General features: G+C 67.1%; 54 protein-coding genes (2 of these 54 only partly in view). 30 read left to right on the top strand and 24 right to left on the bottom strand.

Annotation, left to right across the window (positions count from 1 at the left end):
* Together ACN9MV_RS17105 and ACN9MV_RS17100 are read right to left on the bottom strand one after the other, a co-directional pair.
* A protein-coding gene (locus ACN9MV_RS17105) for an MFS transporter (protein ID WP_426388746.1) crosses the window boundary here: on the bottom strand, positions 1 to 408 show its 5' end (the start). The gene continues 828 nt to the left of window position 1, outside the view; the window shows 408 of its 1,236 coding nt (coding positions 1–408); its start codon is at positions 406 to 408; its stop codon lies beyond the left edge, outside the window.
* A 57-nt stretch (positions 409 to 465) separates the two neighbouring features.
* Positions 466 to 1,404, bottom strand: a complete 939-nt coding sequence (locus tag ACN9MV_RS17100) for a LysR family transcriptional regulator (RefSeq protein ID WP_093074085.1) — start codon at positions 1,402 to 1,404, stop codon at positions 466 to 468.
* A gap of 112 nt (positions 1,405 to 1,516) precedes the next feature.
* On the opposite strand from ACN9MV_RS17100, the gene ACN9MV_RS17095 reads away from it, so the two are divergent.
* Complete coding sequence (locus ACN9MV_RS17095) at positions 1,517 to 2,374, top strand: NmrA family NAD(P)-binding protein (RefSeq protein WP_426388745.1); 858 nt, start codon at positions 1,517 to 1,519, stop codon at positions 2,372 to 2,374.
* A 271-nt stretch (positions 2,375 to 2,645) separates the two neighbouring features.
* Here the strand turns inward: ACN9MV_RS17095 and ACN9MV_RS17090 are convergent, their stop codons facing one another.
* Positions 2,646 to 3,533 (bottom strand): LysR substrate-binding domain-containing protein, encoded by an 888-nt coding sequence (locus ACN9MV_RS17090; RefSeq protein WP_426388743.1) that lies wholly within the window; start codon positions 3,531 to 3,533, stop codon positions 2,646 to 2,648.
* Positions 3,534 to 3,611: 78 nt separating this feature from the next.
* Here ACN9MV_RS17090 and ACN9MV_RS17085 point away from each other — a divergent pair, with 78 nt between their 5' ends.
* Complete coding sequence (locus ACN9MV_RS17085) at positions 3,612 to 4,778, top strand: MFS transporter (protein ID WP_426388742.1); 1,167 nt, start codon at positions 3,612 to 3,614, stop codon at positions 4,776 to 4,778.
* Positions 4,779 to 4,810: 32 nt separating this feature from the next.
* Positions 4,811 to 5,434, top strand: a complete 624-nt coding sequence (locus ACN9MV_RS17080) for a pyridoxamine 5'-phosphate oxidase family protein (RefSeq protein ID WP_307615060.1) — start codon at positions 4,811 to 4,813, stop codon at positions 5,432 to 5,434.
* A gap of 75 nt (positions 5,435 to 5,509) precedes the next feature.
* On the opposite strand, the gene ACN9MV_RS17075 is transcribed toward ACN9MV_RS17080, so the two are convergent.
* From ACN9MV_RS17075 to ACN9MV_RS17065, 3 genes are all read right to left on the bottom strand, one after another.
* Positions 5,510 to 5,671: an HHHH-motif protein gene (locus ACN9MV_RS17075; protein WP_165403270.1), complete on the bottom strand. Its 162-nt coding sequence runs from the start codon at positions 5,669 to 5,671 to the stop codon at positions 5,510 to 5,512.
* Between the two features lie 159 nt (positions 5,672 to 5,830).
* On the bottom strand, positions 5,831 to 7,126 hold the full coding sequence (locus tag ACN9MV_RS17070; RefSeq protein WP_093074093.1) for an MFS transporter: 1,296 nt from the start codon (positions 7,124 to 7,126) through the stop codon (positions 5,831 to 5,833).
* Between the two features lie 75 nt (positions 7,127 to 7,201).
* Positions 7,202 to 9,064, bottom strand: a complete 1,863-nt coding sequence (locus tag ACN9MV_RS17065) for a M48 family metallopeptidase (RefSeq protein ID WP_426388741.1) — start codon at positions 9,062 to 9,064, stop codon at positions 7,202 to 7,204.
* A gap of 197 nt (positions 9,065 to 9,261) precedes the next feature.
* Here ACN9MV_RS17065 and ACN9MV_RS17060 point away from each other — a divergent pair, with 197 nt between their 5' ends.
* The 11 genes from ACN9MV_RS17060 (at position 9,262) to ACN9MV_RS17010 (ending at position 21,407) form a co-directional block, all read left to right on the top strand.
* A complete protein-coding gene (locus ACN9MV_RS17060) occupies positions 9,262 to 10,059 on the top strand; it encodes an SDR family NAD(P)-dependent oxidoreductase (RefSeq protein WP_307614288.1) in 798 nt (265 codons plus the stop codon).
* A 13-nt stretch (positions 10,060 to 10,072) separates the two neighbouring features.
* The gene (locus tag ACN9MV_RS17055; RefSeq protein WP_093074099.1) at positions 10,073 to 10,933 is read left to right on the top strand and encodes a CmcJ/NvfI family oxidoreductase; all 861 of its coding nucleotides are present in this window, start codon (positions 10,073 to 10,075) and stop codon (positions 10,931 to 10,933) included.
* A 128-nt stretch (positions 10,934 to 11,061) separates the two neighbouring features.
* Entirely contained in the window at positions 11,062 to 12,285 is a 1,224-nt protein-coding gene (locus ACN9MV_RS17050; protein WP_426388739.1) for a multidrug effflux MFS transporter, read from the top strand.
* Positions 12,285 to 13,745, top strand: coding sequence for an MFS transporter (locus ACN9MV_RS17045; RefSeq protein ID WP_426388737.1), 1,461 nt, complete (start codon positions 12,285 to 12,287; stop codon positions 13,743 to 13,745). The genes ACN9MV_RS17050 and ACN9MV_RS17045 overlap by 1 nt, the downstream gene beginning before the upstream one ends.
* A gap of 20 nt (positions 13,746 to 13,765) precedes the next feature.
* Positions 13,766 to 14,410: a paraquat-inducible protein A gene (locus ACN9MV_RS17040; RefSeq protein WP_093074103.1), complete on the top strand. Its 645-nt coding sequence runs from the start codon at positions 13,766 to 13,768 to the stop codon at positions 14,408 to 14,410.
* Positions 14,407 to 15,129 (top strand): paraquat-inducible protein A, encoded by a 723-nt coding sequence (locus ACN9MV_RS17035; RefSeq protein WP_426388735.1) that lies wholly within the window; start codon positions 14,407 to 14,409, stop codon positions 15,127 to 15,129. Before ACN9MV_RS17040 ends, ACN9MV_RS17035 begins: the two co-directional genes overlap by 4 nt.
* Positions 15,126 to 16,775 (top strand): intermembrane transport protein PqiB, encoded by a 1,650-nt coding sequence (locus tag ACN9MV_RS17030; protein ID WP_093074107.1) that lies wholly within the window; start codon positions 15,126 to 15,128, stop codon positions 16,773 to 16,775. The genes ACN9MV_RS17035 and ACN9MV_RS17030 overlap by 4 nt, the downstream gene beginning before the upstream one ends.
* Positions 16,772 to 17,407 carry a PqiC family protein gene (locus tag ACN9MV_RS17025; protein ID WP_093074109.1) on the top strand — a complete coding sequence of 212 codons (636 nt, stop codon included), beginning with the start codon at positions 16,772 to 16,774 and terminating at the stop codon, positions 17,405 to 17,407. Before ACN9MV_RS17030 ends, ACN9MV_RS17025 begins: the two co-directional genes overlap by 4 nt.
* Before the next feature lie 57 nt (positions 17,408 to 17,464).
* Positions 17,465 to 19,069 (top strand): MFS transporter, encoded by a 1,605-nt coding sequence (locus tag ACN9MV_RS17020; RefSeq protein WP_426388733.1) that lies wholly within the window; start codon positions 17,465 to 17,467, stop codon positions 19,067 to 19,069.
* 12 nt (positions 19,070 to 19,081) lie between these two features.
* The gene (locus ACN9MV_RS17015; protein ID WP_426388732.1) at positions 19,082 to 20,566 is read left to right on the top strand and encodes a flavin-containing monooxygenase; all 1,485 of its coding nucleotides are present in this window, start codon (positions 19,082 to 19,084) and stop codon (positions 20,564 to 20,566) included.
* A 91-nt stretch (positions 20,567 to 20,657) separates the two neighbouring features.
* Positions 20,658 to 21,407, top strand: coding sequence for a hypothetical protein (locus tag ACN9MV_RS17010; protein ID WP_426388731.1), 750 nt, complete (start codon positions 20,658 to 20,660; stop codon positions 21,405 to 21,407).
* Positions 21,408 to 21,440: 33 nt separating this feature from the next.
* Here the strand turns inward: ACN9MV_RS17010 and ACN9MV_RS17005 are convergent, their stop codons facing one another.
* On the bottom strand, positions 21,441 to 21,962 hold the full coding sequence (locus ACN9MV_RS17005) for an HD domain-containing protein (protein ID WP_426388730.1): 522 nt from the start codon (positions 21,960 to 21,962) through the stop codon (positions 21,441 to 21,443).
* A gap of 176 nt (positions 21,963 to 22,138) precedes the next feature.
* Between ACN9MV_RS17005 and ACN9MV_RS17000 the strand changes: the two genes are divergently transcribed.
* Genes ACN9MV_RS17000 through ACN9MV_RS16980 form a run of 5 tightly spaced genes read left to right on the top strand, consistent with a single transcriptional unit; the run spans position 22,139 to position 28,046 of the window.
* Positions 22,139 to 23,173: a TRAP transporter substrate-binding protein gene (locus ACN9MV_RS17000; RefSeq protein WP_426388728.1), complete on the top strand. Its 1,035-nt coding sequence runs from the start codon at positions 22,139 to 22,141 to the stop codon at positions 23,171 to 23,173.
* A 15-nt stretch (positions 23,174 to 23,188) separates the two neighbouring features.
* Positions 23,189 to 25,060 carry a TRAP transporter large permease subunit gene (locus ACN9MV_RS16995; protein ID WP_426388727.1) on the top strand — a complete coding sequence of 624 codons (1,872 nt, stop codon included), beginning with the start codon at positions 23,189 to 23,191 and terminating at the stop codon, positions 25,058 to 25,060.
* 45 nt (positions 25,061 to 25,105) lie between these two features.
* Positions 25,106 to 26,155, top strand: a complete 1,050-nt coding sequence (locus ACN9MV_RS16990; protein ID WP_426388725.1) for a LacI family DNA-binding transcriptional regulator — start codon at positions 25,106 to 25,108, stop codon at positions 26,153 to 26,155.
* Between the two features lie 33 nt (positions 26,156 to 26,188).
* A complete protein-coding gene (locus ACN9MV_RS16985; protein ID WP_426388724.1) occupies positions 26,189 to 27,190 on the top strand; it encodes an NAD(P)-dependent oxidoreductase in 1,002 nt (333 codons plus the stop codon).
* A 34-nt stretch (positions 27,191 to 27,224) separates the two neighbouring features.
* On the top strand, positions 27,225 to 28,046 hold the full coding sequence (locus tag ACN9MV_RS16980) for an amidohydrolase family protein (RefSeq protein ID WP_426388723.1): 822 nt from the start codon (positions 27,225 to 27,227) through the stop codon (positions 28,044 to 28,046).
* On the opposite strand, the gene soxR is transcribed toward ACN9MV_RS16980, so the two are convergent.
* Entirely contained in the window at positions 28,043 to 28,516 is a 474-nt protein-coding gene (soxR, locus tag ACN9MV_RS16975; protein WP_426388722.1) for a redox-sensitive transcriptional activator SoxR, read from the bottom strand. The two genes, ACN9MV_RS16980 and soxR, sit on opposite strands and share 4 nt — an antisense overlap.
* 99 nt (positions 28,517 to 28,615) lie before the next feature.
* Here soxR and ACN9MV_RS16970 point away from each other — a divergent pair, with 99 nt between their 5' ends.
* Both ACN9MV_RS16970 and ACN9MV_RS16965 read left to right on the top strand, forming a co-directional pair.
* Entirely contained in the window at positions 28,616 to 28,954 is a 339-nt protein-coding gene (locus ACN9MV_RS16970) for an antibiotic biosynthesis monooxygenase (RefSeq protein WP_426388721.1), read from the top strand.
* 118 nt (positions 28,955 to 29,072) lie between these two features.
* A complete protein-coding gene (locus tag ACN9MV_RS16965; RefSeq protein WP_093056827.1) occupies positions 29,073 to 29,549 on the top strand; it encodes a VOC family protein in 477 nt (158 codons plus the stop codon).
* A gap of 30 nt (positions 29,550 to 29,579) precedes the next feature.
* Here the strand turns inward: ACN9MV_RS16965 and ACN9MV_RS16960 are convergent, their stop codons facing one another.
* The 7 genes from ACN9MV_RS16960 to ACN9MV_RS16930 form a co-directional block, all read right to left on the bottom strand.
* Entirely contained in the window at positions 29,580 to 31,007 is a 1,428-nt protein-coding gene (locus ACN9MV_RS16960) for an MATE family efflux transporter (RefSeq protein ID WP_093056826.1), read from the bottom strand.
* On the bottom strand, positions 31,004 to 31,573 hold the full coding sequence (locus tag ACN9MV_RS16955; RefSeq protein WP_426388720.1) for a DUF2239 family protein: 570 nt from the start codon (positions 31,571 to 31,573) through the stop codon (positions 31,004 to 31,006). Before ACN9MV_RS16955 ends, ACN9MV_RS16960 begins: the two co-directional genes overlap by 4 nt.
* Positions 31,574 to 31,677: 104 nt before the next feature.
* Positions 31,678 to 32,040, bottom strand: a complete 363-nt coding sequence (locus ACN9MV_RS16950; RefSeq protein ID WP_426388719.1) for a GIY-YIG nuclease family protein — start codon at positions 32,038 to 32,040, stop codon at positions 31,678 to 31,680.
* 61 nt (positions 32,041 to 32,101) lie between these two features.
* Positions 32,102 to 32,617, bottom strand: a complete 516-nt coding sequence (locus ACN9MV_RS16945; RefSeq protein WP_426388717.1) for a hypothetical protein — start codon at positions 32,615 to 32,617, stop codon at positions 32,102 to 32,104.
* Positions 32,618 to 32,675: 58 nt separating this feature from the next.
* The gene (locus ACN9MV_RS16940; protein ID WP_093056822.1) at positions 32,676 to 33,005 is read right to left on the bottom strand and encodes a hypothetical protein; all 330 of its coding nucleotides are present in this window, start codon (positions 33,003 to 33,005) and stop codon (positions 32,676 to 32,678) included.
* A 16-nt stretch (positions 33,006 to 33,021) separates the two neighbouring features.
* On the bottom strand, positions 33,022 to 33,843 hold the full coding sequence (locus ACN9MV_RS16935) for a hypothetical protein (protein WP_426388715.1): 822 nt from the start codon (positions 33,841 to 33,843) through the stop codon (positions 33,022 to 33,024).
* A gap of 77 nt (positions 33,844 to 33,920) precedes the next feature.
* Positions 33,921 to 34,610, bottom strand: coding sequence for a hypothetical protein (locus ACN9MV_RS16930; RefSeq protein ID WP_093056820.1), 690 nt, complete (start codon positions 34,608 to 34,610; stop codon positions 33,921 to 33,923).
* Between the two features lie 381 nt (positions 34,611 to 34,991).
* On the opposite strand from ACN9MV_RS16930, the gene ACN9MV_RS16925 reads away from it, so the two are divergent.
* The 6 genes from ACN9MV_RS16925 to ACN9MV_RS16900 all read left to right on the top strand — a co-directional run bounded on the left by ACN9MV_RS16925 (position 34,992) and on the right by ACN9MV_RS16900 (position 41,028).
* Positions 34,992 to 35,786 (top strand): LuxR C-terminal-related transcriptional regulator, encoded by a 795-nt coding sequence (locus ACN9MV_RS16925; protein ID WP_093056819.1) that lies wholly within the window; start codon positions 34,992 to 34,994, stop codon positions 35,784 to 35,786.
* An 8-nt stretch (positions 35,787 to 35,794) separates the two neighbouring features.
* Positions 35,795 to 36,769: a sensor histidine kinase gene (locus ACN9MV_RS16920; RefSeq protein ID WP_426388713.1), complete on the top strand. Its 975-nt coding sequence runs from the start codon at positions 35,795 to 35,797 to the stop codon at positions 36,767 to 36,769.
* 80 nt (positions 36,770 to 36,849) lie between these two features.
* A complete protein-coding gene (locus ACN9MV_RS16915; RefSeq protein ID WP_426388711.1) occupies positions 36,850 to 39,225 on the top strand; it encodes a Tex family protein in 2,376 nt (791 codons plus the stop codon).
* Positions 39,226 to 39,279: 54 nt separating this feature from the next.
* Positions 39,280 to 39,537, top strand: coding sequence for a type II toxin-antitoxin system Phd/YefM family antitoxin (locus ACN9MV_RS16910; RefSeq protein WP_093056816.1), 258 nt, complete (start codon positions 39,280 to 39,282; stop codon positions 39,535 to 39,537).
* Between the two features lie 7 nt (positions 39,538 to 39,544).
* Positions 39,545 to 39,958, top strand: coding sequence for a type II toxin-antitoxin system VapC family toxin (locus tag ACN9MV_RS16905; protein WP_426388710.1), 414 nt, complete (start codon positions 39,545 to 39,547; stop codon positions 39,956 to 39,958).
* Positions 39,955 to 41,028, top strand: coding sequence for a patatin-like phospholipase family protein (locus tag ACN9MV_RS16900; RefSeq protein WP_093074145.1), 1,074 nt, complete (start codon positions 39,955 to 39,957; stop codon positions 41,026 to 41,028). The genes ACN9MV_RS16905 and ACN9MV_RS16900 overlap by 4 nt, the downstream gene beginning before the upstream one ends.
* On the opposite strand, the gene ACN9MV_RS16895 is transcribed toward ACN9MV_RS16900, so the two are convergent.
* The 5 genes from ACN9MV_RS16895 to ACN9MV_RS16875 are packed head-to-tail and all read right to left on the bottom strand — an operon-like array spanning position 40,992 to position 47,496.
* Positions 40,992 to 41,342, bottom strand: coding sequence for a hypothetical protein (locus tag ACN9MV_RS16895; protein WP_256216633.1), 351 nt, complete (start codon positions 41,340 to 41,342; stop codon positions 40,992 to 40,994). The genes ACN9MV_RS16900 and ACN9MV_RS16895 overlap by 37 nt on opposite strands.
* Before the next feature lie 14 nt (positions 41,343 to 41,356).
* The gene (locus ACN9MV_RS16890; protein ID WP_426388709.1) at positions 41,357 to 41,728 is read right to left on the bottom strand and encodes a RidA family protein; all 372 of its coding nucleotides are present in this window, start codon (positions 41,726 to 41,728) and stop codon (positions 41,357 to 41,359) included.
* Complete coding sequence (locus ACN9MV_RS16885) at positions 41,725 to 43,233, bottom strand: efflux transporter outer membrane subunit (protein ID WP_426388708.1); 1,509 nt, start codon at positions 43,231 to 43,233, stop codon at positions 41,725 to 41,727. Before ACN9MV_RS16885 ends, ACN9MV_RS16890 begins: the two co-directional genes overlap by 4 nt.
* Before the next feature lie 20 nt (positions 43,234 to 43,253).
* Positions 43,254 to 46,349 (bottom strand): efflux RND transporter permease subunit, encoded by a 3,096-nt coding sequence (locus ACN9MV_RS16880; protein WP_426388707.1) that lies wholly within the window; start codon positions 46,347 to 46,349, stop codon positions 43,254 to 43,256.
* The gene (locus ACN9MV_RS16875; RefSeq protein WP_426388705.1) at positions 46,342 to 47,496 is read right to left on the bottom strand and encodes an efflux RND transporter periplasmic adaptor subunit; all 1,155 of its coding nucleotides are present in this window, start codon (positions 47,494 to 47,496) and stop codon (positions 46,342 to 46,344) included. Before ACN9MV_RS16875 ends, ACN9MV_RS16880 begins: the two co-directional genes overlap by 8 nt.
* A 208-nt stretch (positions 47,497 to 47,704) precedes the next feature.
* Between ACN9MV_RS16875 and ACN9MV_RS16870 the strand changes: the two genes are divergently transcribed.
* From ACN9MV_RS16870 to ACN9MV_RS16860, 3 genes are all read left to right on the top strand, one after another.
* Positions 47,705 to 48,400: a response regulator transcription factor gene (locus ACN9MV_RS16870; RefSeq protein WP_307614270.1), complete on the top strand. Its 696-nt coding sequence runs from the start codon at positions 47,705 to 47,707 to the stop codon at positions 48,398 to 48,400.
* Positions 48,393 to 49,805: a sensor histidine kinase gene (locus ACN9MV_RS16865; RefSeq protein WP_426388703.1), complete on the top strand. Its 1,413-nt coding sequence runs from the start codon at positions 48,393 to 48,395 to the stop codon at positions 49,803 to 49,805. The genes ACN9MV_RS16870 and ACN9MV_RS16865 overlap by 8 nt, the downstream gene beginning before the upstream one ends.
* Positions 49,806 to 49,894: 89 nt before the next feature.
* Entirely contained in the window at positions 49,895 to 50,875 is a 981-nt protein-coding gene (locus tag ACN9MV_RS16860) for a tripartite tricarboxylate transporter substrate binding protein (RefSeq protein WP_426388702.1), read from the top strand.
* Between the two features lie 9 nt (positions 50,876 to 50,884).
* Here ACN9MV_RS16860 and ACN9MV_RS16855 read toward each other — a convergent pair whose 3' ends face one another.
* From ACN9MV_RS16855 to ACN9MV_RS16840, 4 genes are all read right to left on the bottom strand, one after another.
* The gene (locus ACN9MV_RS16855) at positions 50,885 to 51,271 is read right to left on the bottom strand and encodes a DUF4150 domain-containing protein (protein ID WP_093056806.1); all 387 of its coding nucleotides are present in this window, start codon (positions 51,269 to 51,271) and stop codon (positions 50,885 to 50,887) included.
* A gap of 26 nt (positions 51,272 to 51,297) precedes the next feature.
* Complete coding sequence (locus ACN9MV_RS16850) at positions 51,298 to 51,966, bottom strand: DUF3540 domain-containing protein (RefSeq protein ID WP_426388701.1); 669 nt, start codon at positions 51,964 to 51,966, stop codon at positions 51,298 to 51,300.
* A complete protein-coding gene (locus ACN9MV_RS16845) occupies positions 51,963 to 52,964 on the bottom strand; it encodes a pentapeptide repeat-containing protein (protein ID WP_426388699.1) in 1,002 nt (333 codons plus the stop codon). Before ACN9MV_RS16845 ends, ACN9MV_RS16850 begins: the two co-directional genes overlap by 4 nt.
* 80 nt (positions 52,965 to 53,044) lie before the next feature.
* A protein-coding gene (locus tag ACN9MV_RS16840; protein WP_426388698.1) for a DUF2169 family type VI secretion system accessory protein crosses the window boundary here: on the bottom strand, positions 53,045 to 54,851 show its 3' portion. It continues 857 nt past the right edge of the window; 1,807 of the gene's 2,664 nt are visible here — the last part of the coding sequence; the start codon falls outside the window, past its right edge; its stop codon occupies positions 53,045 to 53,047.

Below are 54,851 nucleotides of genomic sequence, written 5' to 3'. Positions count from 1 at the left end.
CGGCACGAGCGCCGGCACCAGCGCGGGCGCCGCGACGCTGAAGCCCACGGTGCCGACAGCACCCAGGAAACCGAGTACCGCCAGCCAGCCGATGCTGAGCTTCGATGCGAACACCATCGCTAGCAGCACCAGCAGCGAGACCGCCCGCAGCCCCTCGGCCCAAACCATCAGCTGTCGCCGCGACATGCGATCCGCGAGCAGGCCCATGGGCATCGAGACCAGCAGGAAGGGCAGCGTCTGCACCGCCGCGAGAAAACCGATTTCGCCCGGCCCTGCGCCGAGTGCCAGCACGGCGACCAGCGGCACGGCCGCAAGGCTCAGTTGCTCGGCGGACTGCGCGGCGAGGTTGGACCACGCGAGGTTCAGGAAGGAACGGGGGAGCGGTGTTGTGAGTGTTGTATGGGTCATGCCCTCATCGTGCGATCGGAGGGCTCATGTCGCTGGCCGTTTCCGGACGCGCGAGCATCAGCGCCGCGGCTTCGGCTTCGATGCAGGCGAAGGCGCGGGCGCGACGACTTCCATCACGAAATCGATGAACGCACGTACCTTCGCGGCCGGCAGGTGGCGCGACGGATAGAGCGCATAGAGCGGAAGCCGCTCATCGGGCCAATCAGGAAACAGATCGACCAGCTCGCCGCCGTCGAGCTGCGGCTGAATGCCCACGGCCTTGATCTGCGCCACACAGATGCCGGCGAGCACCGTCTCCAGCACGGTGCCCGGGTCGGTGAGCAGCAGTCGTCCGGTGGCTGGCACCTTCACGAGTTTGCGGCCGCGCTGGAACTCCCACGTATAGGGCTGCCCCGTGGCCGGGTTGCGTACCTGCAGGCAGGCATGGCCGACGAGGTCTGCTGGCTTGGCAGGGTGGCCGTGCCGCGCCAGGTAGGCCGGCGTGGCCACGGTAACCACGCGCGAGTCCATCAGCTTGCGGGCCACCAGCGACGACGACGGCGGCTCGCCGAAGCGCACGGCGATGTCGAAGCCCTCTGCCACCAGGTCGCCGAGCTGGTCGCGGGCGATCAGCTCCAGCGTGAGCTCGGGGTACAGCGCAAGAAAGCGCGGCAGGTGCCGCGCCAGCAGCAGGCGAGAGGTGAATGCGTCGGTGTTGACGCGCAGGCGCCCGCGCACCGCGCCGGATGCGCCCGAAGCGATCGTCACCGCGTCCTCGATGCCGAGCACCAGCGGATTGATGTTGGCGTAGAGCAGCCGGCCCTCGTCGGTGAGGTTCAGCGAGCGGGTCGTGCGGTCGAACAGCCGCACGCCGATGCGGCCCTCGAGCCGGGCAATGGCGCGGCTCACACCGGAGGGCGTGAGGCCGAGTGCGTTGGCGGCGCTGGCGAAGCTGCCGCCTTCGACCACGGCGGCCAGCACGCTGACGTTGGAGAGAAGGCGTCCGTCGAGAGTCATCTTTTTATTCGTGATCAGTTGTCACGAATGATATGCCTTGAGGTCGCTTTACTCAAAGATGAGGCGTTTCTACGATTCGCTCCATCGCAATCAAGTGAAGAAAGAAAGTCTCATGTACGCAATTACCGGAATCACGGGCCAGGTCGGCGGCGCCGTCGCGCGCGCTTTGCTGGCCCAGGGCAAGACCGTTCGCGCGGTCGTCCGCGACGAAGCCAAGGGCCGTGCCTGGGCGGAGCTCGGCTGCGAGGTCGCCATCGCAGCGATGGACGATGCCGCGGCATTGGCGCGGGCCTTCGCGGGTACGGCCGGCGTCTTCGTGCTGCCGCCGCCGAACTTCGACCCCGAGCCGGGTTTTCCTGAGGCCAGGGCCGAGAACGCCGCGGTGCGCCAGGCACTCGACACCGCCCGGCCGCCGCGCGTGGTGTGCCTGTCGACCGTCGGCGCACAGGCCGCGCAGCCCAATCTGCTGAGCCAGCGCACGTTGATGGAAGAAGCGCTGCGCACGCTGCCGTTTCCGGTCACGTTCCTGCGGCCGGCGTGGTTCCTTGAGAACCTGCGCTGGGACATTGCTCAGGCCCGCGAGCAGGGTGTGCTGTCGAGCTACCTGCAGCCGCTGGAGCGGGCCGTGCCGATGGTGGCCACGGCCGATGTGGGCAGCGCTGCCGCTGAACTCCTTGTACAAGAAGGCGAGGCGCCGCGCATCGTCGAACTCGAAGGCCCCGAGCGGCTGACGCAGCACGCGATTGCAGCTGCGCTCTCGCAGGTATTGGGCCGCCCGGTGCACGCGGAGGTGGTGCCGCGTGAGACCTGGGGCGCGATCTTCCGCGCGCAGGGCATGCGCGACCCGGTGCCGCGCATCCAGATGCTCGACGGCTTCAACGAAGGATGGATTCGCTTCGAGGGAAGCGATGCGAGCGTGCGTAGGGGCAAGGTGGGCGTGTCGGAGGTGATTCGCTCGCTCGTCGGCTGATTGGCTAGGGCCTGTTCACACTATTTCCGGGGTCGCGTTGGTGGGCCAAGGGGCTGGATGCAAGGCGCACGGGCGCAGCAAGGCTGAAGCCTTGCAAGCGCGGGCAACGCCGCAGACAGCCCCTTGGCCCGCCAACCCTGCGGGAAGGTCAGCCAGCGAGGGCCACTCGGCGTTGCGTTCCTTGCGCGTGCGCATGCACGCGCGGCGTCACGCGCCTTGATTGGCCCTCGCTGGCTGACCTTCGCGACCCCGGAAATAGTGTGAACAGGCCCTAGGCGCTCCCGGCCTGCATTTCCTCGAACCACTCGGCCACGTACGCCGCCTCCGGTGCGGCGTCGGTCGCCAGGCCGTAGTAATAGCGCTCCAGCGTCATGCGCAGCGCAGGTAGCGGCGATTGCAGGCGGCCCGAGGCCAGGTCGTGCGACACCAGCGAGGTCGGCGCCAGCGCAACGCCCAGTCCGTCGACCGCGGCCTGGAGTACGAAGTGCAGGTGGTCGAACTGCAGCCGGCCCGCCGGACGGGTGCGCGGGGCGCCGACCTGCTTCTTCCAGGCGTCCCAGTCGTCCTTGCGCGTCTTGGCCGATAGCAGCACGTGCGAGGCGAGGGCGCGCAGGTCGGGCAACGGATGCGTCTCGAACAACGCGGGCGCGCCGACCACCAGCACCTCGTCTTCGAGAAAGGGCTGCACTTCGATCGAAGGCGGCCAGCCGTCTAGCCCGCGGCGCACCGCGATGTCGAAGCTGTCGATGGCCTGTTCAGGCATGACGGTACTGGTGACAACCTGCGGCTCGATGTCGGGATAGCGCTCGACGAAGGAAGGCAGGCGCGGAATGAGCCATCGCACTGCGAAAGAAGGGCGCACGTTGATCCGCACCGCCCGGGCGGGCCCCTGCAATTGCAGCGAGCGCGCCGCCGCGCCGATCTGCGCAAGCGCCGGCTCCACCTCCGCGAAGAACTGCTGCCCCTCGGCAGTCAGCGCGACCTGGCGGATGCGTCGTTCGAACAGCGCGACGCCAAGGAACTCTTCCAGGCTCTTGATCTGCCGGCTCACCGCGCTGTGCGTGACATGCAGTTCGAGCGCTGCGCGAGTGAAGCTGAGGTGGCGCGCCGCGGCGGCAAAGGCCCGCACGGCGTTGAGGGGAGGCTCTCGAAGCGGCATGCGTGCGATTTTCTCACGCATGGCGGGCGTTAATGTCGTTTGTCGGGGTGGCATGTGGCGGCGCACCATCAGGGCTCGATGTCACGCATACCCCTCGCTTCCAACCCCACCCCCACTGACCTGAATTCCCGCCACGCGGCGATGGCGCTCGGTCTTTCGCTACCGGCCGACGTCGTGCTCTACCTGCTGCTGCCGATGTATGCCAGCGAGTTCGGCGTGACACTGGCCGAGGCCGGCATGCTGCTCGCGGCCAACCGGCTGGTGCGCATTGCTGGCTATGGGTTCGTTGCACGCTTCTACGCCCGCAACGGCGACCGGCTGACCTGCACCATCGCCGTCCTGGCAGCGGCAGTGTGCGGACTGGGCTACGCCACGCTCTCGGGCTTCTGGGCGCTGCTGCCGCTGCGGCTGATGTGGGGCCTGTGCTTCGCGGCACTGAACCTGTCGACACAGGCGCTGGCCACGGCCGACCCGGTGGGTGCGGCTCGGCGAAACGGGCGCTCGCGCGCCTTCATCGCGGTAGGGCCGGTGCTGGCGCTGCCGCTGGGTGCGCTGCTGGCGCACTGGAGCGGACCGCGCACGATCTTCGGCATCCTCGCGGTGTTTTCGCTGCTTGCGTGGTTCGTTACTCGGCGGCTGCCGGCGGTGCCGCACCCTGTGGCCAAGCCGAAGCGGCGCTTCAGCCGGCCCAACAGCCTGGACAGCTGGTCGTTCATGGAAGGGCTGACGCTCGACGGGCTCTTCATCGTCGGCCTCTCGTACCTCGGCAAGGACCTGCTGCCGGGGGGCGCGGTGATCGTGGCCGGCGTGCTGATGGCGCTGCGCTACCTGGCGGAGATTTTGCTGAGCCCGGTCGGCGGCCACATGGCCGAGCGCTTCGGCGCCGAGCGTTTGCTGGTGGGCCTGTCGCTCGTCACGGCCATTGCGCTCGTGGGCTTCGGCCTTGGCTGGCTGTGGAGCTGCGCGGCGCTGATCGTGGTGCTGCGCGCCTTGCAACTGCCCTTGCTGCCGCCCATCGTGGCCCGGCGCACGCCCGGTCCGGAGCGCGTGCAGGCGCTGGCCGCGCGCTCGGTGTGGCGCGACATCGGCGCCGGCACCGGGCCGCTGATCGCGGGCCTGCTGCTGCCGGTTGCGTCACCGCCTTGGATCTACGGCGTGGCTGCAGCGCTTCTTGCGCTGGCGGCGCTGGCCTGCGGCTGGAGCGCGTCATCGCCCGCGGCCGATGCTGCGCGCACGGCCGGCTGAACCGTCACACTCTTTACTCAGGAATCATCGCCATGACCACGACACCGCACGCCATCGACACCGTGACGAAGCTCGAAGCCCTGTTCGGCGAAGCCGGCGAGGCCTCGCTCAAGAAAGAGGTTCCGTACCTGCACCCGGCCTACCAGGCGCTGATTGCCGCGTCGCCCTTTGCCGTGCTCGCCACAACCGGCCCCGGCGGCCTCGACGCCTCGCCGCGCGGCGATCCGCCGGGCTTTGTCGTTGTGCAGGACGAGAAGACGCTGCTCATGCCCGAGCGCCGCGGCAACAACCGCATCGACAGCCTGCGCAACATCGTGGCCGACCCGCGCGTGGCGCTGCTGTTTCTGATCCCCGGGGTCGGCGAGACGCTGCGGGTGAACGGCAGGGCGCACATCACGGTCGAGCCAGCGCTGCTCGAACGCCTCGCAATGGACGGCAAGCCGCCGCAATGCGTGATCCGGATCACCGTCGACACGGTGTTCTTCCAGTGCGCCCGGGCTATCCAGCGGTCGAAGCTGTGGGCGCCGGTGCCGGCGGATGCGAAGCGCGAGGTGCCGACGCCGGGGGCGATTCTTTCGGCGCTGACCGCGTCGGAGTTCGATGGGGAGACGTATGACCGGGAGCTGCCGGCACGGCAGCGGGCGACGCTGTATTGACTTGAAAGCCCGTTTCAGTCGCCCATGAAAAAGCCCGCATCAGCGGGCTTCTTCAAGCGGGTTACACCGGGGGAATCAACGCACCCAGTGGCAAACACGGTGGTGATGACGCGCGTCCCACTTGCACACCTTGTGCTTCTTGGGGTGGTACGGCGCGGCCGAGGCGATGCTCGGTGCCAGCATGGCAAGGCCGGCGAACGCGAGGATGCTGGAGAGGATGAGCTGCTTGGTCTTCATGGGGTTCTTTCTAAGCAAAGACATCGATCAAAGGAATGCGTCGTTCAACGGGCGCCCTTGCAGAACGCCCTGGCGCCACATTTAGATGACATTTGGTAGCGGTTGTGGCGTGAAAAATTGCACGGGGCGCAGGGCCGGGGGCGTTGGGGCTAACCCGAATCAGGCCCGCCCAGGCGCAGCCTGCTCGGTGCGCGAGTCGTGCCCGATGATCAGCACCAGCCCGAACGCCACCGCCGACAGCAGCGCCAGGAAGATCACGGCGTAGATGTCGTTGCCCATCCGGTCCTTCAGCGCGCCGAAGATCGTCGGGCCGATGTAGCCGCCCAGGTTGCCGATGGAGTTGATCCACGCAATGCCCGCCGCAGCCGCGGTGCCGCTCAGGATGGCGGTGGGCAAGGTCCAGAAGGTGGGCAGCGCGCTGAAGATGCCGAAGGCGGCCAGCGTCACGGCGGCCATCTTCGGGATGGGCGCGCTGGTCTGGGCGGCCAGCACCAGGCCGATGAAGATGCAGGCCAGCGGAATCAGCAGGAACCACTTGCGCTCCTTGCGCGCGTCCGACGCTCGCGTCCAGAACAGCATCGCGATGGCGCCCACCAGGTAAGGAAAGGCGTTGATGAAGCCGATCTCCACGTTGCTCAGCCCGCCGAAGCCCTTGATGATCTGCGGCAGGAAGAAGCTCAGGCCGTACAGCGGCACGGTGATGCCCATGTAGACAAAGCCCAGCCCGATCACGCGCGGGTTCAGCAGCGACTGCTTCCACGAGATCTTGTTGATCGACTCGCGGTTGCGGCGCTCCGAGTCGAGCGTCTGCTCCAGCCAGCTGCGCTCTTCGGTGGTGAGCCACTTGGCGTCCTTCGGGCCGTCGGGCAGGTACATCAGCACGAAGAAGGTAAGGATCAGCGAGGGAATCGCCTCGAGGATGAACAGCCACTGCCAGCCGTGCATGCCGCCGACGCCGTCCATGTTGAGGATGTAGCCAGAGATCGGCGAGCCGATGACGGTCGAGATGGGAATGGCGAACATGAACCAGCCCACGATGCGCGCGCGGTACGCCGCCGGAAACCACAGCGTGATGTAGAAGATCACGCCCGGGAAGAACCCCGCCTCGGCAATGCCCAAGAGGAACCGCACTATGTTGAAGCTGGTCGAGCCGCCCACCCAGGCCTGGGCCGCCGAGAGGATGCCCCAGCTGAACATGATGCGGGCGATCCAGCGGCGCGCGCCGAAGCGCTCCAGCGCCATGTTGCTCGGCACCTCGAACAGGAAGTAGGCAAGAAAGAAGATGCCGGCGGCGCTGCCGAACACGGCGGCGGTGAAGCCCAGGTCCTTGGACATGGCCGCGCCGGCAAAGCCGAGGTTCACGCGGTCGAGGTAGGCGATGAAGTAGCTGACCATGAGCAGCGGCAGGAGCCGCCAGCTGATCTTGGAGATGGTTCTTTGTTCGATGGGGTTCACGGTTGGTTGTCTCCGGTGTTGGATGGTTTTATGGAGCTTGTCGGGAAAGGGGAGGGGCGGCGGTGCCGCCGGGTGTCATGACTGCTGTTGTTGCCGTTGTTGTTGTGCCCTCATGATCTGGTGCCGTTGCCAGTAGTGCCCGACGGCGGCCTTGAAGTTTTCTTTCTGCTTGCCAAGGCCCGCGAGCTTCACCTTGGTGGTGCGCGCGCCCAGCATGCCCTTGTCGTGGTGGGTGACGATGAGGGTGTCGCCGAAGCTGCTGTCCTTGTAGGTCAGGCCCTTGACTTCGTCCCACCCGATCGTCGAGCCTCCATCGGCACCGGGGTGCAAGCCGGCGTAAGTGATGTCGATGCGCTCGCCGTTCTTCAGCGCGAAGCTCACCGGCGGAAAGTGCCGCAGCACCACTGCGCGCTCTTCCTCGGTGGCCGGCTCGTAGCGGTAGGCCAGGCTCAGCTCGTGGTTCTGCACGAAGCGCTGCTCGTACTCGCTCCACAGGCGCTGCTCGATGGCGGGGGCGGTTTCGATGTCGTCGGCCCATGAGGCCTCAGGTGCGGTCGCGACGATGGCACCGTAGGCGCTCTCGGGCACATGATGGCCGACGTTGCGCATGCGCTCCAGCAGCGGCGGATGACTGTCGTAGGGATGCGGCACGTCGGCCGTTTTCATCGCCTCGATGAACACGTCTGAGCTTGCATAGGGCGGCAGGCCATCCGCGACGAAGCGGGCGATGCCCAGCGCGCCGTCATGCTCGCGGTTCTGCGCGAACAGCTTGCGCTCGACGTCGTTGCGGTAGCTCGCGTAGGCCGAGATCTTGATGAGCGATTGCACGATGGCGTGCGGCGCAGTCAGGCCGGCGGCCACGCGGTCGGCCTTGTATTCGCGCTCGCGGCTGTCGCGAGCCAGGGCGAACGAGAAGATCATGCGGTACAGCCGTAGCAGGTAGTGCGCAACGATGGTGAGGCCGCCACTGCGCATCTTCCATGTGTACTGGTCGAACTGCAGCAGCTTGGGGCCGAGCGCCGCGCTGCTGCGGGTGTCGCCGCCGCCCAGGTGGGCCAGTTCGTGCGCGAGCACTGCATCAGCTTCGGTCTGGTCGAGCACGCGCAGCAGCGGAAGGCTGACGAACAGCGTGCGGCCTTGAAAGGTGCGGCCCTTGACCTCGCACGGTGCTTCGGTCACGAAGAAGTTGGTGTCGATGCCGGCCACGATCTGGTCTGGCGGCGTGGTCTTCACGCGGCCAGCCAACTGCCGGATGCGCTCCCACAGGCGCGGCGCGTCGGCCTGCGAGATCAGCTCGCCCTCGATCTCGTTGCCCCAGGGCAGCTTCTTGAAGAGCGTGTAGATCGCATAGAACACCGCGGCCCCGGCCGCGATGCCCGCCAGCGCGATCAGCTTGACGTAGTAGCTCTGCCAGAAGTACGCCGTGAGCCAGAACGACAGCCACACCAGCATCGCGCTTTGCAGCACGACCTCGACCGCGCTCGACACCGTCATGAGCCGCCAGCCGGCGACGAAGCTGGCATAGCGCAGGCCGCGGTTGGCAAAGGCCAGCGCGCCCAGCACCAGTGCCGCCGCGAGCAGCGCGGCGCCGAGCACGATGGTCCAGATGGCGGCGCGGTCGGCCCAGTGGAACTGCCACTGCATGGAGTAGGGGCGACACACCTTGTCGTGGAAGTTCCTGTCTTCCGGCGCAGTGGCGTCGCAGGCCTTGGAGAGCGGATGGCTGCGGTAGAACTCGGTGGCCTCGGTCTTGTCTGCGGACGACAGGCGGGAGTCGCCGGCGATGCGCTTTTCCATGGCCTGCAGGAATTCCGCATCCTGCGAACGCAGTGCGTATTCGGTGAAGACCAGTGTCGCCGCCGGAATGGCGAACAGCGACACGAGCGTGAGAAGAAACACGCGCAAGAGGTCGGCATGGATCGTGCGTGCGAGGGCCATGGGTGCTGCTCCTGGATAGCGATTGCTGTGAGTTGTTGTAGACGGTCCGGGAAGGCGATAGGGTAGCGGGCGCGGCGCGTGCAGTGAAGCCCGGTGCAACGTCAAGCAGCGCCGCGCACCGACCTGCTGCCGAATAAGGTTATCCCTTTTGCATCGTTCCGAGGCCCGGGGTGCAGGTATAGCCTTCGTGCTCATTCATGACTGTCACCTCCGTCACTCCATCTCCGTCGTCGTCTGGTTCAGGGCCATCGCCCGTTGCATGGATCGCCGGTGTCGGCGCCAGCGCGGGCCTGGGTGCGGCACTCGCGCGGCGTTTCGCGGCCGAAGGCTTCATCGTTGCGCTGACCGGCCGCACGCAGGCCCAGCTCGATGCGGTGGCCGGCGAAATCGTTGCGGCCGGCGGTCGGGCTCATGCCTTTGCGGGCGACGTGGCGAGCGAGGCCGAGATGCACGGTATCGCGCAGAAGGCGAGGGCGCTGGGCCCGCTCACCGTGGCCATCTTCAATGCCGCGAGCGGGGTGCGCGCGCCAACGCTGGAACTGTCGGTCGACCAGTTCACGCAGGCCTGGCGCACCAGCGCGCTGGGCGGCTTCATCTTCGGGCACGAGGCGCTGCGCGGCCTGCTGGCCAATTCCTTCGAGGCAGCTGGGGCGCACGCACGCGGCACCTTGCTGTTCACCGGCGCCACCGCGGCGCTGCGCGGCAAGCCGCCGTTCGCGGCCTTCGCTGCGGCCAAGGCTGCGTTGCGTTCTCTGAGCCAGAGCCTGGCGCGCGAATTCGGCCCGCAGGGCATTCATGTGGCGCATGTGGTGATCGATGGCGGCATCGACGGTGAGCGCCTGCGCAACAACGCGCCGCAGCGCGTGGAACAAGCCGGCGACGACGGCCTGTTGCAGCTCGAAGCCATCGCCGAAAGTTACTGGCAGCTGCATGTGCAGCACCGCAGCGCATGGACGCAGGAACTCGACCTGCGGCCGTTCAAGGAACCGTTTTGAGGAGTCACGCCACATGAGCGTCGGATCGAATGGACAGATGCTTGCCGCCACGCTGCCCTCGGTGGAGGCAGAACTCAACTACCTGAAGGCGGGCCAGGGCCGGCCCGTGAGCTACACCTTCGAGCCGCCGCCCGGCACGCCGTGGGTAACCGGCGAACTGGAGTCGCGCCGCGTGACGATTCGCGACGGCCGCCCGCTGGTGGCGCTGAACGAACTGACGCTCGACCGCAGCGGCTTCACGCAGATTTCGCATCGCAGCGTGCTCGCCGATTTTTCGCAGGACGCCACGATCCGCGACATCTACTACCGCGAAGCCGAAGCCCTGCTGCGCGACGTCACGGGCGCCGAGAAGATCGTGGTGTTCGACCACACGCTGCGCGACAGCGCGCAGGGTTCGCGCCGCACGGCCGAGCTGCGCGAGCCGGTGCGCCGCGTGCACAACGACCAGACTTTCGTCTCCGCGCCGCGCCGGGTGCACGCCCACCTGCCGCCCGAAGAAGCCGAGGAACGCTTGAAGCACCGCTTCGCGATCATCAACCTGTGGCGCCCGCTGGCCACCGTGGAGCGCCTGCCGCTCGCACTGTGCGATGCGCGTTCCATCTCGCCCAAGGACCTCGTGCCCAGCGACCTGGTCTACCCCGACAAGGTGGGCGAGACCTATTCGTTCACCTGGAACCCGGAGCACCGCTGGTACTGGTTCCCGCGCATGCGGCCCGACGAGGCCCTGCTGCTGAAGATCTACGACTCGCGCGAAGACGGTGTGGCGCGCTACACCGCGCATACCGCGTTCGAAGACCCGACAGGTTCGCGCGAGGCGCCGCCACGGCGCAGCATCGAACTGCGCGCGCTGGTGTTCTGGCCCGCCGGCAAATAAGTTGAAACTGTTCTTCCGAACAAAGTTCTACAACTTCTCGCCCGCGCGATTCTTTGCCCTGAATTAGCACCAACCGGGCGCTGACCCCACGCCTGCACCGATCACCGCCCTTGGCGACAATCGGTTCAATGCGTTCTTCCCCCTTCTTCAAGATGGCCCTGCTGCTGGGCCTGCTTTCGGCCATCGGGCCTTTCGCCATCGACATGTACCTGCCGGCGCTGCCGGCCATCGGACAGAGCCTGCACGCCGACATTGGTGCGGTGCAGATGAGCCTCACGGCGTTCTTCCTGTCGCTCGGTGCGGGTCAGCTGCTGTACGGGCCGATCTCCGACATGGTGGGCCGCAAGCCGCCGCTGTATGCGGGACTGCTGCTGTTCGCGCTCGCCAGCGTGGGCTGCGCGATGGCGACCGACATCCAGACGCTGATCGTGCTGCGCTTCGTCCAGGGCCTGGGCGCAGCGGCCGGCATGGCGATTCCGCGCGCCGTGGTGCGCGACCTGCACGCCGGCACCGATGCCGCGCGGCTGATGTCGCTGCTGATGCTGGTGTTCAGCGTGTCGCCGATCCTTGCGCCGCTCGCGGGCAGTGCGGTAATCGCGGTTGCCGGATGGCGCGGCGTGTTCTGGGCCGTGACCATCGCGGCCGTGGCGGGCCTGGCGATGATGGTCAAGCTGCTCGATGAAACGCGTCCGGCCTCGGAGCGCGTCGAAAGCAGCCTCGGCAGCGCGCTGTCGGCCTACTGGCTGCTGCTGCGCGACAAGCATTACCTCGGGCTGGTGTTCATCGGCAGCTTCGCAATGGCGGGCTTTTTCACCTACCTGGCGAATTCGTCGTTCGTGATGATCGACCACTATGGCCTGTCGCCCGCGCTCTACAGCGTGGCCTTCGGCGTGAACGCGGCGGCTTTCATCGCGGCCTCGCAGTTCACCGGCTCGCTGGGCGAACGCTACGGGCTGGTCAACCTCGTCAAGTTCGGCGTGGTGTGCTGCGGCGTGGCAATGGTCGCGATGTTCGTCTACTTCGCGATGGGCGGCGACAACATCTGGGTGCTCATCGTCCTGTACTTCATCGCCTCGGGCTTCATGGGCCTGGTGATTCCGACCACCGGCGTGCTGGCGCTCGAGATGCACGGCGCCATCGCGGGTACGGCCTCGGCGCTGCTGGGCACGCTGCAGATGCTGACGGGCGCACTGGCAATGGCGGTGGTGGGTCTCTTCACCGACGGCCGGCCACTGCCAATGGTGGCCGGCATGGCCGGCGGCGCGCTCATCGCGCTGGTGCTGACCTGGCTCACGCTGGGCGGCGTGCGTTCCGGGCCCACTGAAAAGACAGGAAGGGCGCAGCAAGCCTGATGAATACGGTACACGCTGGCGCCGGGCTTCCGGTGACCGAAGACAACAACACAGTCCACAAGCCCGTTGACGGGCTGGCCCAGCCGGAGCGCGGCTGGGCGATGCTGGTCATCATCCTCGGGCTGATCGTGGCGGTGCTCGACGGCACCATCGTCAACCTGGCGCTGCCGGGCATCGCCCGTGAGCTGCAGGCCAGCCCGTCGCAGGCGATCTGGGTGGTCAATGCGTACCAGATCGCCACGCTGGTGATGCTGCTGCCGCTGGCTTCGCTGGGCGATCTCGTGGGCTACCGGCGCGTGTACCTGGTCGGGATGGCGGTGTTCACGCTGTCGTCGCTGGCCGCCACCTTTGCGAATTCGCTCGGCACGCTGATCGCGGCGCGCGCCTTCCAGGGGCTGGGCGCGGCCGGCATCATGAGCGTGAACGCGGCGCTGGTGCGGCTGACGTATCCGTCGGCTCAGCTGGGCAAGGGCATGGCCATCAACTCGCTGGTGGTGGCCACATCGTCGGTGGCCGGGCCTTCGGTGGCGGCGGCCATTTTGTCGGTGGCTTCGTGGCCCTGGCTCTTCGCCATCAACGTGCCGCTGGGCCTTGTCACCTTCGCGCTGGGCATGAAGGCGCTGCCGTTCAATCGCGTGGCACCGGCGGCCGGACTGCGCTTCTCGCCGATCGACGTGGCGCTCAACGTGCTGATGTTCTCGCTGGTGTTCCTGGGCGTCGACCGGCTCGGCGTGCGCGAAGGAGCGGTGCAGGGCGCCACTGGTTCACACGCTTCGGCGTGGGGCATCTTGCTGGCGGGCTTGGTCGTCGGCTTTATCTACCTGCAGCGCCAGCGCAAGCAGGCGGTGCCGTTGTTCCCCATCGACCTGCTGCGCATTCCGGTGTTCGCACTGTCGATGGGTACTTCGGTCGCCGCGTTCTGCGCGCAGATGCTGGCCTACATCGCGCTGCCGTTCCTGCTGCTCGACGTGTACGGCCGCAGCCACATCGAGGCCGGGTTGCTGATCACGGCGTGGCCGCTGGCCATCGTGGTGATGGCGCCCATCGCCGGCCGGCTGATCGGCCGCTACCCCGACGGGCTGCTGGGCGGCATCGGGCTGGGCCTGCTGGCCACGGGCTTGGCGTTGCTGGCGGCGCTGCCGGCAAATCCGGGCAATGCCGACATCGCGTGGCGCATGGCGCTGTGCGGGCTGGGCTTCGGGCTGTTCCAGTCGCCCAACAACCACACCATCGTGACTTCGCCGCCGGCGCACCGCAGCGGTGCGGCCAGCGGCATGCTCGGCACGGCGCGGCTGACCGGCCAGACGCTGGGCGCAGTGGTGCTGGCCGGCGTCTTCAGTGTCTGGAGCCCGCACGGAGGCCACGGCCCCGTGGTGGCGCTGGTGCTGGCGGCCAGCTGTGCCGCGGTGGCAGCGGTTTTCAGCACGCTGCGGCTCAAGACGACAAGTCCTGGCGGCTGAATGAGTTAGGGTACTCACCTATGAAGGAAGTACCTGACACCGTGGTCTGCCCGGGTTGCGATGCGGTCTACAGCCGTGCGCCCCTGCATCCCCGCGACGTGGCGCACTGTCCGCGCTGCGGCACAGAGCTCGGCCGGCACCCCGGCCAGCAGGAGCGCCGCATCCTTCCGCTGACGGTGGCCTGCCTGATCATGTTCGCCATTGCGAACCTGTTTCCCATCGTCGAGATCGAGCTCCAGGGCCTGCGCAGCCAGACCACGCTGGCCGGCGCGGTGATAGCGCTCAGCGCCGAGGGCATGTCGGTGGTGGCGCTGCTGGTGCTGGCCACGACCATTCTTTTTCCCTTTCTGCAGCTGTGCATCCTCGCGTACCTGCTGATTCCGCTGAGCCGCGAGCACCGGCCCGTGGGCTTCGCGCTGCTGGTGCGGGCCATGCAGTCGCTGCGGCCCTGGGGAATGATCGAAGTGTTCCTGCTCGGGGTGCTGGTGGCCATCGTCAAGCTGTCCAGCATGGCAAGCGTGGTGCCGGGGCCGGCGCTGTGGGCCTTCATGGCGCTGACGGTCATGCTGACGGCTGTGCTGTCGTTCAACCCGGGCGCGTTCTGGGAAATGACCTTCCGCCCGAAGGACGAACCCAAGACTGAAGAAGACGGGGCGTCGGCATGAAGCTGCCTGCCTTCCTCGAGCGGCACGAGCATCACGACGAAGACGCGCCGGTTCCCACCGCCGCCTCGCTTGGCCTCATGGCCTGCCCGCATTGCGCCGCCGTCTGGAAAGACGCCGGCGAAGGCGACGCCTGCGGCCGCTGTGGCACGCACCTGCACACCCGCAAGCGGCAGAGCCTGAACCGCACATGGGCCTTCCTCATAGCGGCCTGCATGATGTATATACCGGCCAACCTGCTGCCGGTGATGATCACGCGCACGCTGTTCGGCGCGCAGTACGACACCATCCTGAGCGGGGTGATCTATTTCTGGGTGTCGGGCGCCTACGGGCTGGCGGCCATCGTCTTCATTGCGAGCTTTCTGGTGCCGCTGTTCAAGCTGGCGGTGCTTTTCTTGCTCGTGGTGCTGGCGCAGCGCGGCAGCACCTGGCGTCGGCGGGAGCGGGCCAAGCTGTATCACATCATCGAAGTGATCGGCCGCTGGTCGATGCTCGACGTGTTCGTGGTGTCGCTGCTGACCGGGCTGGTGCAGATCCAGGGCTTCGCGGTCATCACCGCGGGCGTGGGCATCGCGGCCTTCGGGTCGGTGGTGGTGCTGACCATGCTGGCTTCGCTGAGCTTCGACCCGAAGCTCACGTGGGACAGCAGGGAGGCGCAGGCCACCCTGCAGGAGAACGAAGTTGCGCAGGGACATGAAAACAGGGACGAGAAACCAGCATGAGTGAAGAAGACCAACCCCAGGACAAACCGGCGCCGTCCGCACAGCCCCCGCTGCCGAAGCCGCGCGTGGTGCGCCGGCGCGAATGGCTGCCCTCGCTGATCTGGCTGATTCCCATCGTGGCAGCGCTGGTCGGCATTACGCTCGTGGCCCGCATCCTGCTGGAGCGCGGCCCCGAAGTGGTGCTGACCTTCAAGACCGCCGAAGGCCTGGAGGCAGGCAAGACCGCCGTCAAGTACAAGGACGTGCAGATCGGCCTCGTCACCCATCTTCGGCTGGCGCGCGACCGCTCGCACGTGCGCGTGCTGGTGCAGTTCAACAAGGAGGCCGAGAGCTTCACTGCCTCGGACTCGCGCTTCTGGGTGGTTCGGCCACGGCTCGACACATCGGGCATCTCGGGCCTCAACACCTTGCTGTCGGGCGCCTACATCGGCGCCGACGCGGGCGTGTCGAAGGACACCGCGGGCGAGTTCACCGGGCTCGAAACCCCGCCCATCGTCACGCGCGACGACTCCGGCAAGCAGTTTCTGCTGCGCGCCAACGACGTGGGCTCGCTCGACGTTGGCTCGCCGGTGTACTTCCGGCGCGTCAAGGTCGGGCAGGTGGCCGCCTACGAACTCGACGGCGACGGGCGCGGCGTGACCATGCGCGTCTTCGTCAATTCGCCCTACGACAAGTTCGTGGGCATGAACACGCGCTTCTGGCAGGCCAGCGGCATCGACGCGCAGTTGAGCGCCAGCGGCTTCACGCTGCGCACGCAGTCGCTGGCAACCATCCTGCTCGGCGGCATCGCCTTCCAGGCGCCCGACGATGCGATGGGCCCGGTCGCCAAGGAGAACGCTGCCTTCACGCTGGCACAGGACGAAGCCGCCGCCATGAAGGAGCCCGACGGGCCTTCGCAAACCCTGCTGATGTACTTCAACCAGTCGCTGCGCGGCCTCACACCGGGCGCTCCCGTGGACTTCCGCGGCGTGGTGATCGGCGAGGTCAAGTCGATCGGCGTCGAGTTCGACCGCGCCGAGCGCGAGTTCCGCATGCCGGTGCTGGTGCAGGTCTACCCCGATCGCCTGCGCCGCCGCGCCGGTGAAAGCGGCGTTGAATCTCGTGCTACGCAGCAGGAGCGGCTGCGCTTCCTGGCCGAGAAGGGCCTGCGCGCCCAGTTGCGCAACGGCAACCTGCTGACCGGCCAGGTGTATGTGGCGCTCGACTTCTTCCCGAAGGCGCCGCCGGCAAAGATCGACCTGAACAAGAGCCCGATCGAGCTGCCCACAGTGGCCAACAGCCTCGACGAGATCCAGTCGCAGGTGCAGGAAATCGCGACCAAGCTCAACAAGGTGCCGTACGAGCAGATTGCAGGCGACCTGCGCACCACGCTCGCCACGCTCAACAAGACGCTGACGGCCACCGAGCAGACGGTGACCCGCATCAACAGCGACGTCACCCCCGAGCTGGCCGCGGCCATGAAGGACGTGCGCAAGACCGTGAACAGTGCCGAGCGAACGCTGGCCGACGATTCGCCGCTGCAGCAGGACATGCGCCAGACGCTGCGGGAGCTGACGCGCGCCGCGGGTTCGGTGCGCGTGCTGACCGACTACCTCGAACGCCACCCCGAGTCGCTGCTGCGCGGCAAACCGGACGACAAGAAATGAAGAAGAACCACCACCTCGCATTCGTGGCGGCGGCAGCGCTGTCCGTGCTTGCAGCAGGCTGCGCGAGCAAGCCCGACAACTACTACACGCTGGCGAGTCCGGTGGCGGCCGCCGAAGCCGCGCCCTCGACGCTCGGCAGTGCCGCGCCGCTGTACATCGAGCTCGCGCCCGTGGCCGTGCCCGAGCGCTTCGCGCGGCCGCAGATGGTGGTGCGCCAGCCCAACGGCAGCGTGCAGGTCGAGGTGCTGGAGCAGCACCGCTGGGCGGCGTCGTTCGAGAACGAGTTGCGCGATGCGCTGGCCAGCGGCATCGCCGGGCGGCTGGGTGCGCTCGACGTGACCAAGGGCGGCCGGCAGAGCTCGCAGCCGGTGTGGCGCATCGCGGTGCAGCTGCAGCAGTTCGACGCGGTCGATGGCGGGCGTGTCGATGCGAGCTTCAACTGGACGCTGCGGCGCTCGGACGAGGCGCGCACGGTGGTGTGCCAGCTGAACCTCGGCGAGGCCGTGGGCAGCGGGATGGACGCGGTGGCGCAAGGGGCGCAGCGCGTGACCTCGGCAGCCGCCGCGGCGATGGCGCGCAGCGTGAGTGCGGCGCGTGCGAATCCTGCCGCGACCGCCTGCACGACGACCTGATCAATCTTCCCCCGGTGGGGAAGGAGCAAGACGGAATCCCATAAGAAGGAGACCCCCATGGCACAGATCGGCAAGGCGCCCAGCGACCACACGCTGATCCTGCATGGCGCCCGTGCGGAAGAGGGGGCCTGTCCCGAGGCCTCCAAGCCATGGGTGCTGGCCGCGGCCGTCGTGGGTTCGAGCATGGCCTTCATCGACGGCACGGTGGTCAACGTGGCACTACCGGCCATCCAGGCCGACCTGCTCGCCACGGCCTTCCAGGCGCAATGGGTGGTCGAGTCTTATGCCTTGCTGCTGGCGGCGCTGCTGCTGGTGGGGGGCGCGCTGGGCGATCACTATGGCCGGCGGCGCATCTTTGCGATCGGCGTCGGCATCTTCGCCTTGTCTTCGGTGGCCTGCGGGCTTGCGGCCAACGTGCAGCAGCTCATTGCGGCGCGCGCGGTGCAGGGCATCGGCGGTGCGCTGCTGGTGCCGGGCAGCCTCGCGCTCATCAGCGCGGCCTTTCCCGAGAAAGAGCGTGGCAAGGCCATCGGCACGTGGTCGGGCTTCAGCGGCATCACCGCGGCCGTGGGGCCGGTGCTGGGCGGCTTCCTGGTCGATCACTTCTCGTGGACCTGGGCTTTTCTCATCAACGTGCCGATGGCACTGCTGGTGCTGTGGATCGTCTGGCGCCACGTGCCCGAGAGCCGAGGCGCATCGGCCAGCGGCGGGCTCGACGTGTGGGGCGCTCTGCTGGCGACGGCCGGTCTCGGCGGCATCGTCTACGCCTTCATCGAGGCGCCGACGCAAGGTTGGGGTTCGCCGGCCGTGCTTGCGGCGCTGGTCATCGGCGTGCTGGGTAGCGTGGGTTTCATCGCAGTCGAGCGCAAGGTGCGAACGCCGATGCTGCCGCTGGGGCTGCTGCGCATCGGCAACTTCAGCGGAGCCAATCTGCTGACGCTGCTGCTCTATGCGGCACTGGGCGGCGGGCTCTATTTCTTTCCGCTCAACCTGATCCAGGTGCAGGGCTACTCGGCCACCGTGGCGGGGGCGGCGCTGCTGCCGTTCATCTTCATCATGTTCGCGCTCTCGGGCTGGGCCGGGCAGCTGGTCGACCGCTTCGGGCCGCGTATGCCGCTGGTCATCGGGCCCTCGATTGCGGCGGTGGGCTTTGCGTTGTTCGCGCTACCGGGCGTGGGCGCGAGCTACTGGAGCGGCTTCCTGCCGGCCGTGGTGGTGCTGGGCTTCGGCATGACGGTGACGGTCGCGCCGCTGACGACCACGGTCATGAATGCGGTCGGACCCGACTTGGCGGGCGTGGCCTCTGGCGTGAACAACGCCGTGTCGCGCGCGGCGGCGGTGTTGGCGATTGCCGTGTTCGGCGCGATCATGGCCTGGGCCTTCGACGCGGCGCTGGCGAACAACCTGCGCGAGATGGACGCCTCGGCGCAGGTGTCGGCTTTTCTGGAAGGCGAGCGCAGCAAGCTGGCCGGCGCGGCGCTGCCGCCGGGCGTGGATGCAGCCACGGCGGCAGCCGTCAAGCGGGCCGTGGCCGAATCTTTCGTCGCGGGCTTTCGCTGGGTGATGCTGCTGAGCGCCGGGCTGGCCGTGCTGAGTGCAGTGAGCGCGTGGCTGATGATCCGGGGCACTCCCGCCGCAGGAGGTTCGGACAGCAAGAGCTAAGGAGACAAGTCGATGCAGGAAGAAGAGCGACAGCAGGTGCAGCACGTCGATGTCCTGATTGTCGGCGCCGGCCTCTCGGGCATTGGTGCCGGCTACCACCTGCAGGCGAACTGCCCGGGTCGAAGCTACGCCATCCTCGAAGGGCGTGAGCGCAGCGGCGGCACGTGGGACCTGTTTCGCTATCCGGGCGTGCGCTCGGATTCCGACATGTACACGCTGGGCTATTCGTTCCGGCCGTGGACGAACGCGAAGTCCATTGCCGATGGGCCCACGATCCTGAACTACCTGCGCGAGACGGCGGCGCAGCATGGCATCGACCGAAAGGTCCGCTTCAACCATCGCGTGGTGCGCGCCTCCTGGTCGACGGCCGATGCGTGCTGGAGTGTCGATGTCGAGCATGGCCCCGAGCGCCTTCCGCTACGGGTGCGCTGCAACTTCTTGTTCCTGTGCAGCGGCTACTACAGGTACGAAGCCGGCTACACGCCCGAGTTTGCGGGCATCGGCGACTACACGGGCCGCGTCGTCCATCCGCAGCACTGGCCCGAAGACCTCGACTGCAGTGGCAAGCGGGTGGTCGTGATCGGCAGCGGCGCAACCGCGATGACGCTGGTGCCGGCCTTGGCAAAGACGGCTGCGCATGTCGTGCTGCTGCAGCGCTCGCCTACCTATGTTGTAGCGCGACCGGCACAGGACCCCATCGCGCACGGGCTGCGGCGCTTTCTGCCGGACAGGCTGGCCTATGGCCTCACGCGCTGGAAGAACGTGCTGCTGGCCATGTACTTCTTCAGCCTCGCGCGGCGCAAGCCGGAGCGCGCGAAGCGGATGATCCTCGGCGGCGTGCGGCAGGCTCTCGGCACGGACTACGACATTGCCACGCACTTCACGCCGCGCTACAACCCGTGGGACCAGCGCATCTGCCTCGTGCCCGACGGCGACCTGTTCGCGGCCCTCAACGCAGGGCGTGCCTCGATGGTCACGGACCAGATCGACACCTTCACGCCGCGCGGCATCCGGCTGAAGTCGGGCGCGGAGCTGGAGGCCGATGTGGTCGTCACAGCTACAGGCCTCGAACTGCAGGTGCTCGGTGGGGTGCAGCTCGACGTGGACGGCCGCCGCGTGGACCCGGCCGCGACCTTCAACTACAAGGGAATGATGTTCAGCGACGTGCCCAACCTGGCCTCGTCGTTCGGCTACACGAATGCGTCGTGGACGCTCAAGAGCGACCTGACCTGCGCGTATGTCTGCCGGCTGCTCAATCACATGGAGAAGCACGGCTGCACCCAATGCACGCCGCGCAACGCCGACCCCGCATTGGCACCCGAGCCCTGGCTCGATTTTTCGTCGGGCTATGTGCAGCGCGCGGTGGGCAGGTTTCCGAAGCAGGGTTCGCGCGCGCCGTGGCGGGTGTATCAGAACTACGCGCGCGACCTTGTCAGCCTGCGCTTTGGGGCGGTGGACGATGGGGTGATGGAGTTTTCGAACCCTCGCCGCGCCTAGAGGATTGCGTGCGCAAGCAATCCTCTTTCCAGGGAATGCGGCGAAAAAACCTGCTTTCTAGAATGAAACACACCAAGGAGAGGGAACCGTCATGAAGCAACGAACCGGATGGGTCATGGTGCTGGCGTGCGGCATCGGTGTCTTTGCACCGGGCGCGGCAGCAGCGCAGGCGGAGTATGCGATTCGCTGGGATCCATCTCAGGGCGGCCCCAAGACCGCGGCAGAGGCACTCGCTCGGTTGGCGCCGGGCGACAACGACATCGAAACGGACCTCTTCAGGGTGCGCTACGCCAGCGAGGTGAAGGCGCCCACGGACGTTGTCGGCGCAAGGGCCATCCTTCGCGAGCGGGAGCGCACGAGCAAGGCGCGCCACGAGCTGACCTACAAGCTGCGCAGCAACTCACCGCTGCCTTCGGTGCCCAGCTTTGCAGGCGCCCAGTGCCCGGCGGGTCCGCTGGTTGGGCCGAAGGACGAGACGAAAGACGAAATCGACGTGTCGTTCACCGGCGCGGCAGATCCGGTGCGCGCGTTTTCGCGCAGTTGCACCGTTCAATCGACGAGCGCGCCGCCGCCGGTTCCCGAGGCACTGCAAGCGCGCTTCGCGGCTTGCGAAAGCACAACGACACGACTCGGGCTCAAGCAGCGGGGGAATCTCAGGGTCGAGGAATGGCGCCTGCCGGGAGGGCGCGTTGCCATCGAGGCCTCGCGCACGGGCCCCGACACGCCGAGGGCGCTGAAAGCGTTCCGCCGAGAGGTGGTCGAGCCCTTGACCACTGGGAGCAATGCCATCCGGCCGCTGTCGCGCAGCAAGACGGACCTGGGCAGCGATTGCGGCGCCTGATGAGCGCGCCGCGCGAGTCTGGTGTGAACCTGGCTAGGGCGCGTGCACGGGAGAGAGCAGGGTGTCCAGCTCGCTCCACAGCGGATCGCATTGCCCCGCCCTGAACGCGGCGGCCCTGAAGGTCGGGTGTTCGCCGTGGTACGTGTCCCAGAGCGTTCGATGGCCGTCCGCCACGCATGCCCGCACATTGGCCAGCCTGTCGGCTGCCTTCACCACCAGCGCCAGTTCTTCGTCGCCCGTTACCTTCGCCAGTGCCGCATAGGTCTTGGCCTTGCGCTCCTTGCGGTTGGCGCCGGGCGCGTCGGTCAGCAGCGCGACGCAGGCGGCCACCAGTTCGCCGAAGCGTGAGCGCACGTCGGCCACCGTGGCCTCGGTGTCCTCGACCACATCGTGCAGGTAGCCGATGACGCGCGCCTTGTCGCCGTAAGGCCTGAGCAGGGCGACCACGGCGTCCAGGTGGTGCACGTACGGATGAGGGCCGTACTTCTGCTCGCCATGCATTTCGACGGCATAGGCGCGGGCGGCGTCGGGTGTCGATGAAGTGATGGTGGTCATGCGGCGTCCTGTGGTTTTTCCATTCTGCCTTTTGCTTTGCGGCGCGCGGTCTTTACCTCGTTTACGGAGGAAAACACCTATCGGAAGCGCATTGTCGGCATTCTTGTGTATCGATACAGTAAATCGTTCCACCAAAAACGGGCGCACGACCCGACAACCCTCCAGGAGACAAGAAAATGACCTCGCTTTCACGCCGCCGGTTCGTCCAGTCATCGTCCGCCTTGTCGCTTGCCGCGGCGACGGCGGGTTTCTCGCAGCACGCCTTCGGACAGGAAAAAACCGTGGCGCTGCGGCTGTCGTCGTCCCACGTGGCTGACCTCAATTCGTCGCACTTCGCGTGGGTGCAGCTGATGCAGGCCAACCTGAAGAAGGCGGTGGGCGAGCAGATCCGCATCGACTACTTTCCGAACAACCAGCTCGGCAAGGAAAGCGACGTGGTGCAGCAGGTGAAGGTGGGCTCCATCGACATGATGCTCACGGGCTCTTCGATATGGGCCACGGTAACGCCGCAGCTGGGCATGCTCGACCTGGGCTACCTGTTCGACAGCTACGAGCACGTGGCGCGCGCCGTGGAGGCGGGCGTGGGGCCGAAGCTCAACGACATGCTGGTCAAGAGCACGGGCTGCCAGATCATCACCTGGGGTGCGCACTACGGCGCGCGCAACGTCTACACCAAGCAGCCGGTGAAGGGGCTGGCCGACATCAAGAACGTGAAGCTGCGGGTGCTGCCCACGCCGGCCTTCATCGAGACCTTCAAGATCATGGGCGCGATCCCCACGCCCATTTCCTTCGGCGAGCTCTACATGGCGGCGCAGACCGGCGTGGTCGACGGCTTCGAGCACGACGCGGGCACGGTGCTGGCCAACAAGCTCAACGAGGTGGTCAAACACTGCTGGATGACCGAGCACCTGTTCAGCCCGATGGTCTGCGTGGCCGGCAAGCGCGCGATGGACCGCGTACCCGCGACGCTGCGCCCGGCCTTCCTGAAGGCCGCGGCCGACTCCACGCTGCAGCAGCGCCAGATCGGCAACGAGCGCACGCAGCAGGTGATGGAAGAGCTGAAGAAGCTCGGCATCACCTTCACGCCCATGGCAAAGAACGAGCGCGACCAGGTCCGCAAGGAAATGGAAACGAAGCTCTGGGCCGGCTTCGCCAAGCAGTACCCGGAGACCGGGCCGCTGTTTGCCGCCATCAACGGCGCCCGGGCCTGAAGCGCCATGTCGAGCATGTCGCTTCCGTTGCAACCCGCGCTTGGCTTCGATGCCAGCCACGCCGCGGGCCGCTGGCTGGCCTGGCTGATGCGCATGACCGAGTACGTGGCCGGCGCGGTGCTGGCCATCGATGTGGTGGTCGTCTTCGTCTCGGTCGTCTTCCGCTACTTCCTGCACGACCCTTTCGACTGGGCGGAGGAGGTGGCGCGCGCGCTGATGGTGATCCAGGTGTTCTTCGGCGCGGCCACGGTGCTGGCGCGCAGCCAGCACGTGGGCGTGGACCTGTTTCGCGGCATGCTGCCGGCGCGCTGGCAGCCGGCGCTGATCCAGTTCGGCAGCTGGATCATCGTGGGCGTGTCGGCGAGCCTCTTCGCCTCGTCGTGCGAGCTGCTGCTCGATTCGTACAACATGACGACCTCCATCGGCCTGCCGCAGTGGATCTACGTGTACCCGGTGGCCATCGGCAGCCTTTTCATGACGCTGTTCGGGCTTGCCAATGCGGTGAACGGGCCTTCGCGCATGGTGTGGTCCACGCTGGGCGTGGGGCTGGCGCTGACGGCGGCGGTGGTGGGCTGGAACACGCTGATGAGCGAGCACGCCATTCCGCCCTGGGCGCTGCTCGTGGCGGGCTTTCTCGGCGGCATGGCGCTGGGCATGCCGATTGCCTTCGTGCTCGCGCTGTCGTCGCTGGTGTTCTTCATGGCCGATCCGTCGCTGCCCATGCTGGTGTATTCGCAGCAGGTGATGGCGGGCACCGACCACTATGTGCTGCTGGCCATTCCGTTCTTCGTGTTGGCGGGCCTGCTGATGGAGGCCAACGGCATGTCGTCGCGGCTCATCGAGCTGCTGCTGCGCATGTTCGGGCGGCTGCGCGGCGGGCTGGGGCTCATCACCATCACGGCCACTGCGTTCTTCTCGGGCGTATCGGGCTCCAAGCTGGCCGACATCGCGGCAGTGGGCGGCATCATCATGCCGGCCGTGCGCAGGACGAAGCAGGACCCGAACGAAACCGCCGGCCTGCTGGCGTGCACAGCGGTGATGGCCGAGACCATTCCGCCGTGCATCAACATGATCATCATGGGCTTCGTGGCCAACATCTCGATTGCCGGGCTGTTCATGGCGGGGCTGATTCCGGCCGTGGTGCTGGCGGTGTCGCTGGCGGCGGTGACCATCTACGTGGGCACGAAGATCAACCCCGACGAGGCCTTCGACGTGCGCACGCCCATGTTCCGCCTGCTGGGCGGCGCGCTGGTGGCGCTGGTCATGGTGGCGATGATCGGCAAGGGCGTGACCTCGGGCATTGCCACCTCGACCGAGGTGTCCTCGTTCGCGGTGGTCTATGCGCTGGTGGTGGGGTGGCTGGCTTTTCGCGAGCTCACGGTGAAGTCGGTGGCGCGGCTGTTCGTGCGCTCGGCGTCGATGGCGGGTGGCATTTTGTTCATCGTGGCGGCGGCGTCGAGCTTGTCGTTCGCGCTCACGATCCAGCAGATTCCGCAGTACCTGTCGGAGTACATGATCGGCTTTGCGCACTCGTACGGCAGCACGATGTTCGTGATGCTGTCGGTGCTCATCATGATCGTGTTCGGCGCCATCCTCGAGGGCGCGCCGGCGCTCATCATCTTCGGGCCGCTGCTCACGCCCATTGCCTCGCAGCTGGGCGTGAACCCGCTGCACTTCGGCACGGTGATGGTCATTGCCATGGGCTTCGGGCTGTTCGCGCCGCCGGTCGGGCTGGGCCTGTTCGCCACCTGCGCGATCACCGGCACGCAGGTGAAGGACGTGGCGCGGCCGATGATGAAATACCTGGCCGTCTTGTTCGTTACCCTCGTGGTGCTGGTGTTGGTGCCGGCCTTCTCCACATGGCTGCCGCTGCGCATGGGGATGTGAGCGGACCGCAACAAGACGAAGACCAGAGACAACAGGAAGGATGCCGTGAGCAGAATCAGCGATGTCGCCCAGCGGGCGGGGGTGTCGACCAGCACCGTGTCGAACGTGTTGAACGGGCGCAGCGACCGCATGGCCAAGGAGACGCTGGCGCGCGTCGAAACCGCCATCCGCGAGCTCAAGTACCGGCCCAACACCTCGGCGCGGCAGCTCAAGACGGGGTACACGCCGCTGATCGGCCTGCTGGTGCCGTCGATGGCCAACCCGATGTACGGCTTCATTGCCCGAGAGATCGAGACGCTGGCGCAGGAGCGCTACGGCTTTCGCATCATGATCGGCAACACCTACCGCGACGCCGCCAAGGAAGCGCATTTCTTCGAGGACCTGATGGCGCATGGCGTGCGCGGCGTGATCATCATCTCGTCGCTGGTCGACGAGCAGCACGTGGAGGCTGCCGCCGAGCGTGGGCTGGTGGTGGTGAGCTACGACCGGCGCGCCACGCCCGCCGCATCGGGTGGGGCCTCGGTGATCGACCACGTGACGGTCGACAGCTTCGAGTCGTCGCGCATCGCCACGCAGCACCTGATCGACCAGGGGCACCGCCAGCTGGCTTTCGTCACCCCGTCGGGCCGCACCATGAGCCGGAGCGAGAAGATCAACGGCTTCCTGGCTGCCGCGAAGAGCGCGGGCCTCGAGGGCAGCGCGCAGGTCATCGAAGGCATGCCGGTCGACGAATACGGCGATTCGATGATGAGCGAACTCGGCCGCATGCAGGCCGGACTCATCGCGAAGTCGAAGAATCGCCCGACCGGCGTGATCGGCGTGAACGACCTGCTGGCCTTCGGCCTGATGGCGGGTTTTCGCGATGCGGGCCTGGAGGTGCCGCAGGACGTATCGGTCATCGGCATCGACAACGTGTTTCTCTCGACGCTGATGCACCCCGCGATGACCTCGGTGCGCGTGCCGGTGCCCGAGATGGCGCAGGTGATGGTCGAGCGGGTGATGAGCCGGCTGTCGGACCCATCGATCTCGACGCAGGAGTTCGTTTTCGCGCCCACGCTGGTGGCGCGCGAATCGGTAGCGCCGCCGCGCGGCTAGTCTTTTTCTTCCCCTGAGCAGAAGTCTTTTTTCATGACCACGGTTTTCGTCAGCCATCCGCAAAGCAAGCTCGCCCACTATTTCGGCGACCGCGCCGCCACCGCCCTGCAGGCGATCGCGCAGGTGCGCTTCAACCCCACGGACACCGATCTCTCGTCGCGCGAGCTGGCCGGGCTGGCACACGACTGCGACGCCATCATTTCCTACCGCCAGACGGTGGGCGACGAGGCGCTGTTCGCCGCGTTGCCGCAGCTCACGGCCTTCGTGCGCTGCGCCATCGACATCCGCAACATCGACGTGGCGTCCGCCAGCCGGCATGGCGTGCTGGTGACGCAGGCGAGCGCGGGGTTCATTCCCTCGGTGTCGGAGTGGATCGTGGGCGTGATGATCGACCTGGGTCGGCACATCAGCGCCTCGGCCGAGGGCTACCACGCGGGCCGGCCCGTGGTGCCGGCGATGGGGCTCGAGTTGCGCGGGAGCACGCTGGGCGTCATCGGCTATGGGCAGATCAGCCGCTACCTGTGCGACGTGGCGCTGGCGCTCGGCATGCGCATCGTTGTGCACGATCCGTACACCGCGACAGGCCGGGTCGAGTTCGCGCAGGTGGAGCTCGACGCGTTGCTGGCCCAGTCGGACTTCGTGGTCTGCCTTGCTGCGGCCACCGAGGCGACCGAAAACATGATGAATGCCACCACCTTCGCCGCGATGCAGCCGCATGCCTTCTTCATCAATGCCTCGCGCGGCAATCTCGTGGATGAAGACGCGCTGCTCGCCGCGCTCGATGCCGGCGCGATCGCGGGATGCGCGGTGGACGTGGGCCGCGCGCCCGACCAGATGCCGTCGCCGCGCGTGGCAGCGCACCCGCGCGTGATTGCCACGCCGCACATCGGCGGACTCACGCCGGCGGCTGTCGAGCATCAGGCGATGGAGACCGTGTCGCAGCTGGCCGAAATCTTCCAGGGCAGGGCACCGAAGGGCGCGGTGAACGCGGCCGAGGCCTATCGCTGGGAGCAGGCCTTTGGCGCGCGCGCCTGAACGTCCGACTCACACATCCCGCAAAGAGAGCTCCATGGAACCGACCCGGAATGCGCGCTATGCAGGCGCCTGCGATTGCCACGTCCACATTTACGAAGACCGCTTCCCGTTGATTCCGAACGTCGCATGGGTGCCTCCGCATTCGCCCGTGGCGGCTTATCGCGAACAGATGCAGCAGCCGTTGGGCATCGACCGCGCCGTGGTCGTGCAGCCCACGGGCTATGGCTTCGACAACAGCTGCACGCTCGATGCGCTGGCCCAGTTCGGCAATACAGCGCGCGGCATCGCGCTGGTAGCGCCCGACGTGGCCGATGCCGAGATCGCGCGCCTGCACGCGGGCGGCATGCGCGGCGTGCGCTACATGATGATCGGCGGCGTGCTGAGCTGGGCATCGCTCGAACCAATGGCTGCGCGGCTGGCCAATGCCGACTGGATGGTCAACCTGCAGCTCGACGGCCGCACGATGCCCGAACACGAGGCAGTGCTCAAGCGCCTGCCGTGCCGGCTGGTGCTGGACCACAACGGCAAGTTCCTGGAGCCGGTGGCGCCGGACCACCCGTCGTTCCAGTCGCTGCTGCGCGTGCTCGATTCGGGGCGCGTGTGGATCAAGCTTTCGGCGCCCTACGAAACCTCGAAGACCGGCGCACCCGGCTATGACGACGTGAGCCTGCTGGCCCGCACGCTGGCCGAAAAGTTTCCCGAGCGCTGCCTCTGGGCCGGCAACTGGCCGCACCCGGGGCGCAACCCCAGGCCCGAAAGCGCGCCGCTGTACGACCTGCTGTTTTCCTGGGCGACCAGCGATGACACGCGGCGGCGCATCCTCGTGGACAACCCGGCGGCGCTCTACGGCTTCTAGGCGCCGCGCCTCACCAGCAGGCGTTGCGGCCCCTGGCCCTCGGCGCCCAGCCGGTCCAGCGGATTGCGCAGCTTGCACCGGTCAATCGACAGGCAGCCGCAGCCGATGCAGTCGTCGAGCGTGTCGCGCAGCTTCTGCAGCTGCGCCATGCGCTCGTCCAGCTCGGTGCGCCACGAGGCCGACAGACGGGTCCAGTCTTCGCGGCTGGGCGCAGCGGATGCGGGGAGGGTAGCCAGCGCCGTGCCGATGTCGGCAAGCGAAATGCCTACCCTTTGCGCTACCCGCACGAAGGCCACGCGCCGCAGCACCGTGCGCGGATAGCGTCGCTGGTTGCCTGCAGTGCGGGTGCTGTCGATCAGGCCCTGTGCCTCGTAGAAATGCAGGGTGGACACCGTGACGCCGCTGCGGCGCGCGACTTCGCCGACGGTGAGCGTGGGTGAGATGCCGGCCTTTTGCAGTGCGTCGTTCATGTGGAGAAAAACCTCTTGACCTCAACTTTGCTTGAGGTTTGAGAATAACTTTCAGCGCGCAGGTCCTGTGCGCATTTTTCTCATCAAGGAACCCGCTTCATGTCGAACGATGCCATCCCCCTCCAATCCGGTCTCGTCTTCCGCATCGACAAGTTTGTCGTGCCCGCCGAAGCTCGCCCCGGGTTCATCGCCCAGATGCACCGCATCCAGCAGACGCTGCGCACCTGGCCGGGCTGCCAGCGCACCTACGTGCTGGACCAGACCGGCGGCAGCGGCGAATTCAACGTGGTGACGCTGGTCGAGTGGGCAAGCGAGCAGGCCGTGGCCTCGGCCGCCGAGTTCGTGAAGAAGAAGTTCGCCGAGGAAGGCTTCGATCCGGTTGCGTTCACGAAGAATGCGGGCGTGCGCAGCGACCAGGGCTTCTATCGCATCGCCTGATGGCCGGGAAGGACGAGCCTGTCAACTTCTCACTGACAGGCGTTGCACGGGTTGACAAGAGCCTCCCGTCGCTTTGATACTGAACCTCAAGGTTCATCATTCAAGCAAAGGAGATCCCATGCAGAAGATCGTTCCCTGCCTCTGGTTCGACGGCAACGGCGAAGACGCGCTGAAGTTCTACACCTCCATCTTTCCGAACTCGCGCGTGACCGACAAGCTGCTCTGGGGCGACGTCAACCCAGCCAAGAAGGGCTCGCTGCTCACCGCGACCTTCGAGCTCGAAGGGCAGGAGTTCATGGTGCTCAACGGCGGGCCTCAGTACAAGTTCAACCCGGCCATCTCGATGTTCGTGAAGTGCGAGACGCAGGCCGAGGTCGACAACTACTGGGACAAGCTGCTCGAAGGCGGCGGCGAGCCGGTGCAATGCGGCTGGCTCACCGACCGCTACGGCGTGTCGTGGCAAATTGCGCCCACGGCCATGATCCGCATGTTCCAGGACAAGGACCCGGCCAAGGCCGCCCGCGCGATGGAGGCGATGATGAAGATGGTCAAGCTCGATCTCGCCGCGGCGCAGAAAGCCTTCGACGGGGAGTGATCTGCCGTCGCCCCGGCCAAGGTGTAGCGGCTACACCAGCCGGTGGATTGCCTTCTTGCGCCACACCAGCTGGTAGTACGCGGTCTGCAGCAGCAGCATCGCGCCGAAGGTCACAGGGTAGGCGATCCAGATCCCGTCGAGCCCGATGCGGTGGCTCATCACCCAGGCCACCGGCACTTCCACGCCGAGGATGCAGACGATGGAAATCAGCGTGGGCACCAGCACCGAGCCGCTGGCGCGCATGATCCCCGACAGCGCAGCGGCCATGCCGAAGATCACCAGGCTCCACAGCATGATGTGCAGCAGCGTCTGGGCGATTTCGATCACCGGCGCGCTGGTAATGAAAAAGCCCATCAGCGGCCGCGAGAACAGGTAGCCCAGCAGCACGAGCCCGCCGGTCAGCACCAGGTTCATCAGCAGCGCCGTCTTCGCGATCGCGCCGAGCCGGTTGGCGCGGCCCGCACCGATGGCCTGCGCGCCGAGGATCGATGCGGTGATGGCAATGGAGATTGCCGGGAACTGCACGTACGCCACCACCTGGTTCACCGCGCCGTAGGCGGCCGTGGCATTCGAGCCGTAGCCGTTGACCATAGAAAGCAGCACCACCTCGGCCAGCGCCACGACGATCATCTGCACGCCCGTGGGCACGCCGATGCGCAGCACGGCCTTCAGCAATTGCGGCTGTATGCGCAAGTTGCGCATGAACGCCGCGTCAGGCGCGAGCGGGCTCTTTTTCTGGCGCAGCCGGAAGCCGAGCCAGGTGGTCGCCACGATGAAGGACAGCACCGACGCCCACGCGCCGCTCGCCACGCCGAGCTGCGGAAGACCGCCCCAGCCGCGAATGAGCGCGGGGGTAACCACCAGCCCGATGAGCGTCGAGATCACCAACGTGAGAAGCGGCGTGACGGTGTCGCCTACGCCGCGCAGCATTGCGGTGGCCAGCAGGAACACGAAGACGCCAGGCATTGCGATCAGCATGATGCGGGCGTAGCGCGTGGAGTCGGCCAGCACGTCGGGCGGCGTGCCCAGCGCGGCCAGCATCGGCGTGGTGAACGCGCCGCCGAACACCGCGATCACCAGGCCCATCAGCACGCCGACGGTGAGCGTGGTGCCGGCCACGGCCTTGGCCTTGGCAACGTCGCGCGCGCCCCAGGCTTGGCCGATCAACACCGAAGCGCCGGCGCCCAGGCCGATGATGAAGGCGATGAAGAAGAACATCACCGGAAAGAAGCTCGATACGGCGGCCAGCGCGCCCACGCCAAGCATCTGCCCCACGTACACGTTGTTGAGCGTGCCCGAGAGCGATTGGAGGATGTTGCTGAGCAACATCGGCGCGAGGAAGAAGAGAAAGACCTTCCACAGCGGACGCGGCGCATTGACTGGTGCCACGGGCACGCCTTGCAGGCCGCTAGCGTCGGCGCCGCTGCCGGCGCCGGTTGTCTCGGGGGTTGTTCTCATTGGGGAGGCCAGCCTGCGGCCGACAGTTTCTGCAAATGGGCGCGCACGTCGGCGGGCCAGGGCTCGATCAGGTTGCCGAAGCGTTGCTCCTCGCCGGCGAACAGTGCGCGGGTGGCTTCCTCGAAGCCGGGCAGGTTGCCCGCGATGGCGGTCATGAAGCGGTAGGTGGCTTCGTGCGCGGCGCGCACGGTGTCGCGCTCGGCGTTCACGCGGCGGGCGTCGTCGACCAGCTTGCGCAGCGCGACCGAGGCGCCGCCGGGCTGGCGTCCGAGCCAGTCCCAGTGGCGCGGCAGCAGCGTGACTTCGCGTGCGACCACGCCGAGCTTGGGCCGGCCAACGCCGCGCGGGGCGTCGTCGCGGTGCTCGGCTTCGTGATCGCGCAACTCGGGCAACAGCTCACGCAGGTCGAGGTCGAGTTGCGTGCCGGTCTGGTCGTCGAAAACAAGGTACGGCCCGGGGTCGTCACGGCGGCGCAGCTGGTCGAGCACTTCGGCCTTGCTGCCCTGTGCGATGCGCTGGAAGCCGAAGAACACGGTCAGGGTGGTGGGTGGGGCGTCAGATGACATTCGGGTGTTTTGTTCCTGGGGGTGCCAAGCGAAACGAGGTGCGTAATCTACTCGCTGATGCGCTCCGGCGTGCGGCATCTCGCCGCCGTACGTTGCATGGGCGCTCATGCCGTGTTGTAGCCGTTCGGGCCGAAGCATTGAAGCTCTTCCTGCCAGAGCGGCAGGAGCCTGTCGAGTTCGGCCTTGCGATCGAAATCGGGGTCTTCGCGTTCCTTGATCCGGTCGATCACTTCGAAGGTGAAATGACCGGCGCCGTGCCCGTTCCAGTCTTGCTGGAGCGCCTTGTTGCGGTGAGCGCGCATGTTCAGCTCGAAACGCGCGCGGTTCGTCGCGCCTTCGACATCGAGGCTGCCGGCCACATAGACGCGGCCACTCAGCTTGTTTCGGATGACGAAGACGCCGGCCGGGCGCGGGGTTTCCTTGTAATGGCGGGTGAGGGCGCGCCGGGTTTCTTCAGAGAGGTTCATGCATCAAATATTACCCGGGTTAAATTGAAATGACAATATACCCGGGTAAAAATGAACCAACTCAACCTTCCCTGAACCGCCGCCAGCCCCGCGAAATGCGCCGGTTCAGCGCCCGCACCAGGCGCCACGGGCGGCTCTGGCGAACGATGGTGAGCACATGGTCCTTCCAGGCCTTCCACCTGGGATACCAGCGGGCGAACCACGGAATGCGCATCAGCGGCCCTTCGACCAGCTGGAAGATCCGCGCGACGACGGCCGTGCCCGCCAGCTTGGCCAGCACGAGCACGGTGAGGCCCGTGGCTGCATGGCCGCGGCTGAAGAGAAAGAGAGCCAGCACCTTCACCGGAAGCAGCAGCAACACGGGCACGAAGAAGGCCAGCACCGCGCCCCAGGGCGGCAGCCGGCGTAGCCGTTCTTCGAGCGCGGCCCAGAAGGGAAGGCGGGACAGCCGTGCCGCCAGCGCAGCCAGTGGCTCCCATCCCCACTCCTCGAAGAGCAGCAGGGGAACGATGAGCGCGGTGCCAACGGCGCGGAGCAGGGCACGCAAGACGCGCAGGACGCGCGCGAGTAATGTCATCCGCGAAGGGTAAGGCAGCGCAAGCCCGCGGCCGCCCGGCCGCGCGGGCCTGCGCTGTTTATTTCTTCTCCGGTACGAAGAAGAGGTATTCGCCGCGTCCCATTTCGGGAGTGATCTCGTAGCCGGAGCACAGGTCGCTCGCGCACTGCAGGATGATCACGCGCGGCCAGATCGTCGCGGCTGTCGGAAAGCCCGGCAGGTATTGCGGCACGTGCCACACGCCCAGGGTGCCGACCGGTTCGGCGTTCTCGGTGCCCCGTGCGTTCTGCAAGCCGCTGCCCATGTTCATCCGCTCGATGCGCAGCACCGGCGGCGAGGGCGCGGCCGCTGCAGCCGCGACTGTCGCCGTGCAGCAGGCCGCCAGCCAGAGGATTACGGTCCTGGTCATGTCAGGCTCCACGCGGTCATTGCCGGACTGCCATCGATGCGGATGCAACGTCGCCGGTCGGCCGTGCCGCGCGGATGGCAGCCACTTCGCCCGGATCCATTGCCGTCACCGTAGCGCTGGCAACGGGCATCGACACCGCCGCCGGAGGCTCGTCCTGGGCCGTGGCCACCGGCTGCGCGGGGGGCGTGACTTCGGCGATGGGCGCTGGTGGCGTCGCCGCCGGTACCACTGCGACGGGCGCCATTGGCGTAGCCGCAGCCACCGGGCGCGGCGGTGCCGCAGGTGCACCGATTGCCGACGCCTGCGGACCGTAGGCGGTCACGCGCTCGTCCGCTGTCATCGACTGCGGGCATTTCGTGCCCGTCATCTCCAGCGCCGCCAGGGCCGCGGGGTCCATGCAGTCCATGGCGAGCGAGGCTGCCTTCATGCCCTTGTTCCAGAGTTCGCGGCTCATCTTCAGGCGCTTGCAGTGCTCGTCCGTCCAGGTGGTACCGAAGCTGAGTCCGACGCCCGGTCCGTTCGCGCTGGCGCTCGTGCTGCCCATGCAGGTGTCATTGCTCGTCGTCAGGTTCGGGCCGTTGACCGACGGCACGTTCTTGATCGTGTAGCTGCCCCGGTAGTCGACGGTGCTCGTCGTGGCGCCCGTGTTGTTGACGTTCTGGTTCAGCGTCGCCCGGGTGTCTGCAGGGGTATTGGTGTTGAAGTTCACGGCCTGGGTGTTGCCCTGGGCCGAGGTGGTGGCTGAGCTCGATGACTGGTTGTTGGCACCGCCCGCCGTGGTCTGCGCCATGGCGCCCGCGGACAAGCCCAGCAAGGTCAGGACAATAAGTTTTTTCATGTTCTCAACTCCTTTGGAAGCCGGGGAGGGGCTAGCCCCTCCCCATTTCTGAGTGCAACAACCGGTGCGAGAACGGCTCAGGGAGCCGATGCAGTTGCGCCGGAGCCAGCCAGGCCGCCGGTACCGCCACCATTGCTGAAGCCGGCGGCATTGCCGAAGCTGAGATTGGTCACGCCGAAGGAGCCGCCGGTCGAGCCCGCCGTCGCCGAGGTGGTCGTGCCGTTGACGAAGCCGTTGACGGCGCCCGACGAGGCATTGAAGCTCGACGTCGTGCCGGAGGTGCGCGTTACCACGGCCAGACCGCCGCCAGGACCCGCGGCCGTTGCGGCCGTGTTGTTGGTCGTGGAGCCAGCGGCTCCGCCTGCGCTGCCGCTCACGGAGTTCGGGCCACCCGCGCTGTAGTTGGCGTTGGCGGTCGCGCCTGCATTGGCCGAGGCGTTGGCGCCGCCGGTAGCCAGGCCGTTGCCGGTCGTTGCGGCCACGCTGGTCACGCGGCCCTGTGTGGTCGCCGTGCCGCCTGCCGTTGCGCCACCGATGCGCAGACCCGGAAAGCTGACTGCGCCGCCTGCAGCGTTGGCGCTGGCCGACGAGCTGGAGTTGGCCGCGTTGTAGCTCAGTGCACTGCCCGTGCCCGAGCTGGCTGCCACGGATCCGGCGGAACTGGAAGAGCCGGTCGTCGTACTGGTGGCGGCGAGGGCCGTGGTGCTGGTTGCCGAGGCAACGCTTCCAACCAGAACCACTGCGATCGCGATGAGTGTCTTCTTCATGATGCTTCCTCGAAAGTTGTTGAAATGAACCCGATTGCCGGATCGATCCGGCCATCAGCTAGCGGTCAGTGGCACTGCTTGAAATGCTTCCGTCACGACCGAGGTGCAGTTTCTGCATCGAGGAACCAGCGAAAAATGCCCAGTGCTGGGTAGAGCAAGGCTATGGCGAAAGGTGTGTTTTGCACCGTTTCGGGGGCCGCGGGTGGAGGGCCCCCCGATGCAATGTCCGAGAGAAAAACTACAACTTTCGATGGACATTGTTGACTAATGGAAACAAAATGCAACCAAAGTAATCAAAAAAACTGAAACCAAAAATTTGAGTAGAAATGAATTAACTTTTGGTCACGAACAAGATGTGCTATGTGTCACAAAGGGGCTGGAATGGAAAGCGATCTCGACATTTCATTGACAGATGTGGGCAGCGGGGGTAAGCAATACGCCAACCCCGGCCAGTTCGGCGGGCTCCTCTCGCCGTCCGCCGACACTCTCCCGTGGCCCGATTTCCTGACCGGGCAACAGACCAAACCCGTGCGCGTCCTGTTGGTGGACGACGACCCCTTCGTGCGTCGCGTCATCGCCCAGGAATTGCTGGGCGACCTGCGCATTCAGCTCGAAGGGCAGGCCGGCACGCTGCGCGAAGGCCGACGATTGCTGATGCAGCATGAGTTCGACGTGCTCATGGTCGACATCCGCCTGGGCGACGGCAGCGGATTCGAGCTCATCGAAGAGGCCAAGCGGCACCGCAGCGCGGCGGAAATCATCGTCATCTCGGCGCTCGAGGACGAACCCCAGGTGCTGCATGCCTTCGAGCTCGGCGCCTCCGGCTACCTGGTCAAGAACGCCTGGTTCCAGAGCTATGCCCAGGCCGTGCTGCAGGTGGTGAACGGCGGTGCCGCCATCACGCCCCGGCTGGCGCGCCGGCTGCTCGTGCACCTCGATCACAAGCGCTCCAACGTCAATCCGGTGCGTCCGCCGGACACCAAGGCGACGTTATCCGCACGGGAGCGCGAAGTGTTACGACTTGTAGCGACGGGCTACGTTACCGAGGAAATCGCGCTGCAGCTCACCATCAGCGCCCAGACGGTTAACGCGCACGTCAAGAACATCTACCGCAAGCTGCACGCCCACACCCGCGCGCAGGCCGTGAGCTTTGCCTCCCACCGGGGGCTTCTGTAGCCCATGCCATGCTGGCGCCGCAGGTCCTTTCTTTACCGCACTTCCTGGAAGACCAGTTCGTGTGGCTGTCGATCGGCTCGTGGTGCGTGCTATTGACGTGGCTGCGCACGCGCGTCTCGCGCCGGCGGCTCCTGATGTGGGCCGGCCTGGCGGGTGCGCTGCACCTGACGCCCGTGACCGCGCAGGTCATCCGGGCCACTTCGGCCATCGGCGTGACGGCGGATGGCATGCCGTTCGCCTTTTGGGCGCTGCAGGCGCTGAACGTGGCGGTGCTTGCCGCGCTCATCGCGAGCGTCTGTTTTCTTGTCTTCCGGCGCCGTGCCGCAGACCATCGACCGTCGCAGGCGGTGGTCGCCGAAAGACGGCGCATCGCCAACGATCTGCATGACGGCGTGGGCTCCCGGCTGGTGGCGCTGCTGGCCAGCCAGGACCCCCGGTCCGCCGGGCCCGGCAGCCTGTCGATGGCCCTGCAGGACTGCCTGCTCGAACTCCAGATGACGGTGGACGACCTCGACGACCAGACTTCCGCCACCGTCGTCGAGCGACTGGCCCACGTGCGCTACCGGCTGCAGCCCGCGTTCGACCGGCTCGGCATCGGGCTCGAATGGCACATCGCCAGCGAGGCCCACACCCGCTGGGTGCCGCCGGAAACCGCGATGCAGATCTGTCGGGTGGCGCAGGAAGCCATGTCCAATGCGCTGCGGCATGCGCAGGCGACCCGCGTCGAACTGCGCTTCGGCCTTCGCGACCGGGGATTGCTGATGCTGGAGGTGCGCGACGACGGCCGCGGGCTGGGTTCGCGAAGCGCGTCTTCCTCCGATACGGGCAAGGGCCTGCGCAGCATGCGCTCCCGGGCCGACGCCATCGGCGGCGAGCTGACAATCGAAAATGCCGCGCCGCGCGGGCTGAGCGTGCTGCTGGTGGTTCCAAGCCAGGCGCAGGCGCCAGCCGGCACCCGGGCCGAAGCGGAAAGCATGCTGTAACACGCCCGCCGGGCCGCCCGGACGGACGCCATCCGCGCCTATGGCAAACTCCCGCGCTTTGCCAGGGACGCGCTCAAGACATGCAGAAAATCATTCGCCAGCTCGCCGCCGAAATCAAGGTCGGCGAGAACCAGGTGAAGGCCGCCGTCGAACTGCTCGACGGAGGCGCCACGGTTCCATTCATCGCCCGCTACCGCAAGGAAGCCACCGACGGCCTCGACGACACCCAGCTGCGTGAACTGGAAGCGCGTCTTTCCTACCTGCGCGAACTCGAAGACCGCCGCGTGGCGGTGCTCAGGGCCATCGACGAGCAGGGCAAGCTGACCCCCGAGCTGCGCGCCGCGATCGAATTCGCGCCGACCAAGCAGGAACTCGAAGACCTGTACCTGCCGTTCAAGCAAAAGCGCCGCACCAAGGGCCAGATTGCCCGCGAATTCGGCATCGAGCCGCTGGCCGACAAGCTGCTGGCCGACCCGACGCTCGACCCGGCCGTCGAAGCCAAGGCCTTCCTGCAGCCTGCCACCACGCTGGACGACGGCAAGCCGGGCCCCGATTTCTCCACCGTACCGCTCGTTCTCGACGGCGTGCGCGACATTCTTTCCGAGCGCTGGGCCGAAGACGCTGCACTGGTGCAGGGCCTGCGCGAATGGCTCTGGGCCGAGGGTCTGCTCAAGTCCAGCCTGATGGCCGGCAAGGACGAGAACAACGCCGACATCGCCAAGTTCCGCGACTACTTCGAGTACGACGAGCCCATCGGCCGCGTGCCCTCGCACCGTGCGCTGGCCGTGTTCCGCGGCCGCGCGCTCGACATCCTCGACGCCAAGCTGGTGCTGCCCGTGGAGCCCGAACCGGGCAAGCCCAGCATCGCCGAAGGCCGCATCGCGCTGCACCTGGGCTGGAGCCATGCGGCTCGTCCGTCAGACGACCTGATCCGCAAATGCGTGGCCTGGACCTGGCGCGTCAAGCTGGCGCTGTCGACCGAGCGCGACCTGTTCACCCGCCTGCGCGAAGACGCCGAGAAGGTCGCGATCAAGGTGTTCGCCGACAACCTGCGCGACCTGCTGCTGGCCGCGCCCGCCGGCCCCCGCGTCGTGATGGGCCTGGACCCGGGCATCCGCACCGGCGTGAAGGTGGCCGTGGTCGACTCCACCGGCAAGCTGGTCGAAACCGCCACTGTGTTCCCCCACGAGCCGCGCAAGGACTGGGAAGGCTCGCTGCACACGCTGGGCAAGCTGTGCGCCAAGCACGGCGTGAACCTCATCGCCATCGGCAACGGCACAGCAAGCCGCGAAACCGACAAGCTGGCTGCCGACCTCATCAAGCTGCTGGCCAAGATGGCCGCCCAAGCCGGCGCGCCCGAAATGAAGGTCGACAAGGTCGTCGTCAGCGAAGCCGGCGCTTCCGTGTACTCGGCCAGCGAATTCGCCTCGCAGGAAATGCCCGACGTGGACGTGAGCCTGCGCGGCGCCGCCTCCATTGCGCGCCGACTGCAAGATCCACTGGCCGAACTCGTGAAGATCGACCCCAAGAGCATTGGCGTGGGCCAGTACCAGCACGACGTGAACCAGAGCGAACTCGCGCGCACGCTGCAGGCCGTGGTCGAAGACTGCGTGAACTCGGTGGGCGTCGACCTGAATACCGCGAGCGTGCCACTGCTCAGCCGCGTTTCGGGCCTGTCGGCCAGCGTGGCCAAGGCTGTGGTGCGCTGGCGCGAAGCCAACGGCGCGTTTTCCACCCGCAAGCAGCTGCTCGACGTGACCGGCTTCGGCCCCAAGGCCTTCGAGCAGAGCGCGGGCTTCCTGCGCATCCGCGACGGCGCCGACCCGCTGGACATCACCGGCGTGCACCCCGAAACCTATCCGCTGGTCGAGCAGATCATCGTGAAGACCGGCAAGCCCATCGCCGAGCTGATGGGCCGCGCCGACATGCTCAAGACGCTGAAGCCCGAGCTGTTCGCCAACGAGAAGTTCGGCGTCATCACGGTCAAGGACATCCTGGGCGAACTTGAAAAGCCGGGCCGCGACCCGCGCCCCGACTTCAAGGTGGCGCGCTTCAACGACGGCGTGGACGACATCAAGGACCTGGTCGAGGGCATGATCCTCGAAGGCACCGTGAGCAACGTGGCCCAGTTCGGCGCCTTCGTCGACCTCGGCGTGCACCAGGACGGCCTGGTCCATGTGAGCCAGCTGAGCCACAAGTTCGTCAACGACGCACGCGAAGTCGTCAAGACCGGCGACATCGTCAAGGTCAAGGTGATGGAAGTGGACGTGGCGCGCAAGCGTATCGGCCTGTCGATGAAGCTCGATGCGGCGCCCGCGCGCCGCGACGGCCCGCGCGACAACCGCTTCGAAGGAGCGGGGCGCGGCCAGCAGCAACAAGGCCGGCGCGACAACTCGCCGCAGCCGGCGGGGCAGATGGCGAGTGCTTTTGCCAAGCTGCAGGGGCTGCGCAAGTAAGCGGATTCCTCACCTGTTAAACTAGTCAGATAACTAGTTTGATGGGTGGTTGCAATGAAAACCTGGCCTGTGCAGGACGCCAAGGCGCGTTTCAGCGAGTTTCTCGAGGCCTCTCTCGTCGAAGGGCCGCAAATGGTGACGAAGCGTGGAGCCGAGGTGGCCGTGCTTGTTCCTGCAGCTGAATGGCGGCGCTTGCACGCCACGGCAAAGCCATCGCTCAAGGACCTGCTGCTCTCGACGGAAGCACGCACCGAATTCCTGGTTCCGCAGCGGGGTGCCGCACGCAGGCGCCGCATCACGCCAATGCGCTGAGGCCGGTATGTATCTGCTGGACACGAACGTCATTTCCGAACTTCGCAGGCCTCGTCCGCACGGCGCGGTCGTCGCGTGGCTCACGCCCATTGTGGACAGCGATCTTCATCTCTCGGCGGTGACGCTAGGAGAGATCCAGGCCGGCATCGAACTCACACGCGAGCAAGACGCCGCCAAGGCCAGCGAGATCGAGCAATGGGCCGCATTGGTTGCAGCTTCCTACAACGTTCTCCCCATGGATGCAGAAACCTTCAGGCTCTGGGCGAAGCTGATGCATCGCAGTTCGAACACGCTGTATGAAGACGCGATGATTGCCGCCACGGCAAAGCAGCATGCGCTGACCGTAGTGACCCGCAACGTGAGCGATTTCGCAGGGTTTGGCGTCGAGGTGCTCAACCCCTTCGAGCACACACAGGCATGAAAGCCCTGCGCATCTACGCCGGCCCCGCGGCCCGCAAGCACATCGAACAGCACGGCCTGCGTCCGCAGGACGTGCGCACCATCCCCGGCGCGGCCGGCGGCCCCAAGGGGTTGATCCTCGGTGCGCTCGACCGCTTCATCTTCGGCCGCTGGCTCACGCAGTCGAGCCAGCAGGTGCATCTGGTGGGCGCCTCCATCGGCGCATGGCGGCTGTCGACGGCCTGCCTGGCCGACCCTGACGCCGCCTTCGAACGCTTCGAGCACGACTACGTGCACCAGCAGTTCGAAGTGCCGCCGGGGCAGAAGCGGCTCAGCCCGAGCCAGCTCAGCGAGCGTTTCGCCGAAAGCCTCGAATCCTTCTACGGCGGGCGCATCGGCGAAGTGCTGAGCCATCCGCGCTATCGCCTGCACGTGGTGACATCGCGCGGGCGCCACATCCTTGGGCGCGAGGGCAGGGCGCGCACGCCGGTCGGCTACCTGGGCGCCTTTGCCACCAACAGCCTGCACCGCAAGAGCCTGGGTGCATGGCTGGAGCGCTGTGTGTTTTCCACGCCCGGCGCGGCCTTGCCTTTCGGCACGCGCGACTTCCGCACGCGCCAGCATGCGTTGAGCGAGGCCAACTTCAACATGGTGCTGCAGGCCTCGTGCTCCATCCCGTTCCTGCTGGCGGCGGTGCATGACATTCCGGGCGCGCCGCGCGGTGCCTACTGGGACGGCGGCATCACCGACTACCACCTGCACCTCGACTACCAGCCGGCCGATGAGGGCATCGTGCTGTACCCGCACTTCCAGCAGGCGGTGGTGCCGGGCTGGCTCGACAAGGGCCTGCGCTGGCGCCACAAGGCCAGTGGCTTCCTCGACCGCATGGTGGTGCTCGCGCCCGACCCCGAATGGGTGCGGTCGCTGCCCAACGGCAAGCTGCCCGACCGCAAGGACTTCATCCACTTCGCCAACGACGCGCAGGCACGCATCTCCGCCTGGGGCCGGGCCACGCGGGAGGCACGGCGGCTGTCGGACGAATTCGAAGGCTGGCTTCAGCGCGACGGCGTGCCCGAGACGCTGCCGCTCTGACCGAGAAGCGCCAGCGGCGCGGCGCAGTCGAGGATGTTCACTTCCACCTCATCGCCGACCTTGAGCGAGGCGCCCGCGGGCCAGTGCCCTGTGCCGATCGAACGCGTGTGCACGCCGCCGTTGCGGTAGCGCACGATGGCGTAGGGCGCTGCGGCGCCGCCCTCGACGCCGCAATCATGGTCGGCCGTTTTGGCCAGATCGCCCGCGCGGCCCACGCTGACGACCTGCGCGGTCCGCCAGCCGGCCGAGTGATCGAACGAGTGCGCATCGAAGGCGGTGCAGCCACCGAGCGTCAATGCCCACAGAGCGACCATGCGACGCATACCTTTCATGGCACTGGCCCGATGGCCGCCGTGGCCTGGATCTCGACGCGGTATTCCGAGTCGATCAGCTTCGCCCCCACCGTGGCGCGCGCTGGCGTGTGGCCGGCAGGCACCCATTCGTCCCACACAGAGTTCATCGCGGCGTAGTCGCCCACGGTGCGCAGGTAGATCGTCACGCTGACCAGGTCTTTCTTCGTTGCGCCCTGCGTGGCGAGCATGTCGTCGATGTGGTGCAGGATCTCGCGCATCTGCCCGGTGATGTCGAGCGACGGGTTCTCGGCCACCTGGCCGGAGAGGTAGAGCAGGCGCGCGGCGCCCAGGTCGACGGTCACCATCTCGCTGAAGCGGGGGCCCATCTCGTGGCGGATGATGTTCATGGCGATGCGGGGGAATGGGAAGAAGACGAGGCGGCTAGCTGCGCCGGTGGAGCAGCAGTATTCCACCAGCCGCCGCCGAGCGCCTGGAAGAGGGCGGCCGCATCGGTCAGCCGCAGCGCGCGGGCCTGCACGAGATTGAGCAGCGCCTGCTGCTGAGCCTGCTGCGCAATGCGCAGCGACAACGCGCTGGCGTCACCAAGCCGCACCTGCGCCCGCGTGCGCGCCAGGCTCTGCGAGGCCGTGCGCTCGGCCTTCAGGGCCGCCTGCAGCGTGCGGGTGTCGGCGTCGATGGCTTCGAGCGTGTTGGCGACGTCCTGGAAGGCGGCGAGCACCGTCGCTCGGTACTGCGCGGCTGCCTGGTCGAACGAGGCCCGCGCGGCGGCTTCGCGGTGCCTGAGAGCGCCGCCGTCGAAGATGGGCTGGGTCACGCTGGCCGCGACGGTCCAGAACAGCGATGACGACTTGAACAGCTCCGACAGCGTGTAGGCCGACGAACCGTACGAGTTCACCCCCAGCGTCACGTTCGGCAGCCGCGCGGCGACCGCTACGCCGATGGCGGCGCTGGCCGCCTGCAACTGCGCCTCGGCCGCACGCACGTCAGGCCGGTGCTCGACCAGGCTGGATGGCAGGGTCAGCGGCAGCTCCGCAGGCAGTTGCAGGGCATCGAGATCGAAATGCGCCGCCACGCCTTCGCTCGGGTAATGGCCTGCCAGCGTGGCCAGCAGGTTGCGCTGCTGCGCGAGCTGCTTGTCGAGCGGCGGCAGCGTGGCCTCGGTTGCGGCCAGCGAGGCTTCTTGCGCATCGACGTCGGCCGGCGCCACTTGGCCCAGTGACTGCTGCTTGCGATAGGCCTGAAGCACTTCTCTCTGCCCCTCGATGATGGCCAGCGTGGCTTGCTGCTGCGCGCGCAGCGAGGCTTCGGTGATCGCGGCTGCCACAACGTTGCTGCTCAGCGTGAGCTTCGCGGCCAGGCTCTGGAAGCGTTGCAGCTCGGTCTGCGCCTGCGCGCCCTCGACCTGCCGGCGCGTGGCGCCGAACACGTCCGGCGTGTACGACACCGTTACCTGCGCGGTGTGCAGCGTGTACAGGTTCGCGTTGGAAGAAACCGGGCTCGCGACCGCGCTGGCCACGCGCTGCCGAGTGGGCGAGTAGCCCAGTGCCACGCTGGGCCAGAACGCGGCGCGATCGGCGGCTTCGTTCTCCTGCGCCGCGCGCAGGGCGGCATCTGCGGCCTCGATGGTCGGGTTGCCCGCCAGGCTCTGCGTTACCAGCGCGTTCAGCGGCTCGGAGCGAAAGGCCTGCCACCACTGCGCCGGCACGTCGAGCTCGGGCGACAGGTGCGCCAGTGGCACGCCTTCGGCCTCCTTGCTGGTGGGTGGCGAGGCTGTGTACTGCGTGGGCAGGTTCAGCGGCGGTCGCACATAGTCTGGCCCGACCGCGCAGCCACCCAGCAGCAGCGCGATGCCGGCCGCCACGGGCGCCGCAAGGCTTGTTGTCTTCTTCATGTGTTGTGTCTCCAGCCTTCCTAACGGTCGCGGCGCGAGCGCGTGCCCCAGCCCTTGCGCTCGAAAACGCGCTCCATCGCGAAATACAGCGTCGGCAGGATGAACAGCGTGAGCAGCGTCGACACCACCAGCCCGCCGACCACCACCGTTGCCAGCCCGCGCTGCACGTCGGTGCCCACGCCGGTGGCCAGCGCTGCCGGCAGCATGCCGACCGATGCCACCGTGGCCGTCATCAGCACCGGGCGCAGCCGCTCGGCCGCGCCTTCGAGCACCGAGGCTTGCAGGGCAAGCCCTTCGCCGCGCACGCGCCGGAAGTTCGCGACCATGATGATCCCGTTCTGTATGGACACGCCGAACAGCGCGATGAAGCCCACGGCAGTGGCCACGTTGAGCGTTTCGCCCGCCACGTGCACCGCGATCAACCCGCCCAGCGTGGCCATGGGCACCACACCGAGAATCAGCGCCACCTGCCGGATCTTTCCGAACTGGAAGAACAGCAGCACCGCCATGATGCAGACCACGATGGCCAGCGACACGCCCAGGCGGGCCTGCGCGCGCTGCTGGTTCTCGAACTGGCCAGCCCACTGCAGCCTGAATTTGGCCGGGTCGAACTTCACTTCCTTCGCGATGCGGGCCCGTGCCTCATCGAGATACGAAGCCAGGTCGCGGTCGCGGTTGTCCACGCGCACGGTGATCTGCCGCTCGTTCATCTCGTGCGAGATGGTGCTTTCGCCGGTCTGCAGCCGGATGTCGGCCACCTGCGACAGCGGCACCTTCGCGCCGCTGGAGCTGTTGAGCAGCAGCGCACCGATGGCCTCGGTGTTGCCCTTGGCGCTCTTGGGCATCTTCACTGCCACGTTGTAGGTGCGGTTCTCCGCATACACCGTGATCACGGGCGCGCCGCCGATGCCGGTCTGGATCAGGCTGGCCACGTCGTTCGCGTTGACGCCGAAGCGCGCCGCCGCCTCGCGGTTCAGCTCGATCACCACCTGCGGAATCGGTGGTTCCTGGAACAGCGAGGCCGAGGCCGTGCCGCGCACCGTCTCCAGCAGATCGACGATCTGGTTGCCGATGCGCCGGCTTTCCTTCAGGTCGTCGCCGTAGATGCGCAGCACCAGCGGGCTGTGCGCGCCGCCCACCGAATCGTTCACGCCGTCGATGATCGGTTGGCTGATACCCACGTCGAAGCCCGGCATGCGCGCGAAGCGCTCGGTCAGCGTGCGCACGAAGGCGGCCTTGTTCACCCCGGCCGGCCACTCGCTGTAGGGCTTGAGGCCCACGGGCACCTCCATGTGCGAAGGCGTCCACGGATCGGTGCCGTCGTCGTTGCGGCCCAGCTGCGTCACCACGTACGACACCTCCGGGTATTCGAGCAGCACATGCCGCAGTTCGGTGGCCATCTCGCTGGCCTTGTCGAGCGACAGGCCCGATGGCAGTTGCACCTGCAGCCACAGCGCGCCTTCGTCGATGTCTGGCAAGAACTCGCGTCCGGCCGTGGCGCCCAGCACCATCACCGCGGCCAGCGCCAGCGCGCTCAGGCCGTAGGCGATGGCGGGCACGTCCAGCAGCTTCGCCAGCACGCGGCGGTATGCGCGCGTGAGCCACTCCAGCGGCTTGTTGACGAAGGGCTTGCTCGGCTTGCGCAGCGCCACGTAGGCCAGGCTGGGAATGAGCGTCAGCGCGCAGAGCAGGGCACCCACCAGCGCGTAGCCGACCGTGAAGGCCATCGGCTTGAACAGCTTGCCCTCGGCCCGCTCGAAGGCGAACAGCGGAAAGTACGCGGTGATGATGATCAGCGTGGCGAAGAAGATCGGCCCCGACACGTGACTTACGGTTTCGAGGATGTTTCCCTCGGTGAGCGTGGCTTCGGGTTCTTCCTCGCGCCGCCGCAATATCGCTTCCATCACCACGATGGCCCCGTCCACGATGATGCCGAAGTCGATCGCGCCCAGCGAGAACAGGTTGGCCGGCATGCGGGTGAAGTGCATCACGATGAACACCGTGACCAGCGACATCGGAATGGCCACCGCCGCCACCACCGCGCTGCGCGGGCTGCCCAGGAAAAGAATGAGCACGAAGCACACCAGCGCCATGCCTTCGAGCACTGTGTGCGTCACCTTGTCGACGGTGAGCTTCACCAGGTCGTCGCGGTCGATGTAGGGCACGATCTTCACGCCCATGGGCGCGAGTTCGGCCTGCAGTTCGTCGATCTTGGCGTGCACGCCTTCGAGCACGCGAGATGGGTTCTCGTACTTGAGCATCAGCACGATGCCCTCGATGGTGTCCGGGTTGGTGTCCTTGCCCAGGATGCCGCCGCGCTCCTGGTGGCCGAACTGCAGCCGCCCCAGGTCGCGTACCAGCACCGGCGAGCCGCCGCTCTGCGCAACCACCACCGTGCCCAGGTCGTCCAGCGTGTGGATCTGGCCGATGCCGCGCACCACGTAGCTCTGGTCGCCCCGCGCGATGCGTCCACCGCCCGCGTTGGCGCTGTTGTTGTTGATGGCTGTGACCACGTCGTTCAGCACCAGCCCGTACTTCTGCAGGCGCGCCGGATCGAGCTCGAGCTGGAATTCGCGCGTGAAGCCGCCGAAGTTGTTGATGTCCACCACGCCCGCCACCTGCTTGAGCGCGGGAATCACCTTCCAGCGCTGCAGCTCCGACAGCTCCATCAGGTTCTTCGTGTCCGATTCGAGCGTGTAGCGGTAGATCTCGCCGGCCGGCCCCGCAACGGGGCCCAGGCCCGGCTGCGCGCCCGAAGGCAGGCTGACCTGCCCGATGCGCTCGGTCACGCGCTGGCGAGCGAAGTAGTCGTCGGTGCCATCCTTGAAGCTCAGGTTGATGAGCGACAGCCCGAAGGTGCTGCTCGAGCGGATCGAGGCCAGCCCCGGCGTGTTGCTCAACGCGCGTTCCAGCGGCGTGGTGATCTGCTGCTCGATTTCCTCGGCGGCCAGGCCGTTGACCTGCGTCGTTACCTGCACGGTCACGTCGCCGAGATCGGGGTAGGCCTCCACCGTCATCTGGGTCCACGACCAGGCGCCGAACAGAACCAGCGCCACCGACATCGCCCAGGCCAGATGCCTGCGGCGAAAGAACTGGGTGATGATGAGATTAATCATTCAGCAGCACACCACCACGCACCACCACGCGCTCGCCCACGGCCAGGCCACTGCGGATGCGGACCTTGTCGCCGTCCTCGCGGCCCAGTTCGACCATGCGCCGCACGAAGGTCCAGGGCTCGGCCTCGACGAACACGCTCACGCTGTCGTTGTTCATCAGCAGGGCAGAGGCCGGCACCTGCGGCTGTGCGCCCTGCGGCACGCCCAGCACGGCCGTCGCGTACATGTTGGGCTTGAAGATGCCCTCGGGGTTGGCGAACACGATGCGCGCGCGGGCGCGGCGCGTGTCCGCGTCGAGCACCGCGCTCACGAAACCGACCTTGCCGCTGAAGCTGCGGCCCGGGTAAGCGGCCAGAGTGACGACCGCGTTCTGCCCCGGGGTGACCGCACCCACGACGTTCTCGGGCACGTTGACCGTGACCCAGACCGAGTCGAGGTTCGACACCGTCATCAGCGCCGCATTGGCGTCGTTCAGGTTGGCGCCCGCGGCCGCGTTCAGCGCCGTGACCGTGCCGGCCATGGGCGCGACGATCTTCAGCACCTGGCCGGCTTGCCCGCCGCTGCCTTCAGCGCCCAGGCTGCGCAGGCGCGTTTCGCTGCGGTGCAGCTCCGCTGTCTGCTGCGCGACGCTGCTCTGGGCCGCCTCCACGTCTTTCGCGGCGTTGGAACCGGCCTCGTTCACGCCGCGCGCCCGCACCAGCGCGCGCTGCGCCAGGTCGAGCGCGTCGCGTGCCTTCTGCGCGTCGGCCACCGCCTGCGCGAGATCGGGCGAGGCCATCGTGGCGAGCACCTGGCCGCGCTTGACCGTGTCGCCCAGGCGCACCTTCAGTTCGAGCAGCTTGCCGGTCAGCGGGGGAAGAATGTTGACGGTGCCGGCCGGGTTGGCCTCCACCGTGGCGGGCAGGCTCACTTCGTGCGGCAGGGCGTCCTGGCCGACCGTGGCAACCAGCAGGCGCTCGCGCAGCGGCGAGCCGGCGGGCACGCTCAGGCGGTTGCCCTGGCGCACGAGCATCGGCGCGGGTGCGGCTGCCACGGCGGTGGCGGCATGGGCGGTGTTGTCGAAGGAGTCGACGCACAGCGCCGCGCAGGTCAGTACGCCGAACACGATGCGTGCCGGCGTCATCTGGTACAGGGATTTCTTTTTCATCTTCATCGTCGCAATGCGTCCGTTGCGAGGACGGGCGCGCTGCGCACGGGGTGCCTTCCCCATGCCCTCGATCCGCTCCCGTCTCCTCTCGGCGAGGGTACGAAAGGGCGACTTAAGAAGTTCTCAAGAAATCCTGAAGATGTCTTAAGGATTGGCCCTTGCGCACCCCTGCGGCCTGCAGTCAGGAAGCCCGGGCATGATTCGCGCCATGAGAATTCTGTTGATCGAAGACGACCGCAAGGCCGCCCGGCTGTTGGCCCGCGGCCTGCAGGAAGAGGGCTTTGTCGTCGACGTCGTGCACACGGCGGAGGAGGGCGATGAAGAAGCCTTCGTCGTCGCCTACGACCTGATCGTGCTCGACTGGATGCTGCCCGGAAAGGACGGCCTCACGCTGTGCCGCGATCTGCGCCAGCGCGGCTGCAAGACGCCCGTGCTCATGCTCACCGCCCGCGATGCGCTGAGCGACCGCGTGGCCGGCCTCAACACCGGCGCCGACGACTACCTGACCAAGCCCTTTGCCTTCGACGAACTGCTGGCCCGCGTGCGCGCGCTCCTGCGCCGCTCCGAGATCATGCGGCCCGTGGTGCTCGCGGTGGCCGACCTGAGCCTCGACCCGCAGAGCCAGCGCGTGTTGCGCGGCGGCATGGTGCTGGACCTGACGCACAAGGAATTCGCGATCCTGCAGATACTGCTGCGCCATGCCGGCGAGGTGGTGAGCCGGTCGCGCCTGGCCGAGCAGGTGTGGAAGGACGACCTGATCGCCATCGACAACCTCATCGACGTGCACATCAGCAACCTGCGCCGCAAGGTCGACGCGCCGCCGGCCGCGCCGTTGATACAGACCGTGCGCGGGCGCGGCTTCAGGCTGGCACTGGCCGACGATGGTGTGGTTGGACATGCTTAGTTTCCGCAAGCGGCTGGCGCTGGCACACGTCAGCGTGATCGTGGTGGTGATGGCGATCGCCGCCTTCGGCTCGTATCTCGTGTTCGCGCGCAACGTGCGCCGCGAGCTCGATGCCGCGCTGCTCGCGCTGGCCGAGACCGAAATGGGCATGCTGCTGTCCGCCGGCGAGGGCGACACCGTGATCGTGCACGAGGCCCCGCCCGGCCCCGGCGCGCCTTCGTTCGTGCGGCTCGACCGGCTGGTGCAGATCGTCGACGCCGAGGGCCGCGTGCTGGCGCGCAGCAGCAACCTCGGCGAGGCGCAACTGCCCATTCCGCCCGCACTGCGCGAGCGGCTCGCGGCGGGCGAGACCGTGTTCGAAACACTCGACGGATTCGGCGAGGAACCGACGCGCATGGTCTCGGTGCCCGTGCCGGGGCGCGGCTCTTCCTTGTTGGCAGTGCAGGTGGCCGGCTCGCTGGACGACGTGAACCGCACGGTGGCGATGGCCAGCGTGCTGTTCCTGGTCCTCGGCGGCGCGCTGCTGCTGGCGCTGGGGGCGGCGGGCGCGCTGATCACCCGGCGCGCCTTCGGTGCCATCGACGACGTGGTGCAGCAGGCGCATCGCATCGGTGACGCGAACCTGGGCGAGCGCCTGCCGCACCCCGGAACGAACGACGAGATCGGCCGGCTGGTCGACACGCTCAACGCCATGCTGGCGCGCATCGAGCAAGGCATGGAGGCGCAGCGGCGATTCACGGCGGATGCGTCGCACGAGCTGCGCTCGCCGCTGTCGCGGTTGCGCACCGAGCTTGAACTCGCTTTGCGCAGGCCGCGCGAACCGGTGGCCTATGTGGAGACGCTGCATTCCTCGCTCGAAGAAGTCGAATCGCTCACGCTGCTGGTCGAAGAACTGCTGGTGCTGGCCCGGCTCGACGCAGGGCAGGAACGCGACGCGGCCGAGACGGTGTCGCTGAACGTGCTGGCGGAAGAGGCCGTGCGCCGGCTGGAGCCGATGGCGCGCGAGCGACGGCTGGAGATTTCATTGGAGCCTGCGCCGCCCGTGGCTGCGCGGGTGGCGCGCGGCGCGGCGAGCCTCGCGCTGGCCAATCTGCTCGACAACGCGCTCAAGTTTTCGCCGGCGGGCACCACGGTGCGCGTGAGCCTGCGTGCGGACGTGGAGGCGAATGAAGCGGTCATCAGCGTGGCGGACAGCGGGCCCGGCATTCGCGGGGACGAACTGCCGCATCTGTTCGAGCGCTTCTATCGCGGTGCCACGGCGCGGTCGGACGAGAAGACGCCTGGGCTTGGATTGGGGCTGGCGCTGTCGCAGGCCGTGGTGCATGCGCATGGCGGGCGGATCGAGGCGGCGAACGAAGCGGGCGGCGGGGCGCGCTTCGATATGCGGTTGCCGTTGGCGCGGTGAGGCTGACCCGCCGGGCAAACCCTGACCGTGCCGGCGTGCGGCGCTTCGAGAATGGCCCGGTCCATTCATTCCAAAGCAACGCCGCCACCATGCCCCACGCCACGCTGTCTCGCCGCCAGTTCACGCTCGCTACCGCCGCCGCAAGCCTAGCCTTGCCATCGTTCGCACAGAGCGCATGGCCGACCAAGCCGATCCGCATCGTCGTGCCCTACACGCCCGGTGGGTTCACCGACCAGATGGCGCGGCTGGTGCAGATCGGGCTGCAGACGAAGCTCGGTCAGCCGGTGCTGATCGACAACAAGCCCGGCGCCAACAGCCTGATAGGCGTCGATGCCATCGCCAAGGCGGCGCCCGACGGCACCACCTTCGGCGTCGTCATCGCCGCCTACGCGGCCAACACCACGCTGTACCCCAAGCTGCCCTACGACCCGCGAAAGGATTTGGCGGGCGTGTCGCTGATGGGTGTGTCGCCGCTGCTGGCCGCGGTGAATGTCGATGCGCCTTTCAAGACCGCGCGCGAGCTCATCGACTATGCGCGCGCCAACCCGGGCAGGGTGAGCTTCGGCTCATCGGGCAACGGCTCGGCCGCGCACCTCACCACCGAGCTGTGGAAGTCGCTGACGCAGACTTTCATGATCCACATCCCGTACCGAGGCGCGGTGCCGGCGCTGACCGACCTGATGGGCGGGCAGATCCAGCTTTTCTTCGACGCGCCCACGGGGCTCATCAACCAGGCCAAGGCAGGCAAGGTGCGTCTGATTGGTGTGGCGGGCGACAAGCGACTGGCGGCGGCGCCCGAGGTGCCGACCTTCATCGAGCAGGGCTTCGCGGGCTTCACCGGCAGCACCTGGGCCGGCATGCTTGCACCGGCCGCTACGCCGCGCGATGTAGTCAAGCGTATGTCGGAGGAGGTGGCGCGCATCATCAGGAGCGACGAGACGCGCGCGAAGCTCGACGCGATGGGCACCATTCCGGCGGGCAGCACGCCCGAGGAATTCGACGCCTTCATCACCGCGGAAACCGCCAAGTGGGGCAAGGTCATCCGTACTGCGGGGGTGAAGGCGGAGTAACGAACGGCCTCAGGCCGCGAGCATCAGCACCTTGCACTGGCTCGGCACGATGCGCATGCCCAGCGCGTTGCTGCGGTTCTGTACCGAGAGGCTCGTCATGCGCGTGGCCGGACTGCCCTTCAGCAGCACGGTGAACGAGCCGGTGATGTGGCGCGAAGGCCCCATCACCGAAGGCGAGATCACACCCAGTGTCACGCCGGGGTTGTCGCCGTTGGTGAGCGGCGTGACGGTCGCCAGGTTGTGCGCCGGCGCGAACATGAAGAGGATGTTCCACGCATTGGGAATCGCGGTCGGGCCGAGCGCGAAGTTGGGGTAGGGGATGGGAATGGCCGGCGGCGTCTTGCACACGTCGGGAAAGGCCAGGTCCATGCCCATCATCTGGCAGTTGGCAAACATGCTGTCGGCTCCTTGTGTTTCCGGGCTCAGCCCATGTGGATCTGCTTGGCGTCGACCTTCACGACCGCCTGCGCCGTGACCACCGTCTGCGTTGCGTGAATGCGGGCGAGGTCGGTGGCTTCGTAGTCGAGCTGGCCGCAACGCACCTGCTCCGTCTGCTCGGTCATGCGGAAGGCCGTGCGGCTGATGTGCACCAGGCGGTCCATCACGGTCTCGCACAGCCGGCCGACGACATGAATACTTGCGGCCATGGCCTTGACGGCGTTGCCGACGTAGTTCAGCCGGTCTACCTTGCAGTCGGCTTCGGTCGCGGTCAGGGCGAAACGCTCGCTGCTGACTTCCACCGCCTTGGCGGATTGCAGCCGGATGGCTTCGCTGCTCTCGATGTGCACGCCGCCCGTGGGCGTGGCCAGCGTGAGGCGGCCCTTCGTCTCGATGTGCGCGGTGGTGTCGTCGGCCTGGTCGATCACGGCGATCAGGTACACGTGGTAGCGGTCGGGCCCGGCAATCAGCACCGTGTCGCCGAGTTCGGGGCGCAGGAGGCAGCTGGCGGCGCGGCGGCATTGCCAGGCACCGTCGTCGCATTCCACGCGGTACAGCGATCCTTCAGGCAGGTGCTCGACCACCTTGCCCAGGCGCTGCACGGGCGCGTCGTCCGTGCCGGCCTGGGGACTGCGCAATGCTGCGATGTTCATGGGGTTTCGCCTTTCGTGAATGGGATGGAAGATGCATTCCGCTGCGCGGACCAGCGTTCCGCCTCGAACAGGTCGGGGTCGTTGGGCAGCACGCCGGCATGGCCGCGCAGGGCAGAGGGAACGTCGCGTGCGCCATGCAACTGGGTGCGGAAGAGCCGGGCATCGAAGTTCGCGCCTTCCAGTGCAGCTCCGGAAAAATCCGCGTAGGTGAGGTCCGCGCCGGCAAAGCTGGTGGCGGTGCAATCGGCACGATGGAAGATGCACTGCTGCATGCTGGCCTCTCCGAAATCGGCGGCCGCGAGCTTCGCGTCGATCCACAGGCTCTGGTCGAAATGCGCGCCGCGTGCATCGACCCGGCTCAGGTCGGCTTCGGGAAACAGTGCCTGCGGTGCATGAACGTTGCGCAGCACCGCATCGCGCAGCACGGCACCCTTGAAGTTGCACTGCGCCATGTGGGCGCCCTCGAAGTTGCAGCCTTCGAGATCAGCGTCGGTGAACTGGCACAGCTGGAAGTGGTGGTTCGAAAAGTCGTGCCCGGCAAGGCGCGACCCGACGAAGACGACGCGCTCGAAGCGTGCCCCCGCCAGCGCGGTCTCGCGCAGGTCGACCTGATAGAACACGGCCCGGTCGAGCTGTGCCTGCGACAGGTCGGCACCATCCAGCGGCGACTTGAAGAACAAGGTCCTGTCCAGCAGGCCCGCCGCAAAGCGGCTGCGTGAAAGGGCGCTTTCCATGAACTTGGTGTCTGCCACGCTGGCCTGCGAAAAGTCGCAGCCCGGCAACTGGCAACGATGGAACACCGCATCGTCCAGCACGGCGCCCGTCAGGTTCGCCGACGGAAGCGTGCATTGCGAGAAGGCGGCTTTCTTGAGCTGTGCGTCGGTCAGCTGCACGCCGTTGAGCGTGCAGCGGTCGAACTGGGCTTCTTCGAAGTGCGTGCCGATGCAGCTCACGCCGTCGAAGTCGACTTCCAGGAACACGCCGCCGGAGAGGTCCATTCCATCGAGGCGCCAGCCTCTGCAGCTTCGCTCCCTGATCGGTTCGCCGCGCTGCACCATGGATTGCATTCGGTGCGGCGTCATGCGGCCGCGGCTTCCTGGCGCGCAGGGTAGACCTTGGCCAGGTGCGTGTAGGCGCCGTCGAGCAGCGTGGTGTCGTCCATGAGGCTCTGGGACACGTCGGCGCGAAAGAGGTTGGCGCCGCGCAGGTCGCTGCCGCGCAGGTCGGCCTTCTGGAAGCTCGCGTCGATCAGGTCGGCGTTCAGCAGGCTGGCATGCCGCAGGTCGGTGCGCACGAAGCGTGAGTCGCGTGCATTGGCGCGAGAGAGATCGGCTCGGGACAAGTCGCATGCGGAGAAGTCGCTGTTCTCGAGCCGCGCGTCGCTGAAATCGGCTTGCGACAGGGCGACCTCGCGCAGGCTGCATTCGCGCAGGTGCGCGCCCTGGAACTTTGCCTCGCGAAAACTGCTGGTGCCGACGACGCAGGTGGTGCGCAGGCTCGCACGCGTGAAATCCATCTGCCCATCGGCCTGCACGTCGACGAACACGCTGCTCTCGAGCCGGGCGGCCACGAAGCCGATTGCGCCGGGCTTGCAGCTCACGAGATGCAGCTTGAACAACACGGCCTCTTCGAAGTCGAGCTGCTCCAGCCGTACCTTCTCGAGAAACATGATCACCTTGAGGCTGGCACCGTGAAAGCGGCAGCGCACGAATGCGGCCTCGATGACCGTGTTGTCTTCCCATTGCGAAGCGCTGAAGTCGCAGTCTTCGCAGAGGATGTTTTCCAGCACCGTGTTGCGCAGATGGGCGCCTGCGAACAAGGTCTGCCTGCATTGAGCGAAACCCAGGTTGGCGTTCTCCAGCCGCGTGCCGCGCAGCGAAGCACCGTCGAGGCAGGCACGGGCGAGCACGGCGCGGGAGAAGTCGGCGTTGTCGAGTTGCGCGCCGCGCAGGTTGGCGCTTTCCAGCTGTGCCCCGCAGAAGCGGGCGCCACGCAGGTCCATGCCCGAGAGGTCGGCGCCGGTCAGGTCCATGTCCGAAAAATCGCGGCTGCCGGCGAGCAGCGCCGTTACCTGCTCGCGCACCTCGGCGGCGCGTGCCGGTGTCATCGGGTCGGCGGCGTCCTGGTGGTGGGCGCTGCTCAGGTACATCTTGCGTTGCGCCGCGGCAATCAATTCGCCGCGGCCCAGGAGCTCGGCGACGGGGGCCATGTCCGCTGCACGCGAGCCCGGCATTTCCGACATGGCCGCGGCCATGCTCTGGAGATGCGGCGCCATCGCCGCGGCGGGAGGCCCCTTGAGCCCGGAGCGCTCGCGGCCTTCGGTCAGCGCCAGCAATGGACTCAGGTCCGGCTCCGTCGGGCCGGCTTCGGCGGCGCGCGTGCGAAGTGTCTCGCTCAGCTCCTGCTGCTGCGTATGCAGCTTCTGCTTGGCTTCTTCCTGCATGCGCTTGGTGCGCGCGACGAACTCGGGCAGGGCGTCCAGCGTGGGCAGGTCGTCGGCCGGGTCCTGGGGCGGAAAGTAGCGCGCGGGGTCCTGGCCGTCGCCGATCATCTGCTGGCGCATCTGCTCGCGCATCCACTCGCCGTGCTTGTGCGCATTGCGGGCCAATGGGCCGAGTGGCCGGTCTTTCAGCGATACGGTGTCGAGCCAGGGGGCAATGGCCGCGGCGGGAACCAGTTCCCGATCGCGAAAGCTGTAGAGCGCGCCGCTTTCCGGATCCAGTCGCCGATGCAGGATGCCTTGGTAATAGCTGGCCGGAAGGGCTTCGGCGCCGGCCTCTTCAAGCGCTGGCATCAGGTGAATGACGTCGGCTGCGTCGTCTTCGCGGATGTCCGCCACACCGTGGTAGATCAGCACGATGCGCTCGCGGTGCGGGAAGAACCAG

The organism is Variovorax sp. R-27, assembly GCF_049913215.1.
Taxonomy (GTDB): domain Bacteria; phylum Pseudomonadota; class Gammaproteobacteria; order Burkholderiales; family Burkholderiaceae_C; genus Variovorax.
This window is presented reverse-complemented; position numbering and strand designations above follow the sequence as displayed.

Coding starts and splice junctions, on each gene's coding strand:
- ACN9MV_RS17100 (WP_093074085.1), bottom strand. CDS start 1,404: ATGACTCTCGACGGACGCCTTCTCTCCAACGTCAGCGTGCTGGCCGCC.
- ACN9MV_RS17095 (WP_426388745.1), top strand. CDS start 1,517: ATGTACGCAATTACCGGAATCACGGGCCAGGTCGGCGGCGCCGTCGCG.
- ACN9MV_RS17090 (WP_426388743.1), bottom strand. CDS start 3,533: ATGCCGCTTCGAGAGCCTCCCCTCAACGCCGTGCGGGCCTTTGCCGCC.
- ACN9MV_RS17085 (WP_426388742.1), top strand. CDS start 3,612: ATGTCACGCATACCCCTCGCTTCCAACCCCACCCCCACTGACCTGAAT.
- ACN9MV_RS17080 (WP_307615060.1), top strand. CDS start 4,811: ATGACCACGACACCGCACGCCATCGACACCGTGACGAAGCTCGAAGCC.
- ACN9MV_RS17075 (WP_165403270.1), bottom strand. CDS start 5,671: ATGAAGACCAAGCAGCTCATCCTCTCCAGCATCCTCGCGTTCGCCGGC.
- ACN9MV_RS17065 (WP_426388741.1), bottom strand. CDS start 9,064: ATGGCCCTCGCACGCACGATCCATGCCGACCTCTTGCGCGTGTTTCTT.
- ACN9MV_RS17060 (WP_307614288.1), top strand. CDS start 9,262: ATGACTGTCACCTCCGTCACTCCATCTCCGTCGTCGTCTGGTTCAGGG.
- ACN9MV_RS17055 (WP_093074099.1), top strand. CDS start 10,073: ATGAGCGTCGGATCGAATGGACAGATGCTTGCCGCCACGCTGCCCTCG.
- ACN9MV_RS17050 (WP_426388739.1), top strand. CDS start 11,062: ATGCGTTCTTCCCCCTTCTTCAAGATGGCCCTGCTGCTGGGCCTGCTT.
- ACN9MV_RS17045 (WP_426388737.1), top strand. CDS start 12,285: ATGAATACGGTACACGCTGGCGCCGGGCTTCCGGTGACCGAAGACAAC.
- ACN9MV_RS17040 (WP_093074103.1), top strand. CDS start 13,766: ATGAAGGAAGTACCTGACACCGTGGTCTGCCCGGGTTGCGATGCGGTC.
- ACN9MV_RS17035 (WP_426388735.1), top strand. CDS start 14,407: ATGAAGCTGCCTGCCTTCCTCGAGCGGCACGAGCATCACGACGAAGAC.
- ACN9MV_RS17030 (WP_093074107.1), top strand. CDS start 15,126: ATGAGTGAAGAAGACCAACCCCAGGACAAACCGGCGCCGTCCGCACAG.
- ACN9MV_RS17025 (WP_093074109.1), top strand. CDS start 16,772: ATGAAGAAGAACCACCACCTCGCATTCGTGGCGGCGGCAGCGCTGTCC.
- ACN9MV_RS17020 (WP_426388733.1), top strand. CDS start 17,465: ATGGCACAGATCGGCAAGGCGCCCAGCGACCACACGCTGATCCTGCAT.
- ACN9MV_RS17015 (WP_426388732.1), top strand. CDS start 19,082: ATGCAGGAAGAAGAGCGACAGCAGGTGCAGCACGTCGATGTCCTGATT.
- ACN9MV_RS17010 (WP_426388731.1), top strand. CDS start 20,658: ATGAAGCAACGAACCGGATGGGTCATGGTGCTGGCGTGCGGCATCGGT.
- ACN9MV_RS17005 (WP_426388730.1), bottom strand. CDS start 21,962: ATGACCACCATCACTTCATCGACACCCGACGCCGCCCGCGCCTATGCC.
- ACN9MV_RS17000 (WP_426388728.1), top strand. CDS start 22,139: ATGACCTCGCTTTCACGCCGCCGGTTCGTCCAGTCATCGTCCGCCTTG.
- ACN9MV_RS16995 (WP_426388727.1), top strand. CDS start 23,189: ATGTCGCTTCCGTTGCAACCCGCGCTTGGCTTCGATGCCAGCCACGCC.
- ACN9MV_RS16985 (WP_426388724.1), top strand. CDS start 26,189: ATGACCACGGTTTTCGTCAGCCATCCGCAAAGCAAGCTCGCCCACTAT.
- ACN9MV_RS16980 (WP_426388723.1), top strand. CDS start 27,225: ATGGAACCGACCCGGAATGCGCGCTATGCAGGCGCCTGCGATTGCCAC.
- soxR (WP_426388722.1), bottom strand. CDS start 28,516: ATGAACGACGCACTGCAAAAGGCCGGCATCTCACCCACGCTCACCGTC.
- ACN9MV_RS16970 (WP_426388721.1), top strand. CDS start 28,616: ATGTCGAACGATGCCATCCCCCTCCAATCCGGTCTCGTCTTCCGCATC.
- ACN9MV_RS16965 (WP_093056827.1), top strand. CDS start 29,073: ATGCAGAAGATCGTTCCCTGCCTCTGGTTCGACGGCAACGGCGAAGAC.
- ACN9MV_RS16960 (WP_093056826.1), bottom strand. CDS start 31,007: ATGAGAACAACCCCCGAGACAACCGGCGCCGGCAGCGGCGCCGACGCT.
- ACN9MV_RS16955 (WP_426388720.1), bottom strand. CDS start 31,573: ATGTCATCTGACGCCCCACCCACCACCCTGACCGTGTTCTTCGGCTTC.
- ACN9MV_RS16950 (WP_426388719.1), bottom strand. CDS start 32,040: ATGAACCTCTCTGAAGAAACCCGGCGCGCCCTCACCCGCCATTACAAG.
- ACN9MV_RS16945 (WP_426388717.1), bottom strand. CDS start 32,617: ATGACATTACTCGCGCGCGTCCTGCGCGTCTTGCGTGCCCTGCTCCGC.
- ACN9MV_RS16940 (WP_093056822.1), bottom strand. CDS start 33,005: ATGACCAGGACCGTAATCCTCTGGCTGGCGGCCTGCTGCACGGCGACA.
- ACN9MV_RS16935 (WP_426388715.1), bottom strand. CDS start 33,843: ATGAAAAAACTTATTGTCCTGACCTTGCTGGGCTTGTCCGCGGGCGCC.
- ACN9MV_RS16930 (WP_093056820.1), bottom strand. CDS start 34,610: ATGAAGAAGACACTCATCGCGATCGCAGTGGTTCTGGTTGGAAGCGTT.
- ACN9MV_RS16925 (WP_093056819.1), top strand. CDS start 34,992: ATGGAAAGCGATCTCGACATTTCATTGACAGATGTGGGCAGCGGGGGT.
- ACN9MV_RS16920 (WP_426388713.1), top strand. CDS start 35,795: ATGCTGGCGCCGCAGGTCCTTTCTTTACCGCACTTCCTGGAAGACCAG.
- ACN9MV_RS16915 (WP_426388711.1), top strand. CDS start 36,850: ATGCAGAAAATCATTCGCCAGCTCGCCGCCGAAATCAAGGTCGGCGAG.
- ACN9MV_RS16910 (WP_093056816.1), top strand. CDS start 39,280: ATGAAAACCTGGCCTGTGCAGGACGCCAAGGCGCGTTTCAGCGAGTTT.
- ACN9MV_RS16905 (WP_426388710.1), top strand. CDS start 39,545: ATGTATCTGCTGGACACGAACGTCATTTCCGAACTTCGCAGGCCTCGT.
- ACN9MV_RS16900 (WP_093074145.1), top strand. CDS start 39,955: ATGAAAGCCCTGCGCATCTACGCCGGCCCCGCGGCCCGCAAGCACATC.
- ACN9MV_RS16895 (WP_256216633.1), bottom strand. CDS start 41,342: ATGGTCGCTCTGTGGGCATTGACGCTCGGTGGCTGCACCGCCTTCGAT.
- ACN9MV_RS16890 (WP_426388709.1), bottom strand. CDS start 41,728: ATGAACATCATCCGCCACGAGATGGGCCCCCGCTTCAGCGAGATGGTG.
- ACN9MV_RS16885 (WP_426388708.1), bottom strand. CDS start 43,233: ATGAAGAAGACAACAAGCCTTGCGGCGCCCGTGGCGGCCGGCATCGCG.
- ACN9MV_RS16880 (WP_426388707.1), bottom strand. CDS start 46,349: ATGATTAATCTCATCATCACCCAGTTCTTTCGCCGCAGGCATCTGGCC.
- ACN9MV_RS16875 (WP_426388705.1), bottom strand. CDS start 47,496: ATGAAAAAGAAATCCCTGTACCAGATGACGCCGGCACGCATCGTGTTC.
- ACN9MV_RS16870 (WP_307614270.1), top strand. CDS start 47,705: ATGAGAATTCTGTTGATCGAAGACGACCGCAAGGCCGCCCGGCTGTTG.
- ACN9MV_RS16865 (WP_426388703.1), top strand. CDS start 48,393: ATGCTTAGTTTCCGCAAGCGGCTGGCGCTGGCACACGTCAGCGTGATC.
- ACN9MV_RS16860 (WP_426388702.1), top strand. CDS start 49,895: ATGCCCCACGCCACGCTGTCTCGCCGCCAGTTCACGCTCGCTACCGCC.
- ACN9MV_RS16855 (WP_093056806.1), bottom strand. CDS start 51,271: ATGTTTGCCAACTGCCAGATGATGGGCATGGACCTGGCCTTTCCCGAC.
- ACN9MV_RS16850 (WP_426388701.1), bottom strand. CDS start 51,966: ATGAACATCGCAGCATTGCGCAGTCCCCAGGCCGGCACGGACGACGCG.
- ACN9MV_RS16845 (WP_426388699.1), bottom strand. CDS start 52,964: ATGGACCTCTCCGGCGGCGTGTTCCTGGAAGTCGACTTCGACGGCGTG.